The organism is Lysobacter cavernae (assembly GCF_042648505.1).
In the GTDB taxonomy this organism is placed as follows: Bacteria; Pseudomonadota; Gammaproteobacteria; order Xanthomonadales; family Xanthomonadaceae; genus Lysobacter_L; species Lysobacter_L cavernae.
In genome coordinates, this window is sequence record NZ_JBHRXK010000003.1 from 394692 (window position 1) to 451940 (window position 57249).

The following is a 57249-nucleotide window of genomic DNA, read 5'->3' on the forward strand; positions in this document are numbered from 1 at the left end:
GCCTGGGCGTACTTCGCCGCGACCTCGACCGCACCTTCGCTGCGCGGCGTGGCGTAGCGCGCCACGCGCGGGTGTTCGAGCAGTTCGAGGATCGCCTCGTGGCGGCCGTCGCCATCGACCGGGTCGTTGTTGAGGTCGCCGGTGATGACGAAGCGTGCGTCCGCGGCCAGGCCGCCGCAACGGCCCCGGTCGTCGCACAGCCACGACGGCGTGCCGGGGGCGGTTGACAGGTATTCCTGCCACAGCCGCAGTTCGTCGGCGTTGCGCGCGCCGTTGCGGTCCTCGGGGCCGTCGAACACCGGCGGCGTCGGGTGCGCGGCGAGCAGGTGCACGACGCCGTGCGGCGTGCGCACCGGCACGTCCCAATGCGATTTCGACGACAGCCGCAGCTGCGACCACACCGCCGGCGGATACCACGGCTTGCCGGTTTTCGGATCGACCGGCCGGCGCGCGCCGGACAGGGCGCTCCATTTCAGTTGTTGAAACGTGCGCACTTGGGCAGGGTCGATCGGGTAGCGCGACAGCACCAGCATGCCGTACTGGCCCGGGTGCAGGCCGTAACCCCAGGCGTCGTTGCCGCGATTGCGGCCCGTGCTCGTCCGACCGGTGCCGCCGATTTCGCCATTGCCATCGAGGTCAAGACCGCTCGGCACGCCGGTGTTGACCGGCGCCAGGTAACGGTAGGGGTAGCGCAACGCCTCGCCGCCGCCGGCCTGCGCGACCTCGAGGTAGCGTTGCTGGAACAGGTCGGCGGCACGGCCCTGTGCGTCGTAGTCGAACTCGTTGAGCAGCACCAGGTCGGGGCGTACGCGTTGCAGCACCGCGGCGATGCGGCGCGCGTTGGCATCGCCGCTTTCCAGGCGACGGACCAGGCCGCCGCTGGTTTCGTCGTAAAGCGAGGTGTTGTAGGTCGCCACCCGCAGCGGCGCGGTCATGCCCATGGACTCGGCCCAGGCCTCGGGATCGCCCTGGACGTTGATCTGCAAGCAGCCGGACGGCAGCGCGGCGATGGCGCCGGCAAGCAATAGATTGAATTTGGCCATCGCACGATTCTGGCATGCCCGCGTGCGCCGGCGATGACAGCGCGGGCGGCAAGCCGCTTCAGGCATCCACCAGGTCGCGCCATTCGCGGCCGTCGAAACCTTCCAGCGGCCGGAACCGGCGTTTGTAATCCATCTTCGGGTGGCCGGCGATCCAGTAGCCCAGATACAGGTGCGAGCGGCGCTCGCGCCGTGCCCATTCCAACTGCTTGAGGATCGCCAGCGTGCCCAGGCCGCGCGCAGACGCCTCGGGGTCGTAGAAGGTGTAGACCGCCGACAGCGCGCTTTCGGTGACGTCGGTGACGGCGACGGCGAGCAGCTGGCCGCGACCGGGTGCGCTGTGGTCGCGCAGTTCGAGGAAGCGGCCCTCGCTCCAGCTGCCGATCAGGAACTGGTCGAACTCGCCGGCGCCGTGACCGTCCATGCCGCCGCCGGCATGACGCGAGGCCAGGTAGCGGCGGTACAGCGCCAGTTGTTCGGCGGTGCGCTGCGCCGGCAGCACGCGCATCTCGACCTGGGCATTGCGCGCCAGGCAGCGGCGCTGGCTGCGGTCGGGCACGAAGCGGTCGACCGGGATGCGCACCGCGACGCAGGCGCGGCAGCCGGCGCAGTGCGGCCGGTAGACGATATCGCCGGAGCGGCGGAACCCCCAGCCGAGCGCGAACGGGTACCACTCGCGCAGGCGTGGATCGCGCGGGTCGAGCACGAGATCGCGGGCGACCCGGTCCGGCCAGTAGCCGCAGGCGTGCTCGCCAGTGTGGAACAGGCGGAGATCGTCGCTGTCCTGTGGTTGCGTGCCCATGTCGCCAGCATAGCGCCGCTGCGCCGGGTGACGGAACGCCTGGCGGCTGTCCGCCGACTGAACGCACCGGGGGCGGTGTCAACCGCGCGCGGGTGGCGACGTTGATGGAGGCATCGGCGCCACCGGGCGCCCAGTGCAGGAGCTCTCTCATGAATCACCATTTTTCTCTGCCCGCCGTGCTGACGGTGGCAATGGCTGCTGTCGTGGCCGGCGCGGCTTTTGCTGCCCCGCAGGCGCAGCCCACCGCGGCGGCATCGCAGCCGCGTCCCAAGCTCGACAGCAACGGCGACGGTGCAGTCGATCGCAACGAAGCCGCCGCGCACCCGCGTCTGGCCGAACGCTTCGACGGGCTCGATGCGAACAAGGACGGCCGGCTCGATGCGTCCGAGCGCCCGCACGGTCGCGGCAAGGGCGGCCACCATGGCGGCGGACATCGTGGTGGACGGCATCATGACGGCATGAGCCGCGTGATTGCCGCCGATGCCGACGGCGACGGCCGCATCAGCCGCGCCGAAGCGGCGCAGTTGCCAAAGATCGCCGGCGCGTTCGATGCGATCGACCGCAATCGTGACGGCCAAGTGGTGCGCAGCGAGCTGCGCAGCTACCACGAGCGTCAGCGGACGCAGCGCGGTGCCGAGCGCGGCAAGCGTTTCGACGAGCGCTTCGCCGCCGCCGACCTCAACCGCGATGGCAAGCTCAGCCGGGTGGAGGTCAGCGAGAAGATGCCGCACCTGGCCAAGGGGTTCGCGTTCATGGACGAAGACCGCGATGGCTTCCTCGGCCGCGACGACCTCCGGCCATCCCGCCCGCGTTGAACCTTCGCCGCCGGACGCGGTCGATAGCTGCACAACACGAAGCCTGATGTGACCCCCTGAGCCCGTGCCGATGTCTCCTCGGCACGGGTCTTTTTTGCTGTTTGCTCAGAGCCGGCCCGAGGTGAACAGCGCGTAGAGCAGGGCGGCGAGTGCGGCGACCGAGCTGATCCAGACCGCCGGCGCGCCGCAGGTGAGCTGGTAAGTCAGTGGCGGTTGGCGCCGGCCCGTGCGTTGCGCCTCGCGCGCGAAACACGGCGCCATGATCCTGGGCAGCGGCACCAGGTACTGGTAGTTGATCACCGCCATGCCGGCGATGGCGAAGGCGCTGATCGGAACCCAGCCGTGGGTGAGCACCACCAACAGCAGCATGCCGAAGCAGAACACGGCCGAGGTCGCGGTGATGCCGTGGATGAAGCCACGGATCGCCGTGCGTTCGGTGTCGTTGCCAGCGAAGCGCAGCAGGTAACGGCTGCCCAGGTAAGCGCCGAGCGTGCCGCCGATCCCGGCGAGGATCACCCAGTCGTAGTGCACTACGGCGTCGACCAGGAAGCCGAGCCCGCCGCCGGCCGCACCCCCGGCGACGCCGGCGGTGACGCCGGTACCAACCCCGCCAACGCCGAGCTTGCCGACCCCGGAGCCGACCGCACCGGCGCCGAGCGCACTCACCACGACCGCGGCCGAGGCCACCGGACTGGCCACGCCGAGCGCGGTCGCCACCAGCGCGGTGAAGGCGGCCGACGGCGCGCTGTCGCAGGCGAACGTGGCGAAGCGTGCGAGCAGTTCGGCACGCACCGTCGCCCGTGCGCGCGACAGGCGCTTGCGCACGGTGGCATCGCTCAGGCCGAGCAGGGCGGCGACCTGCTGCGAGCTCTGGCCTTCGCGGTAATACAACAGCAGCACCTCGCGGCTGTCGTCGGGCAGGGCCGAGATCAGTTCGGTTGCGACGCGCTGGCGCTCGTCTTCGATCAACTGCTCGACCGGGGGTGGTTGCGGATCGGCGGCGGCGGCGATCATCGCCTCGGCGTCGTCGACTGCGCGTGGCCCGTGGCGCAGGTCGCGCAGGTGGTCGCGGGCGAGGTTGCGGGTGATCTGGCGCAGCCAGGGCAGGAAGCTGGCCGGGTTCTGCAGCCGCCGCAGGTTCTGCCAGGCGCGCAGGAACGCTTCCTGCGCAATGTCCTCGCTGGCGTGCACGTCGCGCACGATCGCCAGTGCCAGCCCGGTGATCGCGTTCTGGCAGCCGGCCACGATGCGCGAATAGGCGCCGTGGTCGCCGTCGGCGGCGGCCGGCAGCTCGTGATGGATCAGACCTTCGATGGTGTCGGCGTTCATGGCGTTTCCGGGAGCCTGACCATCAGGACGCGGCAACGCGGCAGATGTGACCGGCTCCGCCGCCGGTCAGCTCGCGACGTGCTTGATCGTGCGCACCACCTGCCAGGTGCCATCGACCCGCTTCACTTCCAGGATCTTGTAGGTCGCCGACATGCGGTGGTGGTAGGCGGTGTACTCGACCTGTCCGGATTCGCGTGTCTGCGGCCGGAACGCATGCACGTCGACCAGCAGCGCCGGACGCCCCGAGGCGCGGTGCACACTGCCCTGCTCCTCGTCGCTGATGCGCACGCATTGCGACGCCGGTACCACGCGGGTCTTCGGGCGCTGCATCGTCTTGACCAGTCCTGGCGGCGCGTCCTTGCCGTCGACCGCCAGGCACAGCACATCGAAACGGGCCTTGGCCAACTCGCGGGTCATGACCGCCGCCGCCAGCGGCTGCGGCACGGCCGCGGGTGAGCCGTCGAGCGGATGGGTCTTCAGTGCTTCGGTCGCGGGGTCTTTGTTCAGCGCCTGCACCAATGCCAAGGTACCGACGACGGCGATACCGGCGATCAGCACCAGCTTGATCCGGAACGCCCGCTTTGACGCCGGTGTCCTGGCCTGTGACTGCGGATCGAAACGGAAGCTCGAGGCGACGAAGCTGTCGGTGTCGCGGGTCGAGTCGATCAGGCCGGCCTCGCGCAACATCGCGCGCGCGCGCACCTGGTCATTGGATTTCACCACCCACACCGCCGGCTTGGGCGTGCTGTGGTCGCTGTAGCTGAAAGTGCCGCGGCGATTGCCCTTGTACGAGCGGTCGTGGGTGATGCGCACCTCGATGTCGGCGTCGCGCAGCATCTGCGCGACGGCTTCGACGTTTTCCAGGCGCTGGCTGCTGAAGACCTGACGCATCGTGGTTCAGTCCTTCGCCGGCACGTGCTGGGCGATTTCGGCATTGCTCACCACGCGGATCAATCCCTCCTGCGCGGTGCTGGCGACCAGGTGGCCGTGGCGGTCGAAGATCTGGCCGCGGGCGAGGCCGCGGGCGTCCTGTGCGCTGGGGCTGTCGATCGAGTACAGCAGCCAGTCGTCGGCGCGGAATGGACGGTGAAACCACAGCGCGTGGTCGAGCGAGGCCATCTGCACGTTGGGCTGGTAGTAGCTGATGCCGTGCGGGAAGGTCGCGGTGCCGAGCAGGTGGAAATCGGAGGCGTAGGCGAGCAGGGCGCGGTGCAGCTCGGGCGCGTCGCCGACCCGGTCGGTCAGGCGGAACCAGAACTGCTGGAAGGGCGGGCGCTTGGGCGGGTTGAGCTCGTCACGCGGATACACATGGCGGAACTCGAACGGGCCCTTGCGCGACAGCCAGCGCTGCACCTTGGTCGGCAGGGTGGCCATCACGTGCTCGGGCACCGCCGGCGCCGGCGTGATGTCCTCGGGCTTGGGCACCTCGGGCATCGACAGTTGGTGCTGGCCGCCGTCCTCGTCGCCCTGGAACGAGGCGGCCATGAAAAAAATCACCTGGCCGTGCTGGATCGCGGTGATGCGGCGCACCGAGAAGGTGCCGCCGTCGCGGGTGCGATCGATCTGGTAGACGATCGGCGCGGCGATGTCGCCGGCGCGCAGGAAATAGGCGTGCAGCGAGTGCGCGCCGCGCGGTTCCTTCATCGTCGCCTGCGCGGCCGACAGTGCCTGTCCCAGTACCTGTCCGCCGAACACGTACTTGGTGCCGATATCGCGGCTCTGGCCACGGAACAGGTTGTCCTCGAGGCGTTCGAGCGAGAGCAGTTCGACCAACTCGTGGACGACAGGCTCAGAAACCGGGGAGGTCATGCGCGGGCGGGCTCTGGAACGTGGGGCGCAAGTATAACCGGGGGTTGTTCCGGGGCCTTGTCTACGGGGCAATGCGCTTTGCGCCTGCAACCGCACGCCGATGTCGGTTCGCTCATTCACCGCCGTCATCCCCGCGAAGGCGGGGATCCAAGGACTTTGCTGTTGTCGTTGAATGGCCAGGTAGCCCGGGTAAGCGCAGCGCACCCTGGTGGCGATGGAGCAATCACGAGAGCTTCTGTCCGCGCAGCGGCCGGAAGCTTTCGGGGAGCAATGGGTACTAAGGCACCAGCCGCTGCAGCGCCACTGCAGCGAGCACGCGCGGCCACGGAAACAGCGGTCCCGGATCGCGTTTGCGCTGGACCATCACCGCCGGGTCGTCGGTGGCCGGCACCTGCGTGGTGTCCAGGTCCTCGTGACCGGCAATCAACCGCAGCGACGGCAACACGGCCTGCAGCTTCTGCAGCAGCGCCACCAGCGCGGTCACCTGCGCCTGCGTGTACGGCTCGTCCATGGCCTGGTGGTGCGCGGCCAGCCAGTCGGGGTAGCGGCCGCGATTGACCAGTTCGATCCCGATCGAGCGCGGGTTGTAGCCGCGGGTGTGGTTGGCGACGCGGTCCAGGGCCGCGTACTGGTGCGCGCTACCGTCGCGATCGATGTAAAAGTGGCCGCAGTTGCCGGTCTGCGACCCCGGATACAGCACCTCCTCGCCGAAGCGCCGCGCCATCGCCAGGTCCGGCAGTTCGGTGCAGTGGATCACCACCAGGTCGATCTGCGCGGATTCACGCGCATCGAGGCGGGCCGCGTAGGGCAGGGGCTCGAAGGTGATTGGCAGATCAGGCAGATCAGGCCGGTCAGGCCGGTCAGGTGCAGGAAGATCAGGTGGAGGAAGATCGGGCGACATGGGGTCGGATGCTAACATTCGCCCCCGCACCGGAGCCCGTCATGACACTGCCTCCCGCCGATTCCGAACTCGGCAAGCTGATGGCGAATCTGCCGCGTGCCGGCCGGGTCGAATGGATCGGCCTGCGGCCCGCGCGCGACGTGCCGATGCAAGCGGTCGAGCAGGTCCGCGCCGAAACCGGCGGCGGCCTGTTGGGTGACCGCTACACAGGCAGCAGCGGCAAGCGCGGCATCACCCTGATTCAGGCCGAACACCTGCCGGTGATCGCGGCGCTGTCCGGGCACCTGGCAGTGGCAGCGGCGATCCTGCGTCGCAACCTCGTCGTTTCGGGGCTGCCGCTGGTGGCACTCAAGGGCCGGCGCTTCCGCATCGGCAACGTGCTGCTGGAAGGCACCGACGACTGCGATCCGTGCTCGCGCATGGAAGTCGCGCTCGGCCCCGGCGGCTACAACGCGATGCGCGGCCACGGTGGCCTGTGCGCGCGCATCGTCGAAGGCGGCGCGATCCATCTCGGCGACGCCGTCGTCGCCCTCCCAGATTGAAGGACTCCATGAGCACCCGCGGACACTGCATCCTTTCCCACGGCTTCGAAAGCGGCCCCGACGCGACCAAGGTCACCGCCCTGGCCGACGCCGCGCAGCGCCTGGGCTGGAGCCACGAGCGCCCCGACTACACCGACCTCGACGCCAGGCGCGAGGTCAGCGAGCTCGGCGACGTGCCCACGCGCCTGCAGCGTCTGCTCACGCTGACGCAGGCCGCGGCGGCACGCGGCCCGGTGGTGCTGGCCGGCTCCAGCCTCGGTGCCTACATCTCCGGGCTGGTGTCGTTGCAGGTGCCGGTGGCCGGGCTGTTCATGATGGCGCCGCCGATCCGCATGGGTGAAGCGCACCCGCTGGATGCCGCGCGCGTGCCGACTTCGATCATCCACGGCTGGGACGATGAGCTGATTCCGGCCGCGCACGTGGTCGATTGGGCGCACCCGCGGCGTGCGCGCCTGCTGCTGGTCGACGACAACCATCGCCTGTCGGACAACGTCGAGGCCAGCGCTGATGTGTTCGCCGCTCTGCTGGCGGGGATCTGAGCGATGAAATTCTTCGCAAGCTGCGGCAAGGGCCTGGAATACCTGCTCGCCGACGAACTGGTCGCATTGGGCTGCACGCGCGCCACCGCGGCAATGGCCGGCGCCAACGTCGAGGGCAGCCTCGCCGACGCGCAACGCGCTGTGCTGTGGTCGCGCCTAGCCAGCCGGGTGCTATGGCCGATCGCCGAATTCGACTGCCCGGACGAGCACGCGCTCTACGCCGGCGTCGCCGCGATTGCGTGGCCGGAACACCTCGCCGACGGCCACACGCTCGCGGTCGACGCACATGTGTCGGGCGAGAAGCTGACCCACGCGCGTTACGCCGCGCAGCGGGTCAAGGACGCGGTGGTCGACGTGATGCGCGCCAAGACCGGTGCGCGCCCGGACGTCGACGTCGAGGCGCCCGACCTGCGCATCAACCTGGTGGTGCGCAAGGGCCGCGCGATCGTCTCGATCGACCTCGGTGGTGGCCCACTGCACCGGCGCGGCTGGCGCGAGACCCAGGGCGAAGCACCGCTGAAGGAAAACCTGGCCGCCGCGGTGCTGATGCGCGGCGGTTGGCCGAAGCTCTATGCCGAAGGCGGTGCCTTGCTCGACCCGATGTGCGGCAGCGGTACGCTGTTGATCGAAGGTGCGTTGATGGCGGCCGATGTCGCCCCCGGCCTGCTGCGCCTCGGCCGCGCGCTGCCGACGCGTTGGCGCGGCTTCGATCTGCCGGCCTGGCAGCAGTTGCTCGAAGACGCGCGCCAGCGCGAAACCGTAGGCCGCGCCCACCTGCGCCCAGTCTTCCACGGCAGCGACCTCGACCCGCATGCGGTGCGCGCGGCGCGCGAGAACGCCGAGGTCGCCGGGGTGCGCGATGCGCTCTACCTGGACGTTCGCGACGTGCGTGCGTTGCCGGAGCAGTCGAACCCGCGCGGCCTGGTCGCCTGCAACCCGCCCTACGACGCACGCCTGGCCGCCGACCCGGCGCTGTACCGCGCGCTGGGTGTAGCGCTCAAGCGGGTCGCGCCGCAGTGGAAGGCCAGCTTGCTGTGCGGCGATGCCGAGCTGGCCTACGCCACCGGCCTGCGCGCGGGCAAGAAGTACCAGCTGTTCAACGGCGCGATCGAGTGCACGCTGATTGTGGTCGATCCGGTAGCGCCACCGCAGCGCGAGCGCAGTGAGGAGTTGCCGGCGTTGTCGGAAGGCGCCCAGATGGTCGCCAACCGCCTGCGCAAGAACCTGCGCAAGCTCAAGTCGTGGCGCGAGCGCGAGCAGGTCAGCTGCTACCGCGCCTACGACGCCGACCTGCCCGAGTACTCGGCTGCGGTCGACGTCTACACGACGGATGAGGCCACGCCACGCATCTTCCTGCACGTGCAGGAATACGCCGCGCCGGCCGACATTCCCGAGCCGGTGCAGCGCCGTCGCCTCAACGAACTGCTGGCCGCGGCGCGCGAGGTGTTCGCGGTGCCGCGCGAGCAGATCGCGCTGAAGACCCGAGCCAAGGGCAAGGGCGGCAGTAAGTATGGGCAGTTCGACACGCGCGGCGAGTTCGTCAGCGTGAGCGAGGGCGACACGCGTCTGCGCGTGAACCTGTTCGACTACCTCGACACCGGCCTGTTCCTAGACCACCGTCCGCTGCGCCTGCGCATCGCCGAAGAAGCCGGCGACACGCGCTTCCTCAACCTGTTCGGCTACACCGGCGCGGCCACCGTGCATGCGGCCGTCGGTGGCGCGCGCTTGACCACCACGGTCGACCTGTCGGCGACCTACCTGGAGTGGTGCGCCGACAACCTGCGCGAGAACAACGTCGGCGGCACGCGCCATCGCCTGGTGCAGGCCGATGCGGTGACCTGGCTGGAGGCCGACACCCACGAGTACGACCTGATCTTCTGCGACCCGCCGACGTTCTCCAACTCCAAGCGCGCCGATGATTTCGACGTTCAGGCCGAGCACGTGCGCCTGCTGCGCGCGGCGGTGGCACGCCTGGCGCGCGACGGCGTGTTGTATTTCTCCAACAACTTCCGCCGTTTCAAGCTCGACGACGCGGCAGTGGCGACGTTCGCGCAGTGCGTCGAGATCACGCCCGAGACCATCCCACCAGACTTCGCCCGCGACGCGCGTATCCACCGCTGCTGGCGTTTGCAGCGTCGGCCCTGATCGTCTGCTTGCCGCGTTAGATCCGATCCAAGCCGCCCCCTATTGCCGAGGCCGCATGAAGCCACACACCCGCCGACGCGGTGCCTGGACGTTCTTCCGGCAGTGGCTGAGAAGCCCGCTGCGGACCGCCGCGGTGGCGCCTTCGGGGCGCGAGCTGGCCGCGGCGATGATCGCCGAACTCCCGGTCGGTACGCGCCGCGTGATCGAGCTGGGTGGCGGCACCGGCGCGCTGACCCGCGCGCTGCTGGCGCACGGCATCGATGGCGACGCGTTGCTAGCGCTGGAGCTCAACGAGGAATTGCATGCCCACCTGCATGCACGTTTTCCGCAGGTGCGGGTCGAACTGGGCGACGCCCGTGACCTGGCGAATGTCGCTGCGCGCAATGGCTTCCTCGACGCGGGCCTGGCCGATGCGATCGTGTCCGGGCTCGGCCTGCTGGCGATGCCGCGCGAAACCCAGCATGCAATCCTCGAGTCGGCGTTTGCATGCCTGCGGCCCGATGGCCGCTTCGTGCAGTTCACGTACGGCCCGCAGCAACCGGTTGCGGACGAAGTGGTCGCGGCGCTGGGGTTGCAGGTGCGGCGGGGGGATTTCGTACTTATGAACATGCCGCCAGCGACCGTGTACGTTTTCGGGCGCTGAGCCTGGCCGTGGTGGCGGCTTGATCGACAGGTAGGCGTGATCACGCGCAGATCACGTAGAGCGAGTTCAACTTCGACCAATGGTCACTTCGGCGAAGTGTCGCTGACACCATCAAGCCTGTTTCTGCGTCAGGCCGGGTAAGGCGTGTCTGTGGGTTCCATTGGCTAGGAAGGGAAATGGAATGAACGAACTTGCGAAGTTTTTTGTGGGTTTACTCATGCTCGCGGCGGCTGCGAGCGCGATGGCGCAGCAGCCTAAAGCACAACCGCAGCCGCAAACCGATTTGGATCCGACGCAGCTGGTCGGCGCCGGCTTGCGCGTTGCACAGATGATCGATGCCGGGAAATCCGGCGAGGTGTGGGATGGCGCTTCGGCCGTGGCCAAGCGCAGCGTCCAGCGCAAGCAGTTCGACGATGGCAACCGCGCGCTGCGCAAGCCGCTGGGATCGGTGGTCGGCAGACGCTGGGCAATGGTCAATCGGCATGTCACGCCAGGCAGCTCGCAACTGCCCGCTGGCGTGTACGCCAACGTCCAGTTCGAGACCAGCTTTGCCAGCCGCAAGGTGGGCAACGAACTGGTGTCGTTCCGCCTGGATGAGGACGGCACATGGCGACTGAGTGGGTATGTCTTGAAATAGCCAGCCAAGCGCATCGTGATGAGCCTGGAAACGTATCAACGCGTAGGCGGCATGCATAGGCTGCCAACAACCGCAGGCCCTGCTGGGTCGCTCAAGTGCGCTGCCGTCATCCACGTCGGGGGCGCCTGTGCCCGTAATCCCACCCCATTCGCAACGGACCCTGGCCTAGCTGCGTATTCCGCGCCGGCTGTGTTTGCGGTCACCACTAAGAGGTAGTCGCCATGAGCAAGATGACTTACCGAAATGGTCGAAAGTCCATGCCTGCAAACTTGCTGCGCAAGGAGAGGCTGTTACTCCCTGGCTTGATACTGGTGGGGCTGCATGGGGGGAGCGCATTCGCACAGCAAATGTGTACGGGACCGACAGGGCAGGTTGTTACTGGAACGGCCGCGTTCGGTTGCGGCACCAATGCACAGGCGACTGGCAATTTTGCGACCGCGATCGGAAACGCTGCGATTGCCTCTGGCGCCAATACAGTCGCCATGGGAGATAACGTCCAGGCGACCGGCCCGCAATCGGTCGCGATCGGTGCGGGTGCCAGGGCATCGGAAACTGCTTCGACGGCACTGGGAATGAGCGCTTTCGCCCGCGCGGTGGATTCGACTGCGATTGGGCGCTCGGCAGAAATCGATGCTGCAGCAACAGGTGCGACCGCCTTGGGTCGCAGCGCGATCATCGCCGCGGCCGGCATCAACAGCGTGGCGGTTGGCGCCAATACGCAGGTCAGTGGAGCCAACGCGACCGTGATGGGGCAGGCTGCCACGGGCACTGCTGCTGGCGCCACGGTGCTCGGACAGAGCGCAGACGCCACGGCGGCCAACGCCATTGCGATCGGCCTGAATGCGCAGGCAACGAGCGCGGGCAGCATCGCACTGGGTGAAGGGGCCGCTACCGGCGCACGCACCAATGTCCTTTCCGTAGGTGGCGGAGCCGTGGCCACGCGGCAGATCATCAACGTCGCCGCCGGCACGGCGGATACCGACGCGGTCAACGTGGCCCAGCTCAACGCCCAGGTCGCCGAAGGCATCCGCTACTTCCAGGCCGATGGCCTTGGCAATGGCACCGACGACGCGCAGGCGACCGGCACGCGTTCGGTGGCGATGGGTGCCTTGTCGAATGCGAGCGGAAACAACAGTATCGCGATCGGCATGCAGTCGGCCGCGGCCGGGCCCGGGGCGTTCGCAGCCGGCTTCCAGGCGAGCGCCGCAGCGCAGAATGCGATGGCCCTGGGGGGCCAGGCGAACGCCAGCGTTGCGCAAGCCACCGCGGTTGGAGCGTTGTCGAGCGCCTCGGTGTTGAATGCCACCGCGCTGGGCTTCAACAGCAGCGTGACGGGCGTGGGTGGCGTTGCGCTGGGTTCGGGATCGGTGGCCGATCGCGGCAGCGCGGTGTCGGTCGGCACGGCCGCTAGCCAGCGGCAGATCATCAACGTCGGTGCTGGTACGGCTGCCACCGATGCGGTCAATCTCTCGCAGCTGCAGTCAGCCGGTTTCACGACCAATGCCAGCACGGGCCTGGTCACCAATCCGGCGGTGACCTACACCGACACAGCGCGCGGCACGATCACCCTTGGTGGCGCAGGGGGCACCCGGATCAGCAACGTCGCAGCAGGTACCGCCGCGACCGATGCGGTGAACTTTGGCCAGCTGACCACAACCAATACCAACGTGACTAATCTCACCAACCAGATCAACGCCGGCACGATCGGTCTGGTGCGGCAGACGACCGCGACTGCACCGGTGACCGTTGCTGGAGCCACCGGCGGCACGGCGGTCAACTTCACGGGCACCTCCGGAACGCGTGTGTTGCAGGGCGTCAGTGCCGGCAGTGCTGCAACGGATGCCGTCAACGTCAGTCAGCTGACCACGACCAACACCAACCTGAGCAACCTCACCAACCAGATCAACGCCGGCACGGTCGGTCTGGTGCAGCAGTCGGCTGCGGGCCAGCCGATCACTGTGGCGGCAGCCAAGGATGGGGCCATCGTGAGTTTTGCCGGCACGGCCGGCACACGTGTCCTGGCGGGAGTCACCGCTGGCGCCGTCAACGCAACCAGCACTGACGCGGTCAATGGCAGCCAGCTCAATGCCGTGGCGATCCAGGTCGCCGAAGGCATCCGCTACTTCCAGGCCGATGGCTTGGGCGATGGCACGGACGATGCGCAGGCGACGGGTACCAATGCAGTGGCGATCGGTGCCGACTCGGTGGCCACGGCAGCCGATGCCGTGGCCGGTGGCCATGGCAGCAACGCCGCGGGTATCGGCAGCACCGCTCTGGGCGCGGCCAGCTTCGCCGCCGGACCGGACGACACGGCCATCGGCAGCGGCGCGCAGGTGCTGGCCGATCAGAGCACGGCGGTAGGCGCGGACAGCACCATTGCGGTCGGTGCCACGCAGGCCTCGGCGTTTGGCGCCACCAGCAATGTCAGCGTCGCGCAGGGCACGGCGCTGGGCTTCGGCAGCAGCGTCACCGGAGCCGGCGGCGTGGCACTGGGCGCGGGCTCGGTGGCCGATCGCGGCAACGCGGTATCGGTCGGCACTGCCGCGACCCAGCGGCAGATCATCAACGTCGCTGCGGGTGCCGCGCCAACGGATGCGGTCAATGTCAGCCAGCTGACCACAGTGGTCGACGACAGCGTGCGTTACTTCCAGGCCGACGGCCTCAACGATGGCACGGACGATGCCGTCGCCAGCGGCACCAATTCGGTCGCTGCAGGCAGCAGCTCGGTGGCCAGCGGCGCGGATGCCGTGGCCATCGGCAACGGCGCCGATGCGCTGGCCGGTGAAAGCACCGCCGTCGGCGCGAACACTTCGATCAGTGCACTGGCCGGGCAGTCCGCGGCCTTCGGCTCGGGCGCGACGGTCACGGCAGTGCGCGGCACCGCGATCGGTTTTGGCGCGACGGCGTCCGGCGCTGAATCCTCGGCACTTGGCTATGGAGCCACCGTCACCGCCACCGCCAACGGTGCGGTGGCCTTGGGCAGCGGCGCCATCGCCGACGAGGCCAACACCGTTTCGGTGGGTACGGCGACCGTGCAACGGCGCATCACGAACGTCGCCGCAGGCACGGCGCTCACCGACGCGGTGAACGTTAGCCAGCTCAACGCCGTGTCTGGCGATACCCGCTACTTCAAGGCCGACGGTCTGGACAACGGTACCGACGATGCCAGCGTCAACGGGCAGTTCGGCCTCGCCGCCGGCAGCAGCGCGGCAGCGACGGGACAGGGCGCCACCGCGCTGGGTTCCAGTTCGGTGGCAAACGGCGAGGCCGCGCTCGCGGTCGGCGCCTTCGCCAACGCCGCGGCCGAGCAGACGCTTGCGGTCGGCACCGGTGCGCAGGCGACGGTGATCGGGGCGCAGGCGTTCGGCATCGGCGCGAATGCCAGTGCCGACCGCAGCCTCGCGGTTGGCGGCGGCTCGCAGGCGAGCGGTGCGACCAGCCTCGCGGTCGGCAACGAAGTGGTGGCCAGCGGGCAGAGCAGTGTGGCGCTTGGTTATCGCACGTCGGCCACCAACTTGCTGACCACCGCGATCGGCGGTTGGAACGACAGCAATAGCGACGGGGTTGTCGATGCCAACGAGGTGACACTCGCATCGGGGCCGGGTGCGATCGCGATCGGTCCGGCTGCACAGGCAACCCAAGATGGGGCGGTGAGCATCGGCGCCAACAGCGGCGCCACGGGCCAGGCCAGTACCGCCGTGGGCACCATCGCGCTGGCGACTGCATTGGGCAGTGCTGCGTATGGCTACGACTCGCAGGCCACGCAGCAGGCGGCGCTGGCGCTCGGCGGCGGCTCCCGCGCGATGGCAGTCAACAGCACGGCGGTCGGCACGCAGGCGCAGGCGCAGGCAGCCAACACCATCGCGATCGGCTTCCTGTCGGTTGCCGCCGCGACCGACAGTGTGGTGTTGGGTTCCAACGCGACGGTCGCCGCGGCCGGCGTCAACGGCATCTCGATCGGCAACACCAGCCAGGTGAACTCGCTCAACGGCCTGGCGCTGGGTACCGGCGCGCTCGTGGCCGCGACCGATCCCAGCGGCACGGCGATGAGCAACGGCATCGCCATCGGCAACAACAGCCGCAGCAACAATACCGACGCGACCGCGGTCGGCGTCAACGCGATCGCCAACGGCCAGAACAGCGTCGCTTTCGGCACCACCGCGCTGGCGCAGGGGCCGCAGGCCAGCGCGATCGGCCAGAACGCGCGCGCGATCGGCAGCAACTCGGTTGCCTTGGGAACTTCAGCGCAGGCCACCGGCAACGTCAGCACCGCGCTGGGCCAGAACTCGCTGGCGAGCGGTTCGCTGAGCGTGGCACTGGGCCAGTCCGCCGACGCCACCGCCAGCGAGGCGCTGGCGGTCGGCAACAACGCGCAGGCGACGGCGGCCAATGCGACCTCGCTGGGTCGTTCGGCCAATGCTTCGCAGGCCGGTGCACTGGCGCTGGGCGCTGACTCGGCGGCTTCGGCGGTCGATGCTTTCGCAGGCGGCCGCGGCAGCGTGGCTTTGGGTGCCGGCAGTACGGCGCTCGGCGCGGCCAGCCGTGCCGCGGGGCCGGATGACACCGCGATCGGCAGCAACGCACAGGTGCTGGCCGACCAGAGCACCGCGGTCGGTGCGGACAGCGTGATCGCCGTGGGCGCGACGCAGGCCTCGGCGTTTGGTGCGACCAGTAATGTCACTGCCGCGCAGGGCACGGCGCTGGGCTTCGGCAGCAGCGTGACGGGCGTGGGCGGTGTGGCGCTGGGCGCGGGCTCGGTGGCCGATCGCGGCAACGCGGTATCGGTCGGCATCGCCGGAGGTGAGCGGCAGATCATCAACGTCGCCGCCGGCACGGCGCTCACTGATGCGGTGAACGTCAGCCAGCTGACCACCGCGACGAGCGCGCTGCGCTACTTCAAGGCCGACGGCCTCAACGACGGCACCGACGATGCAGTGGCCAGTGGCACGAATTCGGTTGCCGCGGGCAGCAGTTCGGAGGCCAGCGGCGTGGGTGCCGTCGCGGTAGGCAATCGTAGTTCCGCAGAAGGCACCAACAGTCTTGCAGTCGGGACCGGTGCGACTGCGATGGGGCCGGGCGACCTCGCGGTCGGCGGCGGTGCGCTGGTGCTGGCCGACAATGGCACGGCCGTCGGCACGGAGAGTCTGATCGCGGCCGGCGCGACGCAGGCCTCCACATTTGGCGCGAGCAGCATCGTCGAGGCCTCACAGGGCACGGCGCTGGGCTTTGGCAGCAACGTCAGCGGCGTGGGTGGCGTGGCGCTGGGCGCAGGATCGGTGGCCGATCGCGGCAACGCGGTATCGGTTGGCATCATTGGAGGCGAGCGACAGATCATCAACGTCGCCGCTGGCGTCGAACTCACTGACGCGGTTAACGTCAGCCAGCTGACCACCGCGACGAGCGGGCTGCGTTACTTCAAGGCTGACGGTCTCAACGACGGCAGCGACGACGCCGCGGCGACCGGTACGCTGAGCGTGGCGGCAGGCAGCAACGCGTCGGCAAGCGGCGACAACACGGTGGCGGTCGGCAACAGCAGCGAGGCCACGGCGGAGAGCGCAACCGCGGTCGGGCAGGACAGTTCGGCGACCGGCGCCGGCTCCAGCGCCTTCGGTGGCGGTGCCAGTGCTTCGCAGGCGGCGGCCACCGCTTTCGGCAGCGGTTCCCAGGCCGCGGGCATAGGCAGCACCACGATCGGCAACGCCAGCGTGGCCACCGCGGACTTTGCGGTAGCCGTGGGCATGGGCTCGGTCACTGGTCCCAGCGCCACCAATTCGGTGGCGTTGGGTGCGCGTTCGATTGCCGACGAGGCCGATACCGTGTCGGTGGGTGCGGCCGGTAGCGAACGCCGCATTGTCAACCTCGCCGCTGGCACAGCTGCAACCAATGGGGTCAACGTAAGCCAGCTGCAGTCGGCGGGCTTCATCCTCGATGCGGCCGGCGCGGTGACCAATCCGGCGGTGACCTATGTCGATGCGACGCGTGCGCAGATCAGCCTCGGCGGTGCGGGCGGCACGACCATCTCCAACGTCGCTGCTGGCACGGCCGGTACCGACGCCGTCAACGTCGACCAGCTCAACGCCGTGACCGGCGACACCCGCTACTTCAAGGCCGATGGCCTCAACGACGGCACCGACGATGCAGTGGCCAGTGGCACCAATTCGGTTGCCGCGGGCAGCAGCTCCGAGGCCAGCGGCGTGGGTGCCGTCGCGGTAGGTGATCGTAGTTCCGCAGAAGGCAACAACAGTCTCGCGGTCGGGTCCGGCGCGACCGCGATGGGGACGGGTGACCTCGCGGTCGGCGGCGGTGCGCTGGTGCTGGCCGACAACGGCACGGCTGTCGGCACGGAGAGCCTGATCGCGGCCGGCGCGACGCAGGCCTCCACGTTTGGCGCGAGTAGCAGCGTCAGCGCTTCGCAGGGCACTGCACTGGGCTTTGGCAGCAGCGTCAGCAGCGTCGGCGGCGTTGCGCTGGGGTCGGGCTCGGCCGCCGATCGTGCGATCGCACCGGCGACGGGGTCGATCCCGGCCGGCTCCGGGGCGATTTCATTCGACACCACCGACGCCACGCTGCTCGGCGCGGTGTCGGTCGGCAGCGGCACCTCGTATCGGCAGATCACCAACGTGGCCGACGGGACCCAGGCGCAGGATGCAGTGACCATCCGCCAGTTGCAGGGTGCGCTCGGCTCGATTGCCAACACCAACACGATGTACTTCCACGCCAATTCCACAGCCGTCGATTCGCTGGCGGTCGGCGCGGAGGCGATCGCGGTCGGCCCGACCACGGTGGTCAATGGCGACAACGGCATCGGCATGGGCAATGGCGCGGTGGTCGACATGGCCGCACCGGGCGGCATCGCGATCGGTCGCGACACGCAGGTGTTGATGGCCTCGGGCATCGCCATGGGCAGCCAGGCCCAGGCCAATGCCGAGCAGGGTGTGGCGTTGGGTGCGGGCGCGGGCGCGAACCATGCCTTGAGCGTGGCGCTGGGGTCGGGTTCGCAGACCACGGTCGGCGCGGAAACGGGTTACACCGCGTTCGGGCTGACGACGCCGCAGAATTCGTTCGGCGAAGTATCGGTCGGCGCCGCCGGAAGCGAGCGCAAGATCACCAACGTCGCGGCGGGCAGCAACGACATGGATGCAGTCAACGTGGCACAGCTCAAGGCCGTGCAGAGCACTGCCAACGATGCATTGCTGTGGGACGCGGGTGCCGGCGCATTCAGCGCCAATCACCTCGGCAGCGGCCCCAACAAGATCGTCAACCTCGGCGCAGGCCTGATTGGTGCCGGCAGCACCGAAGCCATCAACGGCGGACAGCTGTTCGCGATCGGGCAGAGAATCGCCAACATCTTCGGCGGCAATGCCCTGTTGGGTTCGGATGGAACCATTGCGCTGCCCGGCTACAGCTTCGACGGCAACGTGTTCAACAACGTCAACCAGGCGTTGACCTACCTGCGCAGCTTGATCAAGGACACGACTGGCGGCGGAGCCAGCGACCCGCGTTTCACGGCCAACGACCAACGCGATGCCACCCCTCCCGCCACGGCCAGCGGCGACAAGTCAGTGGCCATGGGTGAAGGGGCCAATGCCACGGCGACCAACAGCGCAGCTGTTGGCGCCAACTCGCTGGCCGATCGCGCCAACAGCGTGTCGGTGGGTTCGGCCGGCAATGAGCGCCAGGTGACCAACGTCGCCGCCGGCACCGCCGACACCGATGCGGTCAACGTCGCGCAGATGAAGCAGCAGGCGGAGGTGACGTTGAACCAGGCCAACACCTACACCGACCAGGTGTTCCAGCAGGCGATCACGGTGCCGATGCAGGAGATCAACGACCTGCGCAATGAGGTCGATGATCGTTTCCACGACACCAACCGTCGCATCAACAGACAGGGCGCCATGAACGCGGCCATGATCCACATGGCCAGCAGCGCGGCCAACATCCAGACCACGAACCGTGTCTCGGTGGGTGCCGGCTGGTCGGAAGGCGAGGAGGCGCTTTCGGTGGGTTACCAGCGCCAACTCAAGCGCAACGTCTCGTTGTCGCTGGGCGCGGCGTTCAGCGGCAATGAGCAGTCGGCCGGCGTGGGCGTAGGCGTGGGCTGGTAAGGCCTGCTGATCTCCCCGCGCAGCACGCGCACGTGCTGCGCATCCGCGGTGTCCGGTCCGGGCGCCGCGGGGCGTGAGCGCCCATCGCGACGGACCGTTCCATCCGCCGCACTGGCTGTCGCACTGTGCTGCCCCGAAATTGGGGGCTGGAAGGCAGTTTGAGGGTTTCATGAGCACCAACATCAACCAGGACTTCGCCCGCATCGGCCGTAACGTGCGCGGCATGCCCACCTCTGACGGCGCTGGCGTGCGGCTGACCCGTGTGATCGGCACGCCGCAGCTCGACATGCTCGATCCGTTCCTGATGCTGGACGAGTTCGGCACCGACAAGCCGGAGGACTACCTGGCCGGTTTTCCCGAGCACCCGCACCGCGGCTTCGAGACTGTCACCTACATGCTCGACGGCCGCATGCGCCACAAGGACAACCACGGCAACGAGGGCGTGCTGGTGCCCGGCAGCGTGCAGTGGATGACCGCCGGCCGCGGCCTGGTGCATTCGGAGATGCCCGAGCAGGAGCAGGGCCGCATGCGCGGCTTCCAACTGTGGGTCAACCTGCCCGCGCGCGACAAGATGACGGCGCCGCAGTACCAGGAGTTCGCGCCGGAGCGCATACCGCAGTTGCAGCCGGCCGAGGGCGTCAGCGTCAAGGTGATCGCCGGCCAGGTCGGCGACACGACCGGCCCGATCGCGCAGCCGGCGACCGAGCCGGTCTATCTGGACATCACCCTGGACGCTGGTGCGTCGTGGTCGTACGCATTGCCGGAAGGCCACAACGCGTTCGCCTACCTGTTCGAAGGCAGTGGCGCGGTCGGCGATGGCGAGGATGCGCGACCGCTGGCCTCGCAGGAACTGGCGGTGTTGGCGGGTGGGCGCGTGTTCAAGCTGACTGCCGGCGACGCCGGCGCGCGCGCCATCCTGGTCGCCGGCAAGCCGTTGCGTGAGCCGGTGGCGCGTTACGGCCCGTTCGTGATGAACAGCAAGGAGCAGCTCATGCAGGCCTTCGTCGATTACCAGGAAGGCAAGTTCTGAGCCGGCTCATTACGGGAGATCACCTTGGCCACACGTGGGCACCGTTACCGGATCACCTTGCAGCATCTGTCGGCGCCGCGCGAGGGCGATACCCTGCACGAGAGCCTGACGTTCGAGGACGGCAACCACGATGACCTGTTCCGCATCGTCGACCTGCAGCGCGGCAGCGGTCGATTCGCCAACGCCGACGAAGCCGCCGCGTTCGCGCTCGGCTTGAAGCTGCTGGGCGAAGCGGTGCTGCGCAACCGCGATGACGCGTTGCTGCAGACCTTGAAGGCGCCTTTGGTCGAGTTCATCCGCGGGCTGAAGGCTTCGTTGGCCGCACCACCGGCGCAGTAACGACAGCCCGGATAGCGAAAGGCCACGCCTTGTGGCGTGGCCTTTCCTGTTCTTCAGCGGTACCTGCGGTCAGCGGGCATCACCGACCACGTCCGGCTTTTCACCCAGCCAGCGATAGATCACGCCGCTGAGCAGGCCGCCAATGATCGGCGCCAGCCAGAAGAACCACAACTGCGAGATCGCCTGCGCACCGGCGAACACGCCCACGCCGGTCGAGCGCGCGGGATTCACCGAGGTGTTGGTGACGGGGATGCTGATCAGGTGGATCAGCGTCAGTGCCAAGCCGATCGCCAGCGGGCCGAAGCCGGCCGGGGCGCGGGGGTGGGTCGCGCCGAGGATCACGATCAGGAACATCGCGGTCATCACCACTTCGCACAGGAACGCGGCGGCGATCGAATAGCCGCCCGGCGAGTGCGCACCATAGCCGTTGCTGGCAAAGGCGCCGGCCGCGGATGGGTCGATCATGAAACCGGGCTGACCGCTGGCGATCTGCAGCAAGATGAAGCCGGCGAAGATCGCGCCGAGCACCTGCGCGATGATATACGGCGCCAGGTCGCGAGCCGGGAAGCGGCCGCCAGCCCACAGGCCGAAGCTCACCGCCGGGTTGAAGTGGCCGCCAGAGATGTGGCCGAGCGCATAGGCACCGGTCAGGACGGTCAGGCCGAAGGCCAGCGCCACACCGACGAAACCGATGCCGAGCGGGTTGCCGTCGCCACCGAAATTAGCCGCCAGCACCGCGCTGCCGCAACCGCCCAATACCAGCCAGAACGTGCCGATGAACTCGGCGCTGAGTCGCTTGATCATGCTGCCTCCTCTTCCTTCCGATGAAGTTGCTGGAGCAGCCCGGGTCGCATTGCCGCCAACACGCCCGAGCGGCGCTGTCGCAGTCCTACGCGCCCCGTCGTTGCGACGGCGGGGGCGACCTATCGTAGCGAGTTGGCGTGATTATTTGCTGCTGAGCCGGGTCGACGGAAAGCTCATCGACTGCGCCTGCTCGATCACGCTGCCCAGGGTGGCTTCTGACGGCGCCTGCAGCCAGATGTGGGCGACGCGGTCGTCGTCCAGTTCGATCAGCGTTTCGCGGACCTGCACGTCGGGCCGGGCGGCGAGCTCGCCCTTGTACCAGTACATCTCGCGGCCATCGATCATGCCGGCCTCGGCGCGGTCGCCGCGCTTGGGCTTGAACGGCGACTTGCGGGCGATGTACAGGCCGAATGCTTCCGAGCCGTCTGCACGCACCGCGCGGCAGAAGTCGGAGTCCGCGCTGCCGCGGTGTTCCCAGGTCAAGCCGGTGCTGGCCGGCAGCTGCGGACAGTTCCCCTGATCCTGCGCCTGCGCGCTGCCGGCCAACATCAGCCCGGCAAGCACGGGAAAGATCGACATGCACCATGCCGTCTGTGTCACGACACACCCCCTGTGGTCATTGTCAAAAACGTGATCCGGAGCTGAACATAGTCCAGATCCAGGCTCTTGACAAATAACCAGACTTGATAGGTCGGGTGGCTCCGCGCATGGGTGACGGCGTCGGATCAGGGGCCGTCAGGAAAGCGAGGCGCGGGTGCAAGTGGCTGATCCATGAGGACAGGCCGCCGGGCCGCTCAGCGTTCGGGCAGGGGAATGAACTCGTCGTCGCCCGGCACCCGGCCGAAACGGCCGTCGAGCCAGTCCTGCTTGGCCTGCTCGATCCGCTCCTTCGAGCTGGACACGAAGTTCCACCACAGGTGGCGCGGCCCATCGAGCGGTTCGCCGCCGAGCAGCATGGCCTTGAGGGCGGTCTTGGCGCGCAGGCGGGGGCGCGTGCCGGGGTCGAGCACGGCCAGGTGCATGGCGGGCAGGTCGGCACCGTCCAGCTGCGCCTCGCCTTCGAGGATGTACAAGGCGCGCTCGGCGTGGCTGTCGTCGATGGCGAGTTCGGCATCGGGGTCGAGGTCGATGGCGACGTACAGCGTGCCGGCGAACACGCGCACCGGCGATTCCTCGCCGAAGCCGCGGCCGGCGACCACGCGCAGCCAGGCGCCGTTGCGACGTTGCTGCGGCAGGGTCGCGGCGGGGTGATGATGGAAGTCGGGTGCGGCCTCTTCATCGGGCTTGGGCAGGGCGACCCAGGTCTGCATGCCGTGCAGCGGGTGCTCGCCCTCGCGCAGGATCTGCGGCGTGCGTTCGGAATGGGCGATGCCGCGCCCGGCGGTCATCCAGTTGACGTCACCTGGGTTGATGTCCTGCAGGCTGCCGAGCGTGTCGCGGTGGGTGATGGTGCCCGACCACAAAAACGTCACCGTGGCCAGGCCGATGTGCGGGTGCGGGCGCACGTCGATGCCGCGGCCGGACTCGAACACCGCCGGCCCCATGTGGTCGACGAACACGAACGGCCCGACCGAGCGCGCCTGCAGGCTCGGCACCGCGCGCCGCACCTGGAAACCGCCGAGGTCGTGCACGCGTGGCGTGATGATCGTGGTCATGTCCGGGTCCTCAGTTTGGGCTGCGGTTAGCTTGTCACGATCGTGCCGGCACGCACATGGCGATCGCGCAACGGCCTGTTGCATTCCATGCTTGCGGGTAGTGCTTTCGAGTTACGGCGGTACACGCCCGGGCTGGTCGTCGATGCGCACGGTGACGGCCGGTGCCGGGCCATGCGCCAACCGCAGCAGGTGCAGGGACCAGGGGCCGATGGCGCGCGTCGTGGCGCGGGCCGTATTGAGCGTGACGTCGACGCGTTGGCCATCGGCCTCGTACTGAAAGCCGACGTCGGCATCGCCGGCCTGGATGCATTGCACCTGCGGCGGGCAGCGCGAATCGTTGCTTACTCCCAGGTATCGCAAGGTGGCCTGGCCCGGCAGCACGGCCTGCGCGCCAGCCTGCAGCGTGATCTCCCCGGGCGGGGACAGGGTATTGCTGCTTGGGGGCGCGGCTGCGCAGCCAGTGACAGCGCAGGCGACCAGCAATGCGGCGACACGGGCTGCGTGTTGTTTCATTGTGAGCTGCCAGTCTTGTTAGCCGTTATCGACGCACCAGAGTCTAGCGCCGGCCCATGGTGAAAGCAGGATGCGTCCGCGCGCTGCAGAAGCCGCTCAGCGGCGCTCATCGCGGCGCGAAGCCAGGCGATCGGCCAGCCGCGTCGGCTCCGGCAGCCGGTAGTGGGTGAGACAGCGCAGCACCAGCCCCGGCGCACTCGCGAGCGATACGCGATGCCCGGGCGAAACGACCAGCGGCCGGCAACGCGGCTTGCTGCGCAGCACCGTGCCGATGATGTCGCCACGGTCCACCAGCGCGGCGACGTCGCCGCGCTGCGGGCCGGGCTCGACGTGGTGTCCGACCAGCACCTTCTTGGCCACGCCGATGCTCGGCAAGCCGGTGGCGACGCCGAAGTGCGCGGCGATGCCCAACCGACGCGGGTGGGCGATGCCATGGCCGTCGACGAATACCAGGTCGGGACGACGCGACAGCAGCGCGAGCGCTTCGAGCAGCGCCGGCAGCTCGCGGAAACTCAGCAGGCCGGGGATGTAGGGCATCCGCGTCGCGATCCGCGCGATCCGGGTTTCCAGCGGCTGCAGCGTGTCTGCATCGAGCAGCACGGCCGCGGCGCGGGTCGTGGCGCCCGCGTCCTCGAAGCCGACATCGAAGCCCGCCAGCGTGCGCAACGGCAAGGCAAAGTCGTCACGCAACTCGACCTGCCGTGCCAAGCGTTGCTGCAATGCACGCGCGGCCGCGACATCACCGTCCCAGTCGGGAAGTGCCTCGATCTGCGATGGCCTCATGCGTCGCAGTATTCCATGGCCCCGCCGCACGTCCTTCACCCGGATCGCACACGGCGGAGACACGGTTGCGCTGGCGTTGTGGCTAGAATCGCGGCATCTCCGCTGCTGTCGCCACGATGACCCGGAAGCTGCGCGTGTTTGCCGTCCTGGTGCTGCTGCTGGCGCTGGCATCACTGATGTCGCTGTACAGCTACGGACGTTTCGCCGAACGTGCGCGTGGAGCGCCTGGACAGGCGTTGCCCGCCGATCGCATCGAGACCCCGATCGACCGGGTCATCGCACCGCTGGTAGTGGCGCGCCCGGGGCAAAGCGGGCTGAGTCTGTTCAGCGACAACCTCGATGCCTTCGCCGTGCGCGCCGCCACCGCGCGCAGTGCCGGCCGCAGCCTGGACCTGCAGTACTACCTCTGGCATCAGGATCTGACGGGCGAACTGCTGCTGTACGAGTTGCTGCGTGCCGCCGACCGTGGCGTGCGCGTGCGCCTGTTGCTGGACGATCTCAATGCCCATCGCCAGGATCACCTGCTGGCCGCCCTGGACCTGCACCGCAATGTCGAAGTGCGGATGTTCAATCCCTCGCGCGGCCGCCAGAACAGTCTGATGCGCGGCATGGAGATGCTGCTGCGCGGCTTCAGCTTGAATCGTCGCATGCACAACAAGGCCTGGATCGCCGACGGCCGCGTGGCGGTGGTGGGCGGGCGCAATATCGGTGACGAGTACTTCGGTGCGGCGAGCAACACCCAGTTTCTCGATGCCGACCTGGCGGTGATCGGGCCGCCGGTGGCGCAGACGGCGACGATCTTCGACGCCTACTGGAACAGCGCCTCGGCGATTCCGTTGGCGGCCCTGGCGGAGACACGCCCGGATGCACTGGCCGGCCTGCGCCGTGTCGGCGAGGCCGACTACCGTTCGCCACAGGCACGTCCCTACCTGCAGCGACTGCACCAGTCGCCCAATGTGCAGGCTTTGTGGCAGGGGCACCGCGAAGTGCATTGGACCGGCGAAGCGCAGGTCCACTCCGACCCGCCAGAGAAGGCCGTGGGCGTGGTGCGCCGGCCGTGGCTGGTGGACGTGTTGATGCCGGCGATGATGGGTGCCCAGCGTGAGATGCAGTTGATCTCGCCGTACTTCGTGCCGGGCGATGCCGGAGTGGACGCGCTGGTCGGGCTGCGGCGCAGAGGCGTGGCGGTCAGCGTGCTGACCAACTCCCTGGCCGCGACCGACGTGGCAGCGGTGCACGGCGGCTATGCGCCGTACCGACGACCACTGCTTGAAGGCGGTGTCGAGTTGTACGAGCTGATGCCGCGGGGCCGCAGCGAAAGTCGTCTGCTCGGCTCCAGCGACGCCAGCCTGCACACGAAGGCGATGATGGTGGATGGCGAGGTCGGGTTCGTCGGCTCGTTCAACCTCGACCCGCGCTCGATCAACCTCAACACCGAAATGGGGATCCTGTTCCGCGACCGTGCGCTGACCGCCGAGTTGCTGCGCAGCTACGCGCAGAAGACCGGGCCACGCAGCAGTTATTGGGTGCAGCTGGTGGATGGCCGGCTGACCTGGGAGGACGGATCGGAAGACCCGCCGCACCACTGGACGCGAGAGCCCGACGCCAGCCTGGGGCGACGCGTCCTGGCGAGGGTCGTGGGTTGGCTGCCGCTGGAGTCGCAGCTTTAATGCGGTGTCGTCAGCGCTGACGGCTTTCCTCGAGGGTCGCCTGGCCGGTCGCGTCGATGCGGACGGTGATGAGGCGGTCGTATTCGGTTTCCGGCATGGCGGCCACGCGGCACGCGCACAACGCGGCGGCGATGTCCGGAATCGTGTTGCTGTGGCCGACCACCAGCACCTGCTGGCCGGCATGTTCGCGCCTGAGTAGCCCGGCGAATTCGCTGGCCGGTTGCTTGGCAGCGTAGGTGACGACGGTCAGCTCATGCGCGAGGGCGGTGGGCGCAGCGGTCTGTTGGGTGCGCCGGTAGCCGGTCGAGTAGACCGAGCTCAGCGGTGCGTCGGCGAAGCGTCGGGCCAGGGCATCCGCGCGGACCCTCCCGGCTTCGGTGAGGGCCGGGTCGTCGCTGCCGTCGCCGACCTTCTCGGCGTGACGTACCAGAATGAACGTGCTGGCCGGTGCGGGCGGTGTTGCCGTCGCGCAACCACCAAGCAGGGCCAGGGCAAGCAGAACGGGCAGGGCAGGCTTCATGACGCCATGGTGGCATGCGGCGACGTGCGAAAAAACCGCGCACGGCGAATCGGGTGACCGCTTGCGCCGGGCCGACCGTCACGTGCGTCGACGCTCATTGCGGCTTGTCCAGCAGAGTCAGCAGCCCGCGCGCGGCCGCCAGACGCGCCGGTGCATCCGGCAGGTCGAGCTTGAGCCGCAGCTTGTCCGGGCCGTCCATCTGGTAGAGCTTGGGTTGGCCCTGGATCAGCTTGATGATCGCCATCGGGTCGACGTTGGGCTTCTCGATAAACTGGATGCGACCGCCGGCAAGGCCAATGTCGAGCTTGCGGATGCCCAGCTGCGTGGCCGCGAGTTTCAGTTCGGCGATCGCGAACAGGTGCTTGGCCGGGTCCGGAAGCAGGCCGAAGCGGTCGATCATCTCGACCTGCAGTTCGCGCAGTTCCTCGACGTCGCGCGCGCCGCTGATGCGCTTGTACAAGGTCAGGCGCGTGTGCACGTCGGGCAGGTAGTCGTCGGGGATCAGCGCGGGTACGTGCAGCTCGACCTCGGCGCCGCGGGCGTGGTGGCCGTCGACATCGGGCAGCTCGCCGCGCTTGATCGAGCGCACCGCACGTTCCAGCAACTCGGTATAGAGGCTGAAGCCGACCTCGGCCATCTGCCCGCTCTGGTCCTCGCCGAGCAGTTCGCCGGCGCCGCGGATTTCCAGATCGTGGGTGGCCAGGGTGAAGCCGGCGCCGAGTTCATCCATCGCCTCAATCGCGTCCAGGCGCTTCTTGGCGTCGGCGCTGATCGAGCGCTTATCGGGCACCACCAGGTAGGCATAGGCACGGTGGTGCGAGCGCCCGACGCGGCCGCGCAACTGGTGCAGCTGGGCCAGGCCGAAGCGGTCGGCGCGGTGGATGATGATGGTGTTGGCGTTGGGGATGTCGATGCCCGATTCGATGATCGTGGTCGACAGCAGCACGTTGAAGCGCTGCTTGTGGAAGTCGAGCATCACGCGTTCCAACTCGCGCTCGGGCATCTGGCCGTGGGCGACGCCGATGCGCGCTTCCGGCACCAGTTCCTCGAGCTGGCGTTGCATGCGGCCGATGCTCTCGACGTCATTGTGCAGGAAGTAGACCTGGCCGCCGCGCGACAGCTCGCGCTGGAAAGCCTCGCGCAACTGCGCGTCGTCCCACGGCACGACGAAGGTCTGGACCGCGAGGCGATGCGCCGGTGGCGTGGCGATGATGCTGAGGTCGCGCAATCCGGCCATCGCCATGTTGAGCGTGCGCGGAATCGGGGTAGCGGTCAGGGTCAGCAGGTGCACGTTGGCGCGCAACGCCTTCAGCGCCTCCTTCTGGCGCACGCCGAAACGCTGCTCCTCATCGACGATCACCGCGCCCAGGTCCTTGAAACGCACGTCCGGCTGCAGCAATCGGTGTGTGCCGACGACCACGTCGATCTTGCCCTCGGCGACCTTCTCCAGCTCGGTCTTGATCTCCTTGGCGGTCTTGAAGCGCGACAGCACCTCGACCTTGAGCGGCCAGTCGGCGAAGCGGTCGCGCATGGTGCGGTAGTGCTGTTCGGCCAGCAGCGTGGTCGGCACCAGCACCGCCACCTGCTTGCCGGCGGTGGCCGAGACGAACGCCGCGCGCACCGCGACCTCGGTCTTGCCGAAGCCGACGTCGCCGCAGACCACGCGGTCCATCGGCTGCGACGAGGACAGGTCGCGGATCACCGCCTCGATCGCGGCGTGCTGGTCGGGGGTTTCCTCGAACGGGAACGCGGCCGCGAACGGTTCGTACATTGTGCGGTCGACATCGATCGCCAGGCCGGCGCGGGCCTGGCGCTTGGCCTGGATCTCGAGCAACTCGGCGGCGACGTCGCGGACCTTCTCGGCGGCCTTCTTCTTCGCCTTGGTCCACTGCTCGCCACCGAGCGAATGCAGCGGCGCGGTCTCGACCGAGGCGCCGGAATAGCGGTTGATCAGGTGCAGCTGCGCGACCGGCACGTACAGGCGGTCGCCCTTGGCGTATTCGATCTCGAGGTATTCGCCTTTCTCGCCGCCGGCCTCGAGCGTGATCAGACCGCGATAACGACCAACGCCGTGGTCCTCGTGCACGATCGGCGCGCCTTCGCTCAGCTCGCCCAGGTCGCGGATGATCGCTTCGGGTTCGCGGCCGGCGCGCTTGCGGCGGCGCGGTTGGCTGGCGCGCTCGGGAAACAGCTGGCGCTCGGTGAGCACCGCCAACGCCGGTTCGTTGATCGCGAAGCCGTCGTCGAGCGGAGCCACCGCAATGGCGAAACGGGTTAACCCCTCTCCCGCGGGGAGAGGGAAGGCGGTGAACGCCTGCCACCCATCCACAACCCGCGGGTGCAGATCTGCCGCAGCCAGCAGCTCCAGCAGCGCCTCGCGCCGTCCCGGCGAGTCGGCCGCAACCAGCACGCGACCCGGGTAGTTGGAGAGGAACGACTTGAGCGCCTCGGCCGGTGCGTGGTCCCTGGCGGCGATCGGCAGCGCCGGCGCCGGCTGGTCGCCGAGCGCCACGGCGCGTTCACGCTGCGGGTGGGCGTCGCCGCAGACCTCGACGCGTGCGCCGTCGTTGAGCCGTTCGCGCAGTGCGTTCGGCGACAGGTACAGCGTGTCGGGCGGCAGCAGTGGACGTTCGAGGTCGTGCCGGCGCTGCTCGTAACGCTCGGCGGTCTGTGCCCAGAACTGTTCGGCGGCCTCAAGCGTGCCGTCGCCGAGCACCGGCAGCACATTGGCGTCGAGGTAATCGAACAGCGTTGCGGTCTGCTCGAAGAACAGCGGCAGGTAGTACTCGATACCGGCTGGCGCCAGGCCGGCCTTGAGGTCCTGGTAGAGCGCGCTGCGGCGGGTGTCGAGATCGAAGCGCTCGCGCAGCGCATCGAGTGCGCGCTTGAGCGAGGCGTCGTCCAGCGGCAGCTCGCGCCCGGGCAGCAGGTGCACCGCGTCGATCTTGTCCAGCGAACGCTGCGATTCGGGATCGAAGCCGCGAATCGTGTCGATTTCGTCATCGAGCAGTTCGACGCGGAACGGCGTGTCGGCGCCCATCGGGTAGACGTCGAGCAGGCCGCCGCGCACGGCGAAGTCGCCGGGGTCGAGCACCTGCGGCACGTTGCGGTAGCCGGCCGACTCGAGCCGGCGCTTCTCGGCATCGAGGTCCAGGCGCTGGCCGACGCGCACGTCGAAGCTGCCGCCGACCACGTGCCGCAGCGGCGCAAGGCGCTGCAGCAGCGTCTGCACCGGCACGACGACAATGCCGCGCTTGAGCGTCGGCAGCCGGTGCAGCGCCGCCAGACGCTGGCTGACGATGTCCGGGTGCGGGCTGAAGACGTCGTAGGGCAGGGTTTCCCAATCGGGGAAATTCACGATCGGCAGCTGGCCGCCGCGGCCGAGCAGGGTGTGCAGGTCGGATTCGAGCTGGTGCGCGGTGTGGTTGTCGCGCGCGATCACGAGCAGTGGGCCATCGTGCTCGGCCGCCGCGGTGGCGATGTGGAAGGCCAGCGCGGATGGCGACGCCGGCGCGCGCCACCAGGCGCGTTGCTGGCCGGCCTTGGGCAGCGGCGGGATCGGGAAGACGGACTTCGACATCGGCGGGGAATCTCGTGGGACGTTGGGCTGTCAGGTGACGGCCGGGCTTGAGCGGGCGGATCTGCAAAACAGGTGCAGCGCCGGCAGCCGTCGCTGCCAGCGCAAAGAGCGCCAAGTTTACGCGAGCGCATCTGTGCCCCTGGGATTGCCGGGCCGGCAGGCGGGCCAGCCGTGGGTCACTGCGTTCCAGACATGACGATTCAGATCGCTTGAAATTAAATAGCTCGCTATGTAATTTGTTGGCATGAAAAGCCGATCAGTCACGCCTGCTACCAGCAACCGGGTCCCGCAACGCTTGGACGACCAGGTCTGCTTCGCCCTGTACTCGGCCGGCCTGGCCTTGAACAAGGTCTACCGAAAGCTGCTGGCCAATCTAGGGCTGACGTATCCGCAGTACCTGGTCATGCTGGTGCTGTGGGAGCGCGACGGGATCACCGTCTCGGAGATCGGCGAGCGCCTGTTCCTCGACTCGGCGACGTTGACCCCGCTGCTCAAGCGGCTGCAGGCCGCCGATCTGATCACCCGCACCCGCGCCAGCAGCGACGAGCGGCAGGTGATCATCGCCCTCACCGCCGCCGGGCGCGGGCTGAAGGCACAGGCGCGTTCGGTGCCCGGCGGGGTGTTCTGCGCGGCCGAGTGTTCGCCTGCGGAACTGGTCGCGCTCAAAGCGCAGCTCGAGTCCCTGCGCGGCAATCTGCTGCGCAATGCCTGATCTCGCAGGCGCTCGCGAAAGGCGCTCAAAAAAGTAGTGCGCTATCAAAGAACAACTTTCCCCGCGCCGGTGGCGCATTCGCAAACCCAGGAGTCACCCATGTCCCTCGACAGCGTTCTCTACACCGCCCATGCCAGGGCCACCGGCGGCCGCGACGGCCGTGCCGTCTCGTCCGATAACGTGCTCGACGTCAAGCTCAGCACGCCGCGCGAACTCGGTGGTGCCGGCGGCGAAGGCACCAATCCCGAGCAGTTGTTCGCGGCCGGTTATTCGGCCTGCTTCATCGGTGCGCTGAAGTTCGTGGCCGGCCGCGACAAGATCGCTTTGCCGGCCGACACCGCCATCGACGGCAGCGTCGGCATCGGACCGATCCCCACCGGCTTCGGCATCCAGGTCGAGCTGAAGATCGCGCTGCCGGGCCTGCCGCGCGAGCAGGCGCAGGCACTGGTCGATAAGGCCCACCAGGTCTGCCCGTACTCCAACGCCACCCGCGGCAACATCGACGTCACCCTGACGCTGGTCTGATTGCCGTCGACACGTAACGGCACGGATGGGCCACGGTGCCCACCCGTGTGTGGAGTGTCAGGGTCGGGCTTCAAGCACCAGGTTGAACGGTGTCTGCGTGGCGCGGCGGAAGCGGGTGAAGCCGGCTGCTTCCATCACCTCGCGCAGGCGCGCTTCGCCGGCTTGGGCGCCCAGCGCCGGCCCGTTGCGTGCCAGCGATACCGGCACGCAGATCTGCGAGGACGCACCGTAGTAGACGCGCCCGACCGGGTTGAGGTTGTCGGCGACACGGTCACCGGCGAACGGCTCGACCAGCAGGCAGTTGCCATCGCTCTTGAGCGCCTGCCGCGCATGACGGGCGGCACCGACCGGGTCGCCCATGTCGTGCAGGCAGTCGAAGAAGGCGATCAGGTCGAAATGCCCGCCGCTGTAGCCGGTGGCGTCGGCGACCTCGAAGTAGGCGTTGTCGACGCCGGTTTCCTTGGCGCGCTCGCGGGCGACCTCGATCGACGGCGCATGGTAGTCGTAGCCGATGAAGGTGGACTTCGGGAAGGCCTTGGCCATCAGCGTGGTGCTGGCGCCGTGACCGCAGCCGATGTCGGCGACCTTGGCGCCGGCCTTGAGCTTTTCCAGCACGCCGTCCAGGGCCGGCAGCCAGTTCGCCAGCAGGTTGGCGTTGTAACCGGCGCGGAAGAAGCGCTCGGTGCCGCGGAACAGGCAGGGATGATGATCGCCCCATTCCATGCCCTTGCCGGTTCGAAAATTGTCCTTGGTCTGCTCCAGTGCATGGAAGGTGGCCTCGACGATCGAATAGGCGCCGGGCAGATCGACTGGGCCGCCGGGGTCGGCCAGGCACAGGGCCTGCTCCTCGCTGAGCGCGTAGCGGTCGTGGGCCGGGTCGTACTGCACATAACCGCCGGCGGCCTGGTTGCCGAGCCACTCGCGCACGTAGCGTTCATGGGTGCCGGTCTGGCGGGCGAGTTCGGCCGAGTTCATCGGTTGCCTGGCCAGTGCACGGTAGAAGCCGAGCTGGTCGCCGATCAGCACCAGCGTGGCACTGATGGCGGCGCCCAGGTCGCCCACGGCGTGGCCGAGGAATTGATTGAGGCGGTCTTCGTCGATGCTCATCGTGGCGTCCTGGAGGTGTCCTTCCATGGACGTGCGGCAGTACCTGCCGCAGACCCCCTGCCTGGATTTCAACGCGGTTGCGGCGCCGCTACGGACAGGCTGCGGGTTCAGCTCTTGCCGGTGTTGAGGTCCAGCACCACCCGGATCAGGCCGGGTGCGTCCTGCTGGAATTCGCGTTCGAAGCCCAGCGACTGCGCCAGCGCCAGCATCGCGTGGTTGTGCTCGAACACGTCGCCGTAGACGCGGTCGAGCTTCTTGCCGCGCGCCCATTTGACCAGGCGGGTCATCAGGTAGCGGCCCAGCCCCATGCCGGCGACGTAGTGGCTGACCAGGATCGCGAACTCGGCGTCGCGGCCGTTGTTGTCGATGGCGATGCGCGCGACCGCGCCAACCAGTGCTTCGCCGGGCGGCAACGGCTCGGCGGCAACCAGGGCGAACTCGGTCTTGGGGTTGATCCGGGTGAAGCGCTCGGCCATGTCCGGGCTGAGCTCCTTCAACGCATAGAGGAAGCGCTGGCGCACTTCCTCCGGCTGCAGCAGGCCGAAGCTGGCACGGATCGGCTCGGCGTCCTCCGGCCGGATTGGACGGATCAGCACTTCGCGTCCGTTGGGGAGACGCTGGCGTTCGTGCCAGGGCGGGAGTCGTTCGCGCGCGGCCATGGGCCGATATTGGCACACTTGCCGTGCAAGCGCGTGTCGAGGTTTTCACAGGGCCGGGCCCTGGGCGGCGACCGGCGGGGAGGGGCGATGGACGAGTCGGTGTTGCGGGGTTGGTCGGCCGGATGGCCCGGTGTCAGCGACTCGGTGAAATGGGAGGACGACCTGGTCTTCTGCGTCGCCGAGAAGATGTTCTGCGTGCTCTGCCTGCGTGGCCCGCAGGCGGGCAGCTTGAGTTTCAGGGTCGAAGACGAGCGGTTCCTGGAGCTGACCGAACGGCCCGGCTTCATCCCGGCGCCCTACCTCGCCCGCGCGCACTGGGTGCACGTGGCCGAGCCCGGCCGCCTGCCCCCGGGCGAGCTGCACAGTTTGCTGCGGCGCAGTTACGAGTTGGTGCGCGCGCGGCTGCCGAAGAAGACCCAGCGCGAGCTGGTCGACTGAGCGACCGCATTCGCGCGCGGTGGCCGGTGCTAGACTCGCCCCGCTTCAACTCCGCATTCGATATCCAAGGAAGACAAGCATGGCCGGTGGTGGTGATTCGACCCGTGCGATCCTGTTCGCGCTGGGCGCCAACTTCGCGATCGCGGTCGCCAAGGGCGTGGCCGCGTTCTTCACCGGCTCCAGCGCGATGCTGGCCGAGACCGTGCACTCCCTGGCCGACTGCGGCAACCAGCTGCTGCTGCTGCTGGGCATGAAGCAGGCCAAGAAGCCGCCGTCGCCAGACTACCCGCTGGGTTACGGCAAGGCGATCTACTTCTGGTCGTTCCTGGTCGCGGTGATGCTGTTCACCGTCGGCGGCATGTTCTCGCTGTACGAGGGCATCCACAAACTGCAGCAGCCCGAACCGCTCAAGCAATGGTGGTGGGCGGCCGGCGTGCTGGTGTTCGGCATCGTCGCCGAGGCCGTCTCGATGCGCGCCTGCCTGCACGAGGTCAACAAGGCGCGCGGCAACCGCTCGCTGTGGCAGTGGTTCCGTGAGAGCCGCCAGGCCGAACTGGTGGTGATCTTCGGCGAGGACCTGGCCGCGCTGCTCGGCCTGGTGTTCGCACTGGCCGCGGTGATGCTGGCCGTGATCACTGGCAACCCGCTGTGGGACGCCATCGGCACCATCGCCATCGGCGCGCTGCTGATCATCGTCGCGGTGTTCGTGGCCATCGAGGTCAAGGCGATGCTGATCGGGCAAAGTGTGGACCCGGCGCGCCAGCAGCAGATCCGCGAGTTCCTCGACGCGCGGCCGGAAGTGGCCCGCGTGATCAGCCTGATCACCCTGCAGCTGGGCGACGAGGTGATGGTGTCGGTGCAGGCACAGATGCGCGAGGAGCACAGCGTCGTCGCGCTGACCGACCAGATCAATGCGGTCGAGCGCGCGCTCAAGCAGGGTTTTCCGGAAGTGCGCTGGAGCTTCTTCGAGCCGGACGTGAAAGCCGGGGTCTGAGCCGCCGGAAGGAAAGACCAGAAAGCCCGGCTCCAGCCGGGCTTTTTTCTGGGAGCCTCAGGCGTCAGCGGCCTTCGGTCACCAGCCATTCCACGCGGGCGCTGGCGGCCGGGCTTTCGCCGAGCGCGCGCGCCAGCAGCGGCAGGACTGCGGCCAGGGTCTGGTCGAGCTGCCAGGGCGGATTGAGCAGCAGCAGGCCGCTGCCGTTCATGCGCAGCGGCGAATCGTCGGCGCGCACCAGCAGTTCGGCGACCAGCGACGACTTGGCTGGCAGGGCGGCAGCGCGGCGGTAGAACGGCTGCAGCGAGCGGCGCAACTTGATCGGATACCACAACGCGCAGGTCGCCTGCGGCCAGCGGGTCAGGGCCTCGCGCAGGGCACCGATGGCGCTGTCGAACTCTTCCAACTGCGCCTCATAGGGCGGATCGATCAGGACCAGGCCGCGGTTGAACCGGGTCGCGCCGATCCGCGGCGGCAGCAGGGCCTTGATCGCGGCGTAGCCGTCGCGCGCATGCACGGCCACGCGCGGGTCGTCGGCAAAGTTGCTCTTGAGCTGGGCGGCCTCCTCCGGTTGCAGCTCGCAGGCGGCGATGCGGTCCTGCTCGCGCAGCGCCTGCGCCAGCAGCCACGGCGAGCCGGGGTAACTGGCCGGGCCGTGCGCGGCGCGACAGGCCTTGATCGCGGCGAGGTAGCGGGTGATCGCCGGGTGCTTGGGCGCTTCCGCCAGCAGCCGGCCGATGCCGCCTTCGGCTTCGCCGGTGCGCATCGCCGAGTTGCCGTCGAGCGCGTACAGGCCGCGACCGGCGTGGCTGTCGAGGGCGAACAGGGGGGCGGGCTTGGTGGTCAGGGCGTCGCAGAGCGCCAGCAGGGCGACGTGCTTGAGCACGTCGGCGTGATTGCCGGCATGGAAGGCGTGGCGATAGTTCATGGCGGGCATCTTATAGAAGCCGTGGCTTGGAGGTCGCGGCCCGCGCCTGCACTATGTCGGGCAGCGCCCCACCCACGATGGCCGAATGCCCCGGATCCTGCTGGTCGAAGACGAAACCGCGATTGCCGCGATCGTGCTGCATGCGCTGCGGGCGGAAGGTTTCGAGGCGATGCATTGCCTGACCGGCGGCGAAGCCCTGCGTCTGGCCCGGGACGAGCGTTTCGACCTGGCCGTGCTTGACGTCGGCCTGCCGGACATCGGCGGCTTCGCCCTGTGTCGGGAATTGCGCCACGGGCGCGATCTGCCGGTGATCTTCCTGACCGCACAGAACGCCGAGGCCGAGCGCATCCTCGGTCTGGAGATCGGCGCCGACGACTACGTGACCAAGCCGTTCTCGCCGCGTGAGCTGGTGGCCCGGGTACGTGTGGTGTTGCGTCGCACTCAACCGACTGCCGCGACCGGGGCGGGCGACGGGTTTGTCCATGACGTCGACGGCAAGCGCATCCGCTACCGCGGCCTGCCACTCGACCTGACCCGCTACGAATATGGCCTGCTGGCTGCGTTGCTGCTGCGGCCGGGCGCGGTGCTGTCGCGGGCACAGTTGATGGACCGCGTCTGGGGCGACGCGCTGGACAGCAACGACCGCACCGTCGACACCCACATCAAGACCTTGCGCGCCAAGCTGCGCGAGGTGGCGCCCGACACCGACCCGATCCGCACGCATCGCGGCCTGGGCTATTCGCTCGAACTGGGCTGAACCTGCGCACATGAACATCGGCCTGCGCATCTTTCTCGGTTACTTCGTCATCGTCGCGTTGGCGGGGCTGCTGTTGGCGCAGGTATTCGTCGCGCAGGTGAAGCCGGGCGTGCGCCAGGCGATGGAAGACACTCTGGTCGACACCGCCAACGTGCTGGCCGAGCTGGCCACTGACGACTTCGTCGAAGGCCGCATCGGCGAGGGTGATTTCGCCAAGCGCGTGCGGGCGATGGCACAGCGCGATTACGGCGCGCGGATCTGGGGTTTCGGCAAGCGCTCCTCGCAATACCGTATCTACGTCACCGACGCGCAGGGGCGGGTGGTGTTCGACAGCAGCGGACGCGATGTCGGCAAGGACTATTCGCGCTGGAACGACGTCTACCTGACCCTGCAAGGCCGCTACGGCGCGCGGTCCACGCGCGTGGATCATGCCGACCCCGACTCGACCGTGATGCACGTCGCCGCGCCGATCCGCGACGCCGGTGGCCGCATCATCGGCGTGCTGACGGTGGCCAAACCAAACCGCACGATCGCGCCGTTCATCGAGCGCAGCCAGGCGGTGGTGCTGCGCTGGGGCGGGGTGTTGCTGGGGGTGTCGTTGCTGATCGGCCTGCTCGCGGCGTGGTGGCTGTCGCGCCAACTCGGCGGGCTGCGCCGTTACGCCCATGCCGTCACCGCTGGCGAGCGGGCGACACCGCCGCCGGCGGTGGGCGAATTCGGCGAACTCGGCCGCGCACTGGAGACGATGCGTGATCGCCTGGAAGGCAAGCAGTACGTCGAGCAGTACGTGCACACGCTGACCCATGAGATGAAGAGTCCGCTGGCGGCGATCCGCGGCAGTGCCGAACTGCTCGAAGGTCCGCTCGATGAGGCCGACCGCACCCGTTTCGCCACGGCGATCCGCAGTCAGAGCGAGCGGTTGGCGCAGATGATCGACAAACTGCTGGCGTTGGCCGCGGTCGAGCACCGCCAGCGGCTCGACAAACCCGAAGCGGTGAGCCTGGGTGCCATCGCCGAGGAGGCCGCCGAGCAGTGCGCCCCGCGCCTGGTGCAAGCCGGATTGACCTTGTGCTGCGAGCTGGAGCCGGGGCTGCCGACGCTGCCGGGCGATCCATTCCTGTTGCGGCAGGCGCTGGTCAATCTGATCGACAACGCCGCCGATTTTTCGCCGGCCGGCGCTACGATCGAGCTGCACCTGCAGTGCAGCGGTGACAGGCAGCGCATGGAAGTGCGCGATCGCGGCGCGGGCATTCCCGATTACGCGCAGGCGCGCGTGTTCGAGCGTTTCTACTCGCTGCCGCGTCCCGGCCACGGCAGCCGCAGCAGCGGCCTGGGGTTGTGCTTCGTCGCCGAGGTCGCGGCCCTGCACGGCGGCGAAGCGGCGCTGGTCAATCGCGAGGGCGGTGGTGCGGTTGCCAGCCTGACGTTGCCGGGTTGACTGCCAGCGAATCCCGCCGACTTCACTTTCGCTTCACCGTCGCATCATCATCGCCCCGCACGACCTGTCGATCCTGCCGTCATCACCACGACAGGAGTTGGACATGAGGCTTGCCCTGAAAATATTCATCGTGCTGGGGATGACCCTGGCGATACTGATTCCGCTGTTGATGATCCGTGGTGTCATCCATGACCGCCAGCAATACCGCGCGCAGGCGGTGGCCGATATCGCGCGCAGTTATGCCGGTGCGCAGTCGTTCGCCGGGCCGGTGCTGGTGGTGCCGTACACCGAGACCGTCGAGGTCGAGGAAACCGACAAATACAACATCGCGCACAAGGTGCGGCGGCAGAAGACCCGGCATTGGACTTTCTTCCCGACCACCCTCGACGTGCGCGGCCCAATGCAGACCAGCACGCGCAAGCGTGGTCTGCACGAGGTGCGCGTGTACGAGTGGCAGGCCCAGGCCAAGGCGCGCTTCGACGTGAAAGTCCCGGACGACGCAGATGCCGCCAGTGACCGCCGCATCGGCCGTCCCTGGTTGAGCTACGCCCTCGCCGATGCGCGCGGTGTGCGCTCGACACCACAGTTGCGGGTGAATGGTCGCGCGCTTGCGGTCGAGGAAGGGCTGGGCAGCCGCGACGGTGCCGGCCTGCACGTGCGCCTGGAGGCGCCCACGGCCGGACAGACGCTGGTGCTCGACAGCGAGCTCGACCTGCTGCTGGGCGGTACCGAGTCGCTGGCGCTGGTGCCACTGGGCAAGAGCAATCGCTTCGCTCTCGAGTCGGGCTGGCTGCACCCGAGCTTCGTTGGTACGTCGCCGCGTTATGAGATCGGCCCGCAGGGCTTCAAGGCCGATTGGGAGGTCGCTTCGGTCGCGACCAATGCGCAACGCCAGTACCGGGAAGGCATGACGCTGCCGGTGACCGGCGGTCCACAGGCCGAGACGACCGACCTGGCCGGCATCGACGCGGTCGGCGTGCGTCTGATCGAGCCGGTCAACGTCTACACCCAGGCCGACCGCGCCACCAAGTACGGCCTGCTGTTCGTGCTGCTGACCTTTGTCGGCTTTTTCATGCTGGAGCTGATCAAGCAGTTGCCGATCCACCCGATCCAGTACGGCCTGGTCGGTCTGGCGCTGGCGATCTTCTTCCTGTTGCTGGTCAGCCTCAGCGAGCACATTGAATTCATCTGGGCCTACCTAGCCGCAAGCGTCGCCTGCATCGGCTTGCTCGGCTTTTACCTGAGCGCGGTGCTGCGCAGTGTAGGCCGAGGCCTTGGCTTCGCGGCGATGCTGGCGACGCTGTACGCCGCGCTGTACGGTCTGCTGGTGTCGGAGGACAACGCGCTGGTGCTGGGTGCCGGCCTGCTGTTCCTGATCCTGGCCGCGATCATGGTGGTGACGCGCAAGGTCGACTGGTACCAGTTGGCCGGAGCGCGGCCCGCGGCGCGTGATTGATAGTGACGCGGTCGCAGGCTTTGCCTGCGGCCGCATCTTGTTGAAGCGGTTTAATCGTGGCATCGGGCGTTGCGCTGCAGCGCCCGATGCGTCCTCCCCCTGTGCAGGCGGGTTCAATAAGATGTACGTCATGGATGCCACCGTTCCGGATACCGCCCGCGGGCTTGCCGTGCGCAGCTTCGTCGGCGCTGCGATCGCACCCTACCTCGATGACCTGGCGCGGCTGCGCATCGCCGTGTTCCGCGACTGGCCGTATCTCTACGACGGCGACGCCGGCTACGAGGCGTTGTACCTGCGCACTTACCTGCAGTCGCCGCGCAGCATCGCCGTGCTTGCCTTCGACGGCGACCGGGTGATCGGTGCTTCCACCGGCCTGCCGCTGGCCGACGAGTCGGAGGCGTTCCTGACGCCGTTCGCGCACGCCTCGGTCGAGCCTCGCGAAGTGTTCTATTGCGGCGAGTCGGTGCTGCTGCCGTCCTACCGCGGTCGGGGCATCGGCCACCGCTTCTTCGACGAGCGCGAGGCACACGCGCGTGGCTTTGGTGATTACGCCTGGACTGCGTTCTGTGCGGTCGAGCGTGACGCTGCCGATCCGCGCCGACCGGCCTTCCACCGTGGCAACGAGGCCTTCTGGCACAAGCGCGGCTACCGCCCGCGGCCCGAACTGCGCGTGTCGTTGCCGTGGCGCGAGGTCGGGCAGGGCGAGGTTGGGCACAGTCTGGGTTTCTGGCTGCGGCCGCTGGAGCGCAGTCGATGAGCGGCGCGATGAAAGTAGCGGTCGCCAAGTACCGGATCGATGGCCCGGATGCGTTGCCCGACTTCGCCGCGTACGCCGACAAGCAGGCGCGCTGGCTGGCCGAGGCGCAGGCGATGGGCGCGCAACTGGCCGTTTTGCCGGAGTATCTGTCATTGGAGCTCGGGGCGACGTTTGACGAGGCCATCCGCGGTGATCTGCACGCCTCGCTGGTAGCGACGCAGGCCTGCCATGCCGCTTGGCTCGATCTGTACGCGCGGCTGGCCCGCGAGCTGCGCATGCACGTGGTCGCCGGCAGCTTTCTGCTCGACGTGGGCCGCGGTCGCTACCGCAACCGCAGCTACGCCTTCGCGCCGGATGGCAGTCACGTCTGGCAGGACAAGCTGCGTCTGACCGGGTTCGAGAAGCAAGCTGGCGTGATCGAGCCCGGCGATGCCTTGAAGGTGTTCGAGACCGGCGCGATGCGCAGTGCGGTGGCGGTCTGCTACGACAGTGAGTTCCCCCTGCCGGTGCGCGCCCAGTGCGAGGCTGGCGCGCGCCTGCTGATCGTGCCCAGCTGCACCGACACCGAGGCTGGCGCGACCCGCGTGCGCGTGGGTTGTCTGGCGCGCGCGCTGGAGAACCGCTGCTTCGTCGCGCAGTCGGTCACTGCCGGCGTGGCGCCGTGGAGCCCGGCGCTGGATGTCAACACCGGCGAGGCGGCGCTGATCGCACCGATGGATGTCGGCCTGCCGCACGACGGCATGATCGTGCAGACCCGTGGCGAGCAGCACTGGGCCGTGGCCACGCTCGATTTCGCCGCGCTGGAGGCCAGCCGCGCCCATGCCCAGGTCGCCAATGATCGCGACTGGTCGAGCCAGTATTTTCCGAGCGTGCAGCGGGCGAAGATGAGTGCGTTTGCGCGGTGAGACAGGCAGGGCTGCCTGGATCCTTGCCGCCATCTTCATACGGTGACCGGGGCTCGAAGGCACAGGGATTTTTTGCTCGTCATCCCCGCGCAGGCGGGGATCCAAGGACGTTGCTTTTACCGGTGAAAATAGGGTTCCACTTTGCTGTTGCTCTTCTCAAAGGCTTCCGTCCGCCTGCCGGCGGCCGGGTCACTTTCTTTTGCTGGCCCAAAAGAAAGTGACCAAAGAAAACGGCCTCCCCGACAAATCAATCCCATTGACGGAGTTCGTATCGGCATTTTCCGACTCGCCATCCATGGCTCGGTCGGAAAACAGCGTGCATCCATGCACGCTGCCCTTCGGGTCTAGAAAAGTGATTGGCTGTCGAACATCAAAGAAAATCTTGTCGCATCGAGGCAATCGCACCTCACAGCCGCTTACCCGAACAGCGACACCCCGGGTACCAACCACAGCGACAGTGTCGCCAGTGCGGTACCGATCGCCGTCGCGGCGAGCACGTCACTGGGGTAATGCAGCCCCAACACCACGCGCGAGACCGCGACGCTGGCGGTGAACGGCACCAGCAGCCAGGCCAGCACCGGGTAGTGCGCGAGTGCCACCAGGGTGAAGGCGACTGCGTGCAGGGTGTGGCCGGACGGAAAGCTGAACTCGTCCAACGGCGCCACCCAGGCGTGGATGCGCGCGTCGGAGGCGAACGGCCGCGGTCGTCGTGTCCAGCGCTTGAGCAGCTTGTACAGGCTCAGCGCGATCACTCCGGTCGCGGCCAGGTGTGCGGATGCCGTCAGGCCGTCGAGTCCGTCGATCACGATCAGTGCGGCCATCAGCACGTACCAGAACACACCGTCGCCGAGCCGGCTGACCGCGGCGAAATAGGCGCGCGAACGGCTGCGTTCGCCGAGCCGGTTGGCGCGCAGGCACCAGCCGGACTCGCCGACAACCAGGCGTTCGCGCAGGGGCAGGCGACTCATGGGCAGGCGGTTCATGCGACCTCCTCGTCGGCCGGGCGGGTGGCTGGTTGCGATGCGTGTCGGTTGGCGTCGGCCAGGTTCTGCAGCAGCGCGTCGAAATCAGCGGCGACCTGGTCCGGTCGCAGGGCGCTGACCGCCTGCCGCGTGGCCATGCGCATCGCCTGGCGAGTGAGGTCGTCGCCGCCGATGCGCACGCAGGACTGGATGAAGCCGGCTTCGTCGCTTTCGGCCAGGGCCGCGCCGTGCACGCCATCGCGCAGGTACTCGCGCGCGGCGCCGTAGTCGAAGGCGACGGTCGGCACGCCACTGGCCAGCGCTTCCAGGGTGACGTTGCCGAATGTCTCGCTGAGACTGGGGAACACGAACAGGTCGCCGCTGGCGAAGTGTCGGGCGAGCGCCTCGCCGCGCTGCACGCCGCAGAAGATGAAATCGGGGTTGTCGCGTTGCAGCTTCTCGCGGGCAGGGCCGTCGCCGACCCAGACGAAGCGCGCCTGCGGCCGGGTCTTGCGCAGCTCGCGGAATGCGCGCACGGCCAGGTCGAGGTTCTTCTCCGGGGCGATGCGGCCGACGTAGATCGCGGCCACGTCGGCTTCGTCCAGGCCCCATTCGCGGCGCAGGGTGGCATCGCGCTTGCCGGGGTCGAACAGCACGGTGTCGACCGCGCGCGGCAAGCACACCACACCGTCGAAGCCTTGGGCTTCGAGGAAGTCGGCCAGCTCGCGGGTCGGCACCAGGGTGGCGTCGGCGCCGTTGTGGAAGCGGCGCATCCAGCGCAGCGCGGTCTGCGCCAGGAAGGCCACGCCGTAATCGCGCATGTACTCGTCGAAGCGGGTGTGGAAACCGGTCGCGACCGGAATGCGCAGGCGCCGCGCCGCACGCAGCGCCGACCAGCCGAGCGGGCCCTCGGTGGCGACGTAGATCGCATCGGGCGGGGCGTCGTGCCAGGCGGCAGTCAGTCGACGCGTGGCCGGCAAGCCCAGGCGCAGGCCGGGGTAACGCGGCAGAGGGGCGCTGCGCACCAGGATCTCGTGCCCGCTGCCTCGCGTTTCGTCGGCTTGCCGGGGGCGCACCAGCGTGACCTCGTGGCCACGGGCGCGCAGGCCCTGCTCCAAACCCTGCACGGTCAGGGCGACGCCGTTGATTTCCGGCGGGTAAGTCTCGGTGACGATCGCGTAGCGCATGCGCGGCTCCGGTTTGGGCAAGCCTGCGCGCGCGCAGTGTACCGGCGGTGGCAATGCGATGACGCCGGCATGACGACGGGCGATGAAAACGGTTACTTGTTGTTATCGGGCCGGAGCGCATCCTGGGATGGGTTCCACGTCGCGGCGGCGTTAACGAAAGCCTTTCTACAATCGCGTGCTTACTGTCATCCGCTTTAGGAGTGCGCGTGCAACGACGCGAGATGTTGCTGGCCGGCCTGTCCTGGCCTTTGGTTTCGTTGGTGGGGGCCGGGTTGCCGTCGTCATGGGCGCGGGCTGCCGCCCCGATGCCGTTCGGCGCGGACACCGTGGCCGGACTGGCGCGTGCGCTCGCCGCCCAACCGTTCCATCCCCAGGACAAGCAGCTGCCGGCGTCGCTGGAGAAGATCGGCTACGACCAGTACCGCAGCATCCGCTTCAACCCCGCCCAGGCGCTGTGGCGTGGGCAGGCGTTGCCGTTCCAGGCGCAGTTCTTCCATCGCGGCTTCTTCTTCCGCGATCGCGTCGATGTCTACGCGGTGGCCGACGGGGTCGCCACGCCGGTGGTGTACCGCCCGGCGCAATTCACCTTCGACGGGACGCCGGCACCGAAGGAAAACGACCTCGGCTACGCCGGCTTCCGCCTGCATGCGCCGATCAACCGGCCGGAGTATTTCGACGAGGTCTGTGCCTTCCTCGGCGCCAGCTATTTCCGCGCGGTCGCCAAGGGCCAGTCGTACGGATTGTCGGCGCGCGGCCTGGCGTTGAAGACCGGTGACCCGGCCGGCGAGGAGTTTCCGGTGTTCCGCGCGTTCTGGCTGGAGCAGCCGGCGCGTGGTGCCGGGCAGGTCGTCGTGCACGCGCTGATGGACAGCCCGAGCGCGGCGGCGGCATTCCGTTTCGTGATCCAGCCGGGTACGCAGACCGTGTTCGACGTGACGATGCGTCTGTACCCGCGCGTTGCGCTGGCCCAGGCCGGCATCGCCCCGTTGACCAGCATGTTCCAGTTCGATGCCAACGACCGCGTTGGCATCGATGACTATCGCCCCGCGGTGCACGACTCCGACGGCCTGGCCCTGATCAACGGCAACGGCGAGCAGGTCTGGCGACCGCTGCACAACCCCTCGGTGCTGCAGGAAAGCGGCTTCCAGGACACCAACCCGCGCGGTTTCGGCCTGATGCAACGCAAGCGCGCCTTCGCCGATTACGCCGACAGCGAGGCGCATTACGAGAAGCGTCCGAGCCTGTGGGTGGAGCCTCGCGGCGACTGGGGCGAGGGCGCGGTGCATCTGTTCGAGCTGCCGACCGCCGACGAGTTCCATGACAACATCGTCGCGTTCTGGCGGCCCAAGCAACCGCTGGCTGCCGGCCGCGAGCACCGCTTCGACTATCGCCTGCACTGGTGCAACGAGCACAGCTGGCTGCCGCAGCTGGCGACGGTGACGCGCACGCGCATCGGTGGCATCGAAAAGAAACCGGGCGCGAGGCTGGTGGTGATCGACGTCGCCGGCGGGCGCCTACAAGGCATTCGCAACGAAGCAAGCGTGCGCGCGGACGTGACGGGGGACAAGGGCAAGGTCGCCAACGTCACCGCCCACGCCAGCCCGGAAGGTGGTGGCTGGCGCATCGCTTTTGAGCTGCACCCGGGCAACGAGCGCAGCATCGAATTGCGCGCGCTGCTGCGCGACGACGCCGGTGCCTTGTCCGAGACCTGGTTGTACCGGTGGACGCTGTGACCGTCACGCCGACATCGGCGCTGCTGCCCGGCACGAGCGATGTACCCGAGCTGGCCAACCTGCCGGCGGAAGCGCCGCTGGAGATGCCGGTGCAATCGCTGCGCGAGGGCGCGCTGCAGCATCGTGTCCTGCCGACCACGCCCAGTCGCATGGCCTGGCGCCGCGCCTGCGTGATCGGCGGCGCCGGCGCGCTGACGCTGATTGCCGCCTACCAGATCTGGTGGGTACTGCGCGGCGCCGGCACCGATGTGCTGGAGACCCTGCTGCTGTTGCTGTTCATCGCCTTGTTCGCGTGGATCGCGCAGGCATTCGTCAGCGCCCTGGCCGGCTTCGTCCTTATCGTGACGCGTCATGCCGCCCGCCTCGGGTTGTCGAGCGAAGGCGCATTGCCGACGCTGAGCTCGCGCACGGCCTTGCTGATGCCGACCTACAACGAGGACCCGCAGCGCTTGCTGGCCGGGCTGCAGGCGATCTTCGAGTCGGTGCGCGCGACCGGGCAGTTGTCGCAGTTCGATTTCTACGTGCTCAGCGACACCACCCGCCCCGACGTGCAGATTGCCGAGGAGCAGGCCTTCGCCGTGTTGCGTGAGCGCAGCGGTGGCCCAGCGCAGTTGTTCTATCGCCGCCGCAGCGACAACAGCGAACGCAAGGCCGGCAACGTCGCCGAGTGGGTGCGCCGCTTCGGTGGTGCCTACCCACAGATGCTGATCCTCGACGCCGACAGCCTGATGACCGGCGAGACCATCGTGCGCCTGGCCGGTGCGATGGAACGCCATCCCGACGTCGCCCTGATCCAGACCTTGCCGATGATCGTCAACGGAACCACCCTGTTCGGGCGTATGCAGCAGTTTGCCGGACGCGTGTACGGTCCAGTGATCGCCCATGGCGTGGCCTGGTGGCACGGCGCCGAAAGCAACTACTGGGGCCACAACGCGATCATCCGCACCCGTGCCTTTGCCGAGCAGGCCGGGCTGCCGGAACTGCGCGGTTTCAAGCCATTCGGTGGCACCGTGCTCAGTCACGACTTTGTCGAGGCGGCGCTGCTGCGTCGCGGCGGTTGGGCGCTGCACATGGTGCCGGGCCTGGCCGGCAGTTACGAGGAAGGCCCGCCGTCGCTCACCGACATGCTGATCCGCGATCGTCGCTGGTGCCAGGGCAACCTGCAGCACGGCGCCGTGTTGCCGGCCAAGGGCCTGCACTGGATCAGCCGTTGGCACCTGCTGATGGGCATCGGCCATTACTTCACCGCGCCGATGTGGGCGATGCTGATGCTGATCGGCCTGGCCATTCCGCTGCAGAAAGCCGGACTGGTGTGGAGCGACCTGGCCCTGCCGGGTTTCTCGCCGACCGCCTACTGGCGCGAGCAGGACCCCGAGCGCTTCGTCTGGGTGTTCATCCTGACCATGTCGGTGCTGCTGGCACCCAAGGTGATGGGGTTTCTCACCCTGTTCCTGGACCGTGACACGCGCCGCGGCTGCGGCGGGACGGTGCGCGCGTTCTGCAGCATGCTGCTGGAAACCCTGCTGGCCGCGCTGATGGCACCGGTGACGATGTACGTGCAGTCGCGCGGCGTGGCCGAGGTGTTGGCCGGCAAGGATTCGGGCTGGGAGACGCAGCGTCGCGACGACGGCAGCCTGCCGCTGTCGAGCCTGTTGCGCAGCTACGGCGGCATGGGCGTGCTCGGCGTGGTCGCCGGCATGATGGCCTGGATGATCTCGCCGTCGCTGGCGGCGTGGATGGCGCCGGTGATCCTCGGCCTGGTACTGGCGATTCCGATCGTTGCCCTGACTTCGGCGCGTGCGCCGGGGCAATGGCTCAAACGCGTCGGTATCTTCTCGACCCCGGAGGAAAGCGCCCCCCCCATGGTGCTGGTGCGGGCGGCGGAATTGCGCAGGGCGATAAAGAAGTAGGCGGATCAAGCCGCTTTTGCTTTTAGTTCGACAACCAGACCAGCTACTAGACCCGAAGGGCGGCGTGCATGGATGCACGCCGTTTCCGGCCGAGCCAGGATGGCGAGTCGGAAAATCCCCTTAGCCGTTCCGATCGTGGGGCTGATGTGTCGAGGAAAGCCCTTTCTTTGGTTACTTTCTTTGGGCAGCAAAGAAAGTAACCCGGCCGCGTCAGCGGACGGAAGCTTGGGCTTGTAGCTTTAGGGGAGCGCGGAATCATTGCCGTCATCCCCGCGAAAGCGGGGCGAAGGGACGCGCTTGCGAACCACTGTTCGCGCGGCACTGAGCGCCATTGCGCCGTGCGCAATGGCTGGGGATCGCAGATCCTTTAAGCCATTGAAAGCAACGTCCTTGGATTCCCGCTTTCGCGGGAATGACGAGCAAAAAGTAGACCGGGCCTTACTTCAGGTGGACGAACAGCAAAAGCACCAGACCTGCCGCCCCTTCAAATCGCCTCAAGCCGCAACGCAATTCCCAGTCCCGCCATATCCTGCGGCTCGCCCTCGATGTCGGCGCGGATCAGCGGCCGCGACTCCAGCCAGCGCTTCGACACGGTCAGGGTGAGGCTGTTACCGTCGGCACGGGCGATGAGCTGCGGGATCGGGTCCGCTTCGTGCGCGCGATGCAGCAGCACCGACAGCCGCAGCAGTGCAGAGGTGCGGCGCACGGCCGCAAGCAGGCGGTCGGGCAGGGCATCGAACGCCGACTTGGGGATGCCGCGGCGGTGCGTGCGCACCAGCGCGGCGAGGAACTGCTGCTGCTGACGCGAGAAACCGGCGATATCGGAGTTCTCGACCACGTACGACCCGTGCACGTGGTACTGGCTGTGGGCGATGGCGAGGCCAAGCTCGTGCAGGCGCGCGGCGCGCTGCAGCATCAGGCGGTCGTCGGCGTCGAGCAGCCAGTTGTCGGCGACCTGTTCGAACAGGTGCAGGGCGGTGTCCTCCACGCGCCGCGCCTGGGCATCGTCGATGCCGTAGCGCTGCATCAGTGCGGCGACCGAGGCATCGCGCGGGTCGTCGACGCCGCCGCGGCCGAGCATGTCGTAGAGCACGCCCTCGCGCATCGCCGCCTTGCTCACCGCCATGCGCTTGAGGCCCAGTGCGTCGAATGCGGCTTCCAGGATCAGCACGCCGCCGGCGATCACCGGGCGCCGCTCGGAGGACAGCCCGGGCAGGTCTATGGCTTCGATGCGGTCGGCCTGCAGCAGGCGGTCGCGCAATACCGGCAATGCCTCGGCGGTGACGGCGCCCTTGGTCAGCTTCATCGCCGCGCAGATCTCGCCGATCGCCTTGTTGGTGCCCGATGATCCCAGCGCCTCGTCCCAGCCCAGTGCGCGGTAGGTGCCGGCGAACTGCTGGAATTCGGCGGTGACCTCGGTCAGCGCCTCGCGCCATTTCTTCTTCGACAGCTTGCCGTTCTCGAAGAACCGGCGGGTGGTGGCGATGCAGCCCAGCTGCAGGCTTTCGCGCTCGATCGCCTCGAAGCCGGAGCCGATGATGCATTCGGTCGAGCCGCCGCCGATGTCGATCACCATGCGCAGCTCGCCGGGCTTGGACGGCTGCGCGTGGGCGACGCCGAGGTAGATCAGGCGCGCCTCCTCGCGGCCGGCGACGATTTCGATGGCGTGGCCCAGCGCGGTTTCGGCCGGCATCAGGAATGCTTGCGGTGCTGCCAGGCGGCGCACGGTGTTGGTGGCGATGGCACGCACGCGCTGCGGCGGGATGTCGCGGATGCGCTGGCCGAAGCGGGCCAGGCAGTCGATCGCGCGCTGGCGCACCTCGGGGGCGAGCCCGCCCTTGCGGTCCAGGCCCTCGGCCAGGCGCACGGTCTCGCGCAGCCGGTCGACGATGCGCAGCTGGCCGAGCACGTAGCGCGCGACCACCATGTGGAAACTGTTGGAGCCCAGGTCGACGGCGGCCAGCAAATCGCCGTCCGACAGCGGCAGCTTGCTGGTGGGGTAGGTATCACTCATCAGCAAATGATCCACGGTCGGGTGCGGCCACGTCCATCTCGGCAGCGCCCGGCCGTCCTTCATCCGCAGAGGTCGGCCAGCAGCGAGGCCTGTGCCGAATGCGGTGGGGCATCGCCCTGCGGGGTCACGCGCCGGTAGCCGCCGTCCGATTGCAGCTCCCAGGCGTTGAGGTTGTCGGCCAGGTAATTGGCCAGCGCCTCATCAAAGACGCGCGCGGCCAGCTCCGGCACCAGGATCGGGAAACCGGTCTCGACCCGGCGCAGCAGGTTGCGCTCCAGCCAGTCGGCGCTGGAGCAGAACAGGTCGGGATCGCCGTCGTTGCCGAACCAGTAGACGCGGTGGTGTTCGAGGAAGCGGCCGACGATCGAGCGCACCCGGATGTTGTCGGAGATGCCCGGCAGGCCCGGGCGCAGGGTGCAGGCGCCGCGCACGATCAGGTCGATCTGCACGCCGGCCTGCGAGGCCAGGTAGAGCGCGCGGATCACCTGCGGCTCGTTGAGGGCGTTCATCTTGGCGATGATGCGGGCCGGCTTGCCGGCCTTGGCGTGGCGGGTCTCGCGGTCGATGCGCTTGAGCACGCCGGCGTGCAGGGTGAAGGGCGACTGCAGCAGGCGCTTGAGCTTGATCAGCGGTGCCAGCCCCGACAGCTGCTGGAAGATCTGGTGGACGTCGGCGCCGATGTCGGGATCGGCGGTGAGCAGGCCGAAGTCGGTGTACACGCGCGCGGTGCCGCTGTGGTAGTTGCCGGTGCCCAGGTGCACGTAGCGGCGCAGCTTGCGGCCCTCGCGGCGCACGATCAGCAGCATCTTGGCGTGGGTCTTGTAGCCGACCACGCCGTACACCACCTGCACGCCGGCGTCCTGCAGGCGGTCGGCGAGGCCGAGGTTGGCCTCCTCGTCGAAGCGCGCGCGCAGTTCGACCACCACGGTCACGTCCTTGCCGTTGCGCGCGGCCTGCACCAACTGCTCGACGATCGGCGAGTCCTTGCCGGCGCGGTACAGGGTCTGCTTGATCGCCAGTACGTTGGGGTCTTCAGCGGCCTGCTTGATCAGCTCAAGCACCGGCGCGAACGAGTCGAACGGGTGGTGCAGCAGCACGTCGCCGTCGCTGATGCGATCGAAGATGGTTTCGCTGTCGCGCAGCAGGCGCGGCTGGAACGGCGGGAACTTCAGCTCCGGGCGCTGTACCAGGTCGTAGACCTGGATCACGCGGTTGAGATTGACCGGGCCGTTGATGCGGTAGACCGCGTTCTCGGGCAGGTCGAAGTTTTCCAGCAGCGTGCGCACGATCGGGGGCGGACACTGCTCGGCGATCTCCAGCCGCATCGCGCGCAGGTAGCCGCGCCCGACCAGCTCGTCGCGCAGTGCCAGCGCTAGGTTCTCGACCTCGTCCTCGTCGACGATCAGCTCGGAATTGCGGGTGACGCGGAATTGATAGGCACCCTTGACCTTCATCCCCGGGAACAGCTCGTCGACGAACACCGACAGCACCGAGGACAGGAACACGAAATCGTGCGGCCCGCCGGAGATCGACTCCGGCAGCTGGATGATGCGCGGCAGCGAGCGCGGCGCGCGCACGATCGCAAGATGGCCGGCGCGGCCGAACGCGTCCTTGCCCTCCAGCACCACGACGATGTTCAACGACTTGTTGAGGATCTTCGGGAACGGGTGCGCTGGATCGAGGCCGAGCGGCGACAGCACCGGCATGATCTCGTCGCGGAAATAGGCGCGCAGCCATTGCGTCTGGCGCTCGTCCCAGGCGTCGCGGCTGAGCACGCGCACGCCGGCGTCGCCCAAGGCCGGGCGCAGTATCTCGTTCCAGCATTCGTACTGCGCCTTCACCAGCTCGGCGGCGCGGTCATGGATGCGCGACAGCACGGTCGCCGGTGGCAGGCCGTCGGCGCCGGGGGCGAGGCCCAGGTCCTGGGCATGGCGCAGGGTGCCGGCGCGGATCTCGAAGAATTCGTCGAGGTTGGTGCAGGAGATGCACAGGTAGCGCAGGCGTTCGAGCAGCGGCACCTGCGGGTCCTGCGCCTGTGCCAGCACGCGGAAATTGAAGTCAAGCTGCGACAGCTCGCGGTTGAAGTACAGGTTGCTGTCGCGCAGCGGATCGGTGTCGAGGGTGGCGGTGTCTACGGCGGCGGCATTCATGGCAAAGCCTCGGACAGCGCGAAATCATCGCGCCGGCGCACGCGTTCGGCGCCGAAATGGCAGGAGAAAGTGCTGCCGCGCCCGACCTCGCTGGAGATTTCCAGCCGCGCCTGGTGCAGGTTCAGCACGTGCTTGACGATCGACAGGCCCAGGCCGGTGCCGCCGCTCTCGCGCGAGCGGCTGGTGGAGACGCGATAGAAGCGCTCGGTGATACGCGGCAGGTGCGCGGGCGGGATGCCATAGCCGCTGTCGGCGACCTCGAGCACGACGCCGCGGCCGTGCGCCTCCGGACGGAAGCGCACACGGATGCTGCCGCCGGCCGGGGTGTAACGGATCGCGTTGCCGACCAGGTTGGAGAAGGCGCTGTGCAGTTCCTTGTTGGAACCCCACAGGTCGACGCCGGCGCTGTCTTCCACGGTGATCTCGTGGCGGCCCTGGCTCAAGGCCGCGGCTTCGCGTTTGAGCGTGGACAGCATCGGCGCCATCGCCACGGTTTCCTCGCCGGGCAGGCTGTCCTGCGATTCCAGCCGCGACAGCATCAGCAGGTCCTCGACCAGCTGGGTCATGCGCTGCGACTGGCGCTGCATCTCGGCCAGCATCGGCGCCCAGTCCGGGTGCTCGCTCGGGTCGAGCATGTCGAGGTAGCCGTGGACCACGGTCAGCGGCGTGCGCAGTTCGTGCGAGACGTTGGCGACGAAATCGCGGCGCATCTGCTCCAGTTGCAGCAGGCGGCTGACGTCGCGCGCGACCAGCAGCCACAGGTCGTCCGAGTAGGGGATCAGGCGCAGGCTCAGGGTGACCGCTGGATTCCAGGGCGAGGTCACCTCCAGCGCCTCGGCGTTGCGCCCCGCCGCCAGCCAGTGCGCCAGCTGCAGCGGTTGCAGGCGCTGCACCAGCGGCGCGCCGATATCGCGCGGGTAGTGCAGGCCGAACAGGCCGGTCGCGGCCTCGTTGAACCACGCGATGCGCTGGCTGTTGCGTTCGACCACCACGATCGCATCGGGCAGGGCCGCGGCGGCGGCGCGGTAGGCGCGCAGCATCTCGATCAGGCGCTTCTTGCGGCCGCGCATCTCCGACTGGCTGCGGTGCAGCAGGCGGTCAAGCTCGTTCCAGATGCCCTCACCGAGCGGCGGTGTCAGCCGCTGTCGTGCGGTCAGCCGCAGCAGCACGTTGCGCAGCCGCCAGTAGTGCCAGGCGACCACGCCCAGTGCAGCCAGCGTCACCACCGGCCACGGATGACCGATCAGCACGCCGACGATGGCGGCGACGGCCAGGATCAGGGCGAGTTGGCCGAGGGTGCGAAACCAGGCGAAGCGGGCGCGGGGTGGCATGGCCAAGAAGACTAGTAACCCAGGTGATCAGGTGCATTCCGAGCGTAGCAGGGAAGCGCGCCACCGCCAGCCGGCAGTGGCGCGCAGTGCCCACTGCGTCGCGAATGAAAGGGGGCGGGAGGCATCGTCGGCCTCCTGCGTGTCATGCCGCCAGCGAGGCGGAGAAGCGGTAACCGGCGCCGCGCACGGTCTGCACCATGCCATCGAGCTGGTGCGGTTCCAGGGTCTTGCGCAAGCGGCGGATGTGCACGTCGACGGTGCGCTCCTCGACGTAGACGCTACCGCCCCAGACATGATCGAGCAGTTGCGTGCGCGAGTACACGCGCTCGGGGTGGGTCATGAAGAAATGCAGCAGGCGGTATTCGGTCGGGCCGATCTGCACCGGCTGGTCGCTGCCGTCGGCCTGGGCGAACACACGGTGGGCGGCGCCGTCGATGCGCAGCGAACCGATGCCGACGCTGCCGTCCTCGTCGTCCTCGCGCGAGCGGCGCAGCACCGCGCGGATGCGGGCCAGCAGTTCGCGGGCGGAAAAGGGTTTCACGACATAGTCGTCGACGCCCGCCTCGAGCCCGCCGACGCGGTCGTTCTCCTCGCCGCGCGCGGTCAGCATGATGATCGGCACCTCGCGGGTGAGCTGTTCCTTGCGCCAGCGCCGGGCCAGTTCCAGGCCGCTGGTGCCGGGCAGCATCCAGTCGAGCAGGATCAGGTCGGGCACGCGGTCGGCGATGGCCGCCTGCGCCTCGCGGGCATCGCCGGCATGGACCGGGTCGTACTCGCCCTTGCGCAGGGCGAACGACACCATGTCGCGGATCGCGGGTTCGTCTTCAACAATCAGGATGCGCTTCTGCACACGGTCACCGGGGGAAGAGACTGGAAGGTCCTTGAAGCCGCGCCAGTACACTACCGTTTTGTGACGGCGGCATGACAGCGTCACGCCGCGGTCGTGTGGACGCCGGCATCGCGCAGCGTCTAGCGGCGGCGCAGGTCCTCGTCGCGGATGCCCTGACGCTTGAGTTCGAGCACGGTCGGGGTGATCGCGGCGATCCGCGCCTCGATGCGGGCGCGGGCGTAATAGTCCAGGTCCGAGCGCTTCTTGAGCGTATTCAGCTGCACCAGCGCCTGCTCCGGGCGGCCGCCGAGATAGGCTGCCTCGGCATAGGCCTCGCCGGCGCGGATCGGGTCGCCGGCGATCTCGCAGGCGCGGGCGAACACGCGCTGGAACACGGCGTCGTCACCGGAGTTGCCCAGCAGCGGTCGCAGCACCGCCTGCGCGCGCTTGCCGGCGTCGACGGTGTTGCGTTCGCCGAGCACCTGGGCGTAGGTCAGCGCCACGGCGCGGTTGTTTGGGGTCTGCCGCAGCAACGCCTCGAAGCGGGCATCGGCCGCGGCCGCCTTGCCGGTTTTCGCCTCGGCCTCGGCCAGGGCCAGGGTCAGCCAGCTGTCGCCCGGATGCCTGGCGAGCAACTCCGCCAGCACCGGCACTGCGGTCGCGGCCTGGTTGGCCCGCAGCCGCGCCAGCGACGAGCCATACCGTTGCGCGTCGTCGAGCTTGCCGCCGTTGCCGATCCGCTCGTACTCGCGGATCGCGTCCTGCGGGGTGTTGGCGCTGAACACGCGCAGGCGTTCGCGGGCGTATTCGAAGCGGCCGGTGGTGCCGGTCGTGACGGCCGCACTCAGGTCGGTCGTGATGTGCTTCGGCAGCAGCGGGTTGAGCACGCCGTCGCTGCCGAACTGCGGCTTCGCGGCAGTGTCGCGCCGGCACTGCGCCGGACCGTCCGGGTCGCGCACGCACACCTCGCTGGTGCCCGATTCGCGGCGCATCCGCTGCGCACGGTCCTTGGCCTCGGTGATGCGGGTGATGGTGACCGGGTGGGTCATCAGCCAGTCGGGCGCTTCGCCCCAGTAGTTGGCGCCGTTGCTGCGCGAGCGCGCCTGCATGGTGGCGAAGAAGTCCGCCATCGCCATCGGGTCGTAGTCGCTGCGGTTCAGGGTCTGGATGCCGAGGCGGTCGGCCTCCGATTCGTTGGAGCGGGTGTAGTCGATCTGGCGCTGCTGCATCAGGCCCATCGCACCGGCCATCGCCGCCTGCGCGGCGTCGTCGGAGGAATTGCCACCGGCGGCCTGGGCGGCGACGATCGCGCCAAGCATCGCCAGCAGGATCGGCAACTGGTCACGCTGGGCGCGCTCGACACCGCGCAGGACGTGTTGCTGGGTGACGTGGGCGATTTCGTGGGCGATCACACCGGCGACCTCGTCCTCGCGCTCGGCGGCCAGCACCAGGCCGGAATTGACGCCGATGTAGCCGCCCAGGGTGGCGAAGGCATTGATCTGCCGCTCGCGCAGCATGAAGAAGGTGAACGGCTGGCGTGGCCGGTCACTGTTGGCGGCCAGGCGCGTGCCGAGGGTGTCGAGCCAGCTGTCGATCAGCGGGTCCTCGAGCAGATAGTCGTAGTGGCGCAGCTGCGCCAGCATCATCGCGCCGTATTCCCCCTGCTGACTTGGCGTCAGCAATTCGCCGGCGGAGGAGCCGATGTCGGGCAGGCTCGACTCCTGCGCCGGTGCGCACAGGCTGGCGACGGCGAGGGTGATGGCGGCAGTGAGCAGGGCGATGCGGCGCAAGCTGTAGGTCCCCTCAAGGGCGGTTCTTGGTGGCACGTGACGCTGCCGGCAGGATGGGGGCAGGCCTTCGGGCCGGGGTGAATCGCAAGTTAACTAAACCGGCTGGATCGGCCCGGGCCCGCCGCGCCGGGTGCGTGCGTGGAACTTCAGTATTCCGCGGATGGGCTGGAAATGGGGTCGGCGCGGGCCCATATTCGACCACAGCCGCATTCATGAGTTCCTGCAGGAGAACCGTTTTGAACAACAGCGTCTTGAGCGAGCGCACCGCCACCGCGCCCGAGATCATCATCTATACCACTGCGATCTGCCCCTATTGCGTCGCGGCCAAGAACTTCCTCAAGAGCAAGGGGCAGCACTGGACCGAGGTCCGCATCGACCTGGATCCGGTCGAGCGCGAGAAGATGCTGGCGCGGACCAGGCGCACCAGCGTGCCGCAGATTTTCATCGGCGATACCCATGTCGGCGGCTACGACGACATGATCGCGCTGCATCGCCAGGGCGGGCTGGAACCGCTGCTGGCCGGGGACGTGGCATGAGCGCTGGCAAGACCGAGGGCGAGTCTTCCGACGCGAACGAAGGCGACCGCCTCGCCGAGTTCACCGCATTCCGCAAGCGCATGAACGAGCGCATCCTGGCCGAACCCAACCAGGTCGTGCGCCGCTTCTTCGCGCTCGACACCCAGACCTACCAGGCCGGCGCGCTCGACGTGAAGACCAAGGAGCTGTTGGGCCTGGTCGCGTCGCTGGTGCTGCGCTGCGACGACTGCATCAGCTACCACGTCGCCCAGTGCAAGGAGGCCGGCGTCAACCGCGACGAGATGTTCGAGGCGTTCTCGGTGGGACTGGTCGTGGGCGGTTCGATCGTGATCCCGCACCTGCGTCGTGCGGTCGATTTTCTCGATCGACTGGAGCAGGGCGAAGCCGCCGCACCGGCCGGCCACGACCACGGCTGAGGCCCCTGAAAGCCCGCTACAGCGGGCTTCGACCAAAGTCACGGGGTTCCGCGCCTGCAGGCCGGGACCGCTTCCGGCATAATTAATGGGCTAACCATTCGGCGCCGTACTTCGTACACCGCGCCCATCAGCTGGAAGAAATCCCTTATGACGCAGACCATTACGGTGATCCGTGGCGACGGTATCGGCCCGGAAATCATGGACGCCACCTTGCACGTGCTCGACTCGATGAACCTCGGGTTGCAGTACGAGTTCGCCGACGCCGGCCTGGTCGCGCTCGAGAAGCACGGCGAGCTGCTGCCGCAGGCCACGCTGGATTCGATCCGCAAGAACCGAATCGCGCTCAAGAGCCCGCTGACCACGCCGGTCGGCGAGGGCTTCAGCTCGATCAACGTCGAGCTGCGCAAGCGCTTCGACCTGTACGCCAACGTGCGTCCGGCCAAGTCGTTCCCGAACACCAAGTCGCGCTTCCCGGACGGCGTCGACCTGATCACGGTGCGCGAGAACACCGAAGGCGCCTACATCGGCGAAGGCCAGTCGTTGTCCGAGGACGGCGAGACCGCGCTGCTCACGCAGAAGGTCACGCGTCGCGGCTCCGAGCGCATCGTCCGCTACGCCTTCGACCTGGCCCGCAAGACCGGTCGCAAGAAGGTCACGGTGGTGCACAAGGCCAACATCCTCAAGTCGACCTCGGGCCTGTTCCTGAAGACCGCGCGCACCGTCGCCGCCGAGTACCCCGACATCGAGTGCAACGAGATGATCGTGGACAACACCTGCATGCAGCTGGTGATGCGCCCGGAGCAGTTCGACATCATCGTCACCACCAACCTGTTCGGCGACATCATCTCCGACCTGTGCGCCGGTCTGGTCGGCGGCCTGGGCCTGGCGCCGGGCGCCAACATCGGCACCGACGCGGCGATCTTCGAAGCCGTGCACGGCACCGCGCCGGACATCGCCGGCCAGGGCAAGGCCAATCCGTGCGCGCTGCTACTGGGCGCGGCGCAGATGCTCGACCACCTCGGCCAGACCGAGAAGGCCGAACGCCTGCGCGCGGCGATCATCGCCACGCTCGAGGCCAAGGACTCGCTGACCCCGGACCTGGGCGGCAGCGGCAACACGATGTCCTTCTCCCAGGCGATCGCCAGCTGGATCTAACCGGCCATCCAGTGATCCATGGACGGGGCGCCTTGGGCGCCCCGTTCTGTTTTGGAGGCCCCGCAGGGGGCATGGGTGACCCGCCTGCGTTCTGTCCATGGACTCGACAGCGCCCGTGCTGCACTGCAAAATTGGCGTGTTTTCAAATCCATTCGGATAAAGCGATGAATGAACCGGTCCGTCCGAGCTCCCTGGCGCTGACGCCACTGCTGCTGTTCCTGGCACTGTTCTTCGGGGCCGGCCTGTATTTCACCGCGCACGGCGAGGCGATGGGGTTCTACCAGTTGCGCGCGCCGGTCGCGATCCTGCCGGCGCTGGCGCTGGCCGCGTTCATCGCCTGGCGGCACGGGCTCAAGCCG

The 57249-nt window shown here is 68.3% G+C and carries 47 protein-coding genes and 2 pseudogenes (2 of these 49 running past the window's edge); 26 read left to right on the forward strand and 23 right to left on the reverse strand.

The window, feature by feature from the left end; genetic code table 11:
* Together ACFOLC_RS08975 and ACFOLC_RS08980 are read right to left on the reverse strand one after the other, a co-directional pair.
* Nucleotides 1–1109: the 5' portion of an endonuclease/exonuclease/phosphatase family protein gene (locus tag ACFOLC_RS08975; protein WP_386758899.1), read on the reverse strand. Its footprint begins 214 nt before the window's first position; the window shows 1109 of its 1323 coding nt (coding positions 1–1109); it begins with the start codon at nt 1107–1109; its stop codon lies off the left edge, out of view.
* Nucleotides 1102–1976: pseudogene (locus ACFOLC_RS08980) on the reverse strand (arginyltransferase). The gene ACFOLC_RS08975 and the pseudogene ACFOLC_RS08980 overlap by 8 nt, the downstream one beginning before the upstream one ends.
* Nucleotides 1977–1991: 15 nt before the next feature.
* On the opposite strand from ACFOLC_RS08980, the gene ACFOLC_RS08985 reads away from it, so the two are divergent.
* Nucleotides 1992–2657 (forward strand): EF-hand domain-containing protein, encoded by a 666-nt coding sequence (locus tag ACFOLC_RS08985; RefSeq protein WP_386758900.1) that lies wholly within the window; start codon nt 1992–1994, stop codon nt 2655–2657.
* Between the two features lie 105 nt (nt 2658–2762).
* Here ACFOLC_RS08985 and ACFOLC_RS08990 read toward each other — a convergent pair whose 3' ends face one another.
* The 4 genes from ACFOLC_RS08990 to ACFOLC_RS09005 all read right to left on the reverse strand — a co-directional run bounded on the left by ACFOLC_RS08990 (nt 2763) and on the right by ACFOLC_RS09005 (nt 6696).
* Entirely contained in the window at nt 2763–3986 is a 1224-nt protein-coding gene (locus tag ACFOLC_RS08990) for an RNA polymerase sigma factor (protein ID WP_386758901.1), read from the reverse strand.
* Nucleotides 3987–4052: 66 nt separating this feature from the next.
* A complete protein-coding gene (locus ACFOLC_RS08995) occupies nt 4053–4877 on the reverse strand; it encodes a hypothetical protein (protein WP_386758902.1) in 825 nt (274 codons plus the stop codon).
* Nucleotides 4878–4883: 6 nt separating this feature from the next.
* A complete protein-coding gene (tesB, locus tag ACFOLC_RS09000) occupies nt 4884–5795 on the reverse strand; it encodes an acyl-CoA thioesterase II (protein WP_386758903.1) in 912 nt (303 codons plus the stop codon).
* A 277-nt stretch (nt 5796–6072) separates the two neighbouring features.
* Nucleotides 6073–6696: an N-acetylmuramoyl-L-alanine amidase gene (locus ACFOLC_RS09005; RefSeq protein ID WP_386758904.1), complete on the reverse strand. Its 624-nt coding sequence runs from the start codon at nt 6694–6696 to the stop codon at nt 6073–6075.
* Between the two features lie 41 nt (nt 6697–6737).
* On the opposite strand from ACFOLC_RS09005, the gene ACFOLC_RS09010 reads away from it, so the two are divergent.
* The 9 genes and pseudogenes from ACFOLC_RS09010 (at nt 6738) to ACFOLC_RS09050 (ending at nt 20676) form a co-directional block, all read left to right on the forward strand.
* The gene (locus ACFOLC_RS09010) at nt 6738–7238 is read left to right on the forward strand and encodes an MOSC domain-containing protein (RefSeq protein WP_386758905.1); all 501 of its coding nucleotides are present in this window, start codon (nt 6738–6740) and stop codon (nt 7236–7238) included.
* Between the two features lie 8 nt (nt 7239–7246).
* Nucleotides 7247–7777 carry a hypothetical protein gene (locus tag ACFOLC_RS09015; protein WP_386758906.1) on the forward strand — a complete coding sequence of 177 codons (531 nt, stop codon included), beginning with the start codon at nt 7247–7249 and terminating at the stop codon, nt 7775–7777.
* 3 nt (nt 7778–7780) lie between these two features.
* Nucleotides 7781–9922: a bifunctional 23S rRNA (guanine(2069)-N(7))-methyltransferase RlmK/23S rRNA (guanine(2445)-N(2))-methyltransferase RlmL gene (rlmKL, locus tag ACFOLC_RS09020; RefSeq protein WP_386758907.1), complete on the forward strand. Its 2142-nt coding sequence runs from the start codon at nt 7781–7783 to the stop codon at nt 9920–9922.
* 55 nt (nt 9923–9977) lie between these two features.
* Nucleotides 9978–10565 (forward strand): class I SAM-dependent methyltransferase, encoded by a 588-nt coding sequence (locus ACFOLC_RS09025; protein WP_386758908.1) that lies wholly within the window; start codon nt 9978–9980, stop codon nt 10563–10565.
* Nucleotides 10566–10746: 181 nt separating this feature from the next.
* The gene (locus ACFOLC_RS09030; protein WP_386758909.1) at nt 10747–11202 is read left to right on the forward strand and encodes a DUF4019 domain-containing protein; all 456 of its coding nucleotides are present in this window, start codon (nt 10747–10749) and stop codon (nt 11200–11202) included.
* A gap of 347 nt (nt 11203–11549) precedes the next feature.
* Nucleotides 11550–11771: pseudogene (locus ACFOLC_RS09035) on the forward strand (hypothetical protein); the annotation flags it as partial.
* Between the two features lie 3 nt (nt 11772–11774).
* Entirely contained in the window at nt 11775–19307 is a 7533-nt protein-coding gene (locus ACFOLC_RS09040; protein ID WP_386759039.1) for a hypothetical protein, read from the forward strand.
* Between the two features lie 169 nt (nt 19308–19476).
* On the forward strand, nt 19477–20337 hold the full coding sequence (locus ACFOLC_RS09045; RefSeq protein ID WP_386758910.1) for a pirin family protein: 861 nt from the start codon (nt 19477–19479) through the stop codon (nt 20335–20337).
* A gap of 24 nt (nt 20338–20361) precedes the next feature.
* Nucleotides 20362–20676, forward strand: a complete 315-nt coding sequence (locus tag ACFOLC_RS09050; protein WP_386758911.1) for a DUF3861 family protein — start codon at nt 20362–20364, stop codon at nt 20674–20676.
* A 69-nt stretch (nt 20677–20745) separates the two neighbouring features.
* Here ACFOLC_RS09050 and aqpZ read toward each other — a convergent pair whose 3' ends face one another.
* The 5 genes from aqpZ to nfi form a co-directional block, all read right to left on the reverse strand.
* Entirely contained in the window at nt 20746–21480 is a 735-nt protein-coding gene (gene aqpZ / locus ACFOLC_RS09055) for an aquaporin Z (RefSeq protein ID WP_386758912.1), read from the reverse strand.
* Nucleotides 21481–21621: 141 nt separating this feature from the next.
* Nucleotides 21622–22059 (reverse strand): hypothetical protein, encoded by a 438-nt coding sequence (locus ACFOLC_RS09060; protein ID WP_386758913.1) that lies wholly within the window; start codon nt 22057–22059, stop codon nt 21622–21624.
* A 215-nt stretch (nt 22060–22274) separates the two neighbouring features.
* The gene (locus ACFOLC_RS09065) at nt 22275–23135 is read right to left on the reverse strand and encodes a pirin family protein (protein WP_386758914.1); all 861 of its coding nucleotides are present in this window, start codon (nt 23133–23135) and stop codon (nt 22275–22277) included.
* A gap of 111 nt (nt 23136–23246) precedes the next feature.
* The gene (locus tag ACFOLC_RS09070) at nt 23247–23648 is read right to left on the reverse strand and encodes a hypothetical protein (protein ID WP_386758915.1); all 402 of its coding nucleotides are present in this window, start codon (nt 23646–23648) and stop codon (nt 23247–23249) included.
* 96 nt (nt 23649–23744) lie between these two features.
* Nucleotides 23745–24431, reverse strand: a complete 687-nt coding sequence (nfi, locus tag ACFOLC_RS09075) for a deoxyribonuclease V (RefSeq protein WP_386758916.1) — start codon at nt 24429–24431, stop codon at nt 23745–23747.
* Nucleotides 24432–24547: 116 nt separating this feature from the next.
* On the opposite strand from nfi, the gene ACFOLC_RS09080 reads away from it, so the two are divergent.
* Nucleotides 24548–26101: a phospholipase D family protein gene (locus tag ACFOLC_RS09080; RefSeq protein ID WP_386758917.1), complete on the forward strand. Its 1554-nt coding sequence runs from the start codon at nt 24548–24550 to the stop codon at nt 26099–26101.
* Between the two features lie 10 nt (nt 26102–26111).
* On the opposite strand, the gene ACFOLC_RS09085 is transcribed toward ACFOLC_RS09080, so the two are convergent.
* Both ACFOLC_RS09085 and mfd read right to left on the reverse strand, forming a co-directional pair.
* Complete coding sequence (locus ACFOLC_RS09085; protein ID WP_386758918.1) at nt 26112–26621, reverse strand: SixA phosphatase family protein; 510 nt, start codon at nt 26619–26621, stop codon at nt 26112–26114.
* A 94-nt stretch (nt 26622–26715) separates the two neighbouring features.
* A complete protein-coding gene (mfd, locus tag ACFOLC_RS09090; RefSeq protein ID WP_386758919.1) occupies nt 26716–30201 on the reverse strand; it encodes a transcription-repair coupling factor in 3486 nt (1161 codons plus the stop codon).
* A 244-nt stretch (nt 30202–30445) separates the two neighbouring features.
* Between mfd and ACFOLC_RS09095 the strand changes: the two genes are divergently transcribed.
* The gene (locus ACFOLC_RS09095) at nt 30446–30913 is read left to right on the forward strand and encodes a MarR family winged helix-turn-helix transcriptional regulator (RefSeq protein WP_386758920.1); all 468 of its coding nucleotides are present in this window, start codon (nt 30446–30448) and stop codon (nt 30911–30913) included.
* A 99-nt stretch (nt 30914–31012) separates the two neighbouring features.
* Nucleotides 31013–31438, forward strand: a complete 426-nt coding sequence (locus ACFOLC_RS09100; protein ID WP_386758921.1) for an organic hydroperoxide resistance protein — start codon at nt 31013–31015, stop codon at nt 31436–31438.
* Nucleotides 31439–31495: 57 nt separating this feature from the next.
* Here the strand turns inward: ACFOLC_RS09100 and ACFOLC_RS09105 are convergent, their stop codons facing one another.
* Entirely contained in the window at nt 31496–32545 is a 1050-nt protein-coding gene (locus ACFOLC_RS09105) for a class I SAM-dependent methyltransferase (protein ID WP_386758922.1), read from the reverse strand.
* A 107-nt stretch (nt 32546–32652) separates the two neighbouring features.
* The gene (locus tag ACFOLC_RS09110) at nt 32653–33204 is read right to left on the reverse strand and encodes a GNAT family N-acetyltransferase (RefSeq protein WP_386758923.1); all 552 of its coding nucleotides are present in this window, start codon (nt 33202–33204) and stop codon (nt 32653–32655) included.
* An 87-nt stretch (nt 33205–33291) separates the two neighbouring features.
* Between ACFOLC_RS09110 and ACFOLC_RS09115 the strand changes: the two genes are divergently transcribed.
* Both ACFOLC_RS09115 and ACFOLC_RS09120 read left to right on the forward strand, forming a co-directional pair.
* On the forward strand, nt 33292–33642 hold the full coding sequence (locus tag ACFOLC_RS09115; protein ID WP_386758924.1) for an MmcQ/YjbR family DNA-binding protein: 351 nt from the start codon (nt 33292–33294) through the stop codon (nt 33640–33642).
* Nucleotides 33643–33721: 79 nt separating this feature from the next.
* On the forward strand, nt 33722–34636 hold the full coding sequence (locus ACFOLC_RS09120; RefSeq protein ID WP_386758925.1) for a cation diffusion facilitator family transporter: 915 nt from the start codon (nt 33722–33724) through the stop codon (nt 34634–34636).
* Between the two features lie 64 nt (nt 34637–34700).
* Here ACFOLC_RS09120 and ACFOLC_RS09125 read toward each other — a convergent pair whose 3' ends face one another.
* A complete protein-coding gene (locus ACFOLC_RS09125; protein WP_386758926.1) occupies nt 34701–35564 on the reverse strand; it encodes a 23S rRNA (adenine(2030)-N(6))-methyltransferase RlmJ in 864 nt (287 codons plus the stop codon).
* 85 nt (nt 35565–35649) lie between these two features.
* On the opposite strand from ACFOLC_RS09125, the gene creB reads away from it, so the two are divergent.
* The 5 genes from creB (at nt 35650) to ACFOLC_RS09150 (ending at nt 40877) form a co-directional block, all read left to right on the forward strand.
* Nucleotides 35650–36321: a two-component system response regulator CreB gene (gene creB / locus ACFOLC_RS09130; protein ID WP_386758927.1), complete on the forward strand. Its 672-nt coding sequence runs from the start codon at nt 35650–35652 to the stop codon at nt 36319–36321.
* 10 nt (nt 36322–36331) lie between these two features.
* Nucleotides 36332–37759 carry a two-component system sensor histidine kinase CreC gene (gene creC, locus ACFOLC_RS09135; RefSeq protein WP_386758928.1) on the forward strand — a complete coding sequence of 476 codons (1428 nt, stop codon included), beginning with the start codon at nt 36332–36334 and terminating at the stop codon, nt 37757–37759.
* Nucleotides 37760–37862: 103 nt separating this feature from the next.
* Nucleotides 37863–39215 (forward strand): cell envelope integrity protein CreD, encoded by a 1353-nt coding sequence (gene creD, locus ACFOLC_RS09140; protein WP_386758929.1) that lies wholly within the window; start codon nt 37863–37865, stop codon nt 39213–39215.
* Between the two features lie 130 nt (nt 39216–39345).
* Nucleotides 39346–39972, forward strand: coding sequence for a GNAT family N-acetyltransferase (locus ACFOLC_RS09145; RefSeq protein WP_386758930.1), 627 nt, complete (start codon nt 39346–39348; stop codon nt 39970–39972).
* 8 nt (nt 39973–39980) lie between these two features.
* Nucleotides 39981–40877, forward strand: coding sequence for a carbon-nitrogen hydrolase family protein (locus tag ACFOLC_RS09150; protein WP_386758931.1), 897 nt, complete (start codon nt 39981–39983; stop codon nt 40875–40877).
* A 416-nt stretch (nt 40878–41293) separates the two neighbouring features.
* Here the strand turns inward: ACFOLC_RS09150 and ACFOLC_RS09155 are convergent, their stop codons facing one another.
* A complete protein-coding gene (locus ACFOLC_RS09155; RefSeq protein ID WP_386758932.1) occupies nt 41294–41860 on the reverse strand; it encodes a phosphatase PAP2 family protein in 567 nt (188 codons plus the stop codon).
* Nucleotides 41857–43026, reverse strand: a complete 1170-nt coding sequence (locus ACFOLC_RS09160) for a glycosyltransferase family 4 protein (RefSeq protein ID WP_386758933.1) — start codon at nt 43024–43026, stop codon at nt 41857–41859. Before ACFOLC_RS09160 ends, ACFOLC_RS09155 begins: the two co-directional genes overlap by 4 nt.
* A 206-nt stretch (nt 43027–43232) precedes the next feature.
* Between ACFOLC_RS09160 and ACFOLC_RS09165 the strand changes: the two genes are divergently transcribed.
* Nucleotides 43233–44759, forward strand: coding sequence for a glucan biosynthesis protein (locus ACFOLC_RS09165; protein ID WP_386758934.1), 1527 nt, complete (start codon nt 43233–43235; stop codon nt 44757–44759).
* Nucleotides 44756–46669 carry a glucans biosynthesis glucosyltransferase MdoH gene (gene mdoH / locus ACFOLC_RS09170; protein WP_386759040.1) on the forward strand — a complete coding sequence of 638 codons (1914 nt, stop codon included), beginning with the start codon at nt 44756–44758 and terminating at the stop codon, nt 46667–46669. Before ACFOLC_RS09165 ends, mdoH begins: the two co-directional genes overlap by 4 nt.
* A 484-nt stretch (nt 46670–47153) precedes the next feature.
* On the opposite strand, the gene ppx is transcribed toward mdoH, so the two are convergent.
* From ppx to ACFOLC_RS09195, 5 genes are all read right to left on the reverse strand, one after another.
* Nucleotides 47154–48683, reverse strand: coding sequence for an exopolyphosphatase (gene ppx, locus ACFOLC_RS09175; RefSeq protein WP_386758935.1), 1530 nt, complete (start codon nt 48681–48683; stop codon nt 47154–47156).
* 59 nt (nt 48684–48742) lie between these two features.
* Nucleotides 48743–50833, reverse strand: coding sequence for a polyphosphate kinase 1 (gene ppk1 / locus ACFOLC_RS09180; RefSeq protein WP_386758936.1), 2091 nt, complete (start codon nt 50831–50833; stop codon nt 48743–48745).
* Complete coding sequence (phoR, locus tag ACFOLC_RS09185) at nt 50830–52164, reverse strand: phosphate regulon sensor histidine kinase PhoR (protein ID WP_386758937.1); 1335 nt, start codon at nt 52162–52164, stop codon at nt 50830–50832. Before phoR ends, ppk1 begins: the two co-directional genes overlap by 4 nt.
* A gap of 142 nt (nt 52165–52306) precedes the next feature.
* Nucleotides 52307–53014: a phosphate regulon transcriptional regulator PhoB gene (phoB, locus tag ACFOLC_RS09190; RefSeq protein WP_386758938.1), complete on the reverse strand. Its 708-nt coding sequence runs from the start codon at nt 53012–53014 to the stop codon at nt 52307–52309.
* 119 nt (nt 53015–53133) lie between these two features.
* Nucleotides 53134–54783: a M48 family metalloprotease gene (locus ACFOLC_RS09195; RefSeq protein ID WP_449284294.1), complete on the reverse strand. Its 1650-nt coding sequence runs from the start codon at nt 54781–54783 to the stop codon at nt 53134–53136.
* 236 nt (nt 54784–55019) lie between these two features.
* Here ACFOLC_RS09195 and grxC point away from each other — a divergent pair, with 236 nt between their 5' ends.
* From grxC to ACFOLC_RS09215, 4 genes are all read left to right on the forward strand, one after another.
* The gene (grxC, locus tag ACFOLC_RS09200) at nt 55020–55319 is read left to right on the forward strand and encodes a glutaredoxin 3 (protein WP_386758940.1); all 300 of its coding nucleotides are present in this window, start codon (nt 55020–55022) and stop codon (nt 55317–55319) included.
* Complete coding sequence (locus ACFOLC_RS09205; protein ID WP_386758941.1) at nt 55316–55735, forward strand: carboxymuconolactone decarboxylase family protein; 420 nt, start codon at nt 55316–55318, stop codon at nt 55733–55735. The genes grxC and ACFOLC_RS09205 overlap by 4 nt, the downstream gene beginning before the upstream one ends.
* Nucleotides 55736–55882: 147 nt before the next feature.
* Entirely contained in the window at nt 55883–56890 is a 1008-nt protein-coding gene (locus ACFOLC_RS09210; protein WP_386758942.1) for an isocitrate dehydrogenase, read from the forward strand.
* Between the two features lie 164 nt (nt 56891–57054).
* On the forward strand, nt 57055–57249 hold the start of the coding sequence (locus ACFOLC_RS09215) for a Na+/H+ antiporter NhaC family protein (protein ID WP_386758943.1). Its footprint extends 1140 nt past the window's final position; only the first 195 of its 1335 coding nucleotides appear in the window; the start codon lies at nt 57055–57057; the stop codon falls past the right edge of the window.

Bases quoted from the DNA above. Each gene is read 5' to 3' on its own strand.
- ACFOLC_RS09105 (WP_386758922.1), bottom strand. From the start codon at position 32,545: ATGAGCATCGACGAAGACCGCCTCAATCAATTCCTCGGCCACGCCGTG.
- rlmKL (WP_386758907.1), top strand. From the start codon at position 7,781: ATGAAATTCTTCGCAAGCTGCGGCAAGGGCCTGGAATACCTGCTCGCC.
- ACFOLC_RS09010 (WP_386758905.1), top strand. From the start codon at position 6,738: ATGACACTGCCTCCCGCCGATTCCGAACTCGGCAAGCTGATGGCGAAT.
- mfd (WP_386758919.1), bottom strand. From the start codon at position 30,201: ATGTCGAAGTCCGTCTTCCCGATCCCGCCGCTGCCCAAGGCCGGCCAG.
- ACFOLC_RS09030 (WP_386758909.1), top strand. From the start codon at position 10,747: ATGAACGAACTTGCGAAGTTTTTTGTGGGTTTACTCATGCTCGCGGCG.
- ACFOLC_RS09040 (WP_386759039.1), top strand. From the start codon at position 11,775: ATGAGCGCTTTCGCCCGCGCGGTGGATTCGACTGCGATTGGGCGCTCG.
- creD (WP_386758929.1), top strand. From the start codon at position 37,863: ATGAGGCTTGCCCTGAAAATATTCATCGTGCTGGGGATGACCCTGGCG.
- aqpZ (WP_386758912.1), bottom strand. From the start codon at position 21,480: ATGATCAAGCGACTCAGCGCCGAGTTCATCGGCACGTTCTGGCTGGTA.
- creC (WP_386758928.1), top strand. From the start codon at position 36,332: ATGAACATCGGCCTGCGCATCTTTCTCGGTTACTTCGTCATCGTCGCG.
- nfi (WP_386758916.1), bottom strand. From the start codon at position 24,431: ATGAGGCCATCGCAGATCGAGGCACTTCCCGACTGGGACGGTGATGTC.
- ACFOLC_RS09100 (WP_386758921.1), top strand. From the start codon at position 31,013: ATGTCCCTCGACAGCGTTCTCTACACCGCCCATGCCAGGGCCACCGGC.
- ACFOLC_RS08990 (WP_386758901.1), bottom strand. From the start codon at position 3,986: ATGAACGCCGACACCATCGAAGGTCTGATCCATCACGAGCTGCCGGCC.
- ACFOLC_RS08985 (WP_386758900.1), top strand. From the start codon at position 1,992: ATGAATCACCATTTTTCTCTGCCCGCCGTGCTGACGGTGGCAATGGCT.
- ACFOLC_RS09115 (WP_386758924.1), top strand. From the start codon at position 33,292: ATGGACGAGTCGGTGTTGCGGGGTTGGTCGGCCGGATGGCCCGGTGTC.
- ACFOLC_RS09070 (WP_386758915.1), bottom strand. From the start codon at position 23,648: ATGAAACAACACGCAGCCCGTGTCGCCGCATTGCTGGTCGCCTGCGCT.
- ACFOLC_RS09205 (WP_386758941.1), top strand. From the start codon at position 55,316: ATGAGCGCTGGCAAGACCGAGGGCGAGTCTTCCGACGCGAACGAAGGC.
- ACFOLC_RS09085 (WP_386758918.1), bottom strand. From the start codon at position 26,621: ATGAAGCCTGCCCTGCCCGTTCTGCTTGCCCTGGCCCTGCTTGGTGGT.
- ACFOLC_RS09155 (WP_386758932.1), bottom strand. From the start codon at position 41,860: ATGAACCGCCTGCCCATGAGTCGCCTGCCCCTGCGCGAACGCCTGGTT.
- ACFOLC_RS09060 (WP_386758913.1), bottom strand. From the start codon at position 22,059: ATGTCGATCTTTCCCGTGCTTGCCGGGCTGATGTTGGCCGGCAGCGCG.
- ACFOLC_RS09160 (WP_386758933.1), bottom strand. From the start codon at position 43,026: ATGCGCTACGCGATCGTCACCGAGACTTACCCGCCGGAAATCAACGGC.
- ACFOLC_RS08995 (WP_386758902.1), bottom strand. From the start codon at position 4,877: ATGCGTCAGGTCTTCAGCAGCCAGCGCCTGGAAAACGTCGAAGCCGTC.
- ACFOLC_RS09145 (WP_386758930.1), top strand. From the start codon at position 39,346: ATGGATGCCACCGTTCCGGATACCGCCCGCGGGCTTGCCGTGCGCAGC.
- ACFOLC_RS09095 (WP_386758920.1), top strand. From the start codon at position 30,446: ATGAAAAGCCGATCAGTCACGCCTGCTACCAGCAACCGGGTCCCGCAA.
- ACFOLC_RS09120 (WP_386758925.1), top strand. From the start codon at position 33,722: ATGGCCGGTGGTGGTGATTCGACCCGTGCGATCCTGTTCGCGCTGGGC.
- phoR (WP_386758937.1), bottom strand. From the start codon at position 52,164: ATGCCACCCCGCGCCCGCTTCGCCTGGTTTCGCACCCTCGGCCAACTC.
- ACFOLC_RS09025 (WP_386758908.1), top strand. From the start codon at position 9,978: ATGAAGCCACACACCCGCCGACGCGGTGCCTGGACGTTCTTCCGGCAG.
- ACFOLC_RS09150 (WP_386758931.1), top strand. From the start codon at position 39,981: ATGAAAGTAGCGGTCGCCAAGTACCGGATCGATGGCCCGGATGCGTTG.
- ACFOLC_RS09005 (WP_386758904.1), bottom strand. From the start codon at position 6,696: ATGTCGCCCGATCTTCCTCCACCTGATCTTCCTGCACCTGACCGGCCT.
- ACFOLC_RS09065 (WP_386758914.1), bottom strand. From the start codon at position 23,135: ATGACCACGATCATCACGCCACGCGTGCACGACCTCGGCGGTTTCCAG.
- ACFOLC_RS09015 (WP_386758906.1), top strand. From the start codon at position 7,247: ATGAGCACCCGCGGACACTGCATCCTTTCCCACGGCTTCGAAAGCGGC.
- ACFOLC_RS09080 (WP_386758917.1), top strand. From the start codon at position 24,548: ATGACCCGGAAGCTGCGCGTGTTTGCCGTCCTGGTGCTGCTGCTGGCG.
- ppk1 (WP_386758936.1), bottom strand. From the start codon at position 50,833: ATGAATGCCGCCGCCGTAGACACCGCCACCCTCGACACCGATCCGCTG.
- ACFOLC_RS09125 (WP_386758926.1), bottom strand. From the start codon at position 35,564: ATGAACTATCGCCACGCCTTCCATGCCGGCAATCACGCCGACGTGCTC.
- creB (WP_386758927.1), top strand. From the start codon at position 35,650: ATGCCCCGGATCCTGCTGGTCGAAGACGAAACCGCGATTGCCGCGATC.
- ACFOLC_RS09110 (WP_386758923.1), bottom strand. From the start codon at position 33,204: ATGGCCGCGCGCGAACGACTCCCGCCCTGGCACGAACGCCAGCGTCTC.
- ACFOLC_RS09045 (WP_386758910.1), top strand. From the start codon at position 19,477: ATGAGCACCAACATCAACCAGGACTTCGCCCGCATCGGCCGTAACGTG.
- ppx (WP_386758935.1), bottom strand. From the start codon at position 48,683: ATGAGTGATACCTACCCCACCAGCAAGCTGCCGCTGTCGGACGGCGAT.
- ACFOLC_RS09210 (WP_386758942.1), top strand. From the start codon at position 55,883: ATGACGCAGACCATTACGGTGATCCGTGGCGACGGTATCGGCCCGGAA.
- tesB (WP_386758903.1), bottom strand. From the start codon at position 5,795: ATGACCTCCCCGGTTTCTGAGCCTGTCGTCCACGAGTTGGTCGAACTG.